The sequence below is a fragment of the Corynebacterium doosanense CAU 212 = DSM 45436 genome, from assembly GCF_000767055.1.
Classification (GTDB): domain Bacteria; phylum Actinomycetota; class Actinomycetes; order Mycobacteriales; family Mycobacteriaceae; genus Corynebacterium; species Corynebacterium doosanense.
Genome location: NZ_CP006764.1, coordinates 671,517 through 727,477, shown reverse-complemented (window position 1 = coordinate 727,477; position 55,961 = coordinate 671,517). Strand labels below are relative to the sequence as shown.

At 68.3% G+C, this 55,961-nt stretch carries 56 protein-coding genes (2 of these 56 cut by a window edge); 15 read left to right on the top strand and 41 right to left on the bottom strand.

Annotation, left to right across the window (positions count from 1 at the left end; all coding sequences use genetic code 11):
* On the bottom strand, position 1 holds a 1-nt sliver of the coding sequence (locus CDOO_RS03660) for a M48 metallopeptidase family protein (RefSeq protein ID WP_018021102.1). 527 nt of this gene lie to the left of the window's left edge; a 1-nt sliver of its 528-nt coding sequence is all that appears in the window; its start codon straddles the left edge of the window (only 1 of its three bases is visible, at position 1); the stop codon falls past the left edge of the window.
* A gap of 17 nt (positions 2-18) precedes the next feature.
* On the opposite strand from CDOO_RS03660, the gene CDOO_RS03655 reads away from it, so the two are divergent.
* Positions 19-873 (top strand): hypothetical protein, encoded by an 855-nt coding sequence (locus CDOO_RS03655; RefSeq protein WP_018021103.1) that lies wholly within the window; start codon positions 19-21, stop codon positions 871-873.
* On the opposite strand, the gene CDOO_RS03650 is transcribed toward CDOO_RS03655, so the two are convergent.
* From CDOO_RS03650 to CDOO_RS03615, 8 genes are all read right to left on the bottom strand, one after another.
* Entirely contained in the window at positions 870-2,915 is a 2,046-nt protein-coding gene (locus CDOO_RS03650; RefSeq protein ID WP_018021104.1) for an ATP-dependent DNA helicase UvrD2, read from the bottom strand. The two genes, CDOO_RS03655 and CDOO_RS03650, sit on opposite strands and share 4 nt — an antisense overlap.
* On the bottom strand, positions 2,912-3,685 hold the full coding sequence (locus CDOO_RS03645) for an NAD(+) diphosphatase (RefSeq protein ID WP_018021105.1): 774 nt from the start codon (positions 3,683-3,685) through the stop codon (positions 2,912-2,914). Before CDOO_RS03645 ends, CDOO_RS03650 begins: the two co-directional genes overlap by 4 nt.
* Before the next feature lie 7 nt (positions 3,686-3,692).
* Positions 3,693-4,775: a potassium channel family protein gene (locus CDOO_RS03640; RefSeq protein WP_018021106.1), complete on the bottom strand. Its 1,083-nt coding sequence runs from the start codon at positions 4,773-4,775 to the stop codon at positions 3,693-3,695.
* A gap of 81 nt (positions 4,776-4,856) precedes the next feature.
* Positions 4,857-8,102 carry an ATP-dependent helicase gene (locus tag CDOO_RS03635; RefSeq protein ID WP_018021107.1) on the bottom strand — a complete coding sequence of 1,082 codons (3,246 nt, stop codon included), beginning with the start codon at positions 8,100-8,102 and terminating at the stop codon, positions 4,857-4,859.
* A complete protein-coding gene (locus CDOO_RS03630) occupies positions 8,095-11,193 on the bottom strand; it encodes an ATP-dependent DNA helicase (protein WP_018021108.1) in 3,099 nt (1,032 codons plus the stop codon). The genes CDOO_RS03635 and CDOO_RS03630 overlap by 8 nt, the downstream gene beginning before the upstream one ends.
* Before the next feature lie 3 nt (positions 11,194-11,196).
* Positions 11,197-11,955 carry a hypothetical protein gene (locus CDOO_RS03625; protein ID WP_018021109.1) on the bottom strand — a complete coding sequence of 253 codons (759 nt, stop codon included), beginning with the start codon at positions 11,953-11,955 and terminating at the stop codon, positions 11,197-11,199.
* Positions 11,956-12,888, bottom strand: coding sequence for a DUF3152 domain-containing protein (locus CDOO_RS03620; RefSeq protein WP_081610311.1), 933 nt, complete (start codon positions 12,886-12,888; stop codon positions 11,956-11,958).
* A gap of 67 nt (positions 12,889-12,955) precedes the next feature.
* On the bottom strand, positions 12,956-13,183 hold the full coding sequence (locus tag CDOO_RS03615; protein ID WP_018021111.1) for a DUF3107 domain-containing protein: 228 nt from the start codon (positions 13,181-13,183) through the stop codon (positions 12,956-12,958).
* Between the two features lie 58 nt (positions 13,184-13,241).
* Here CDOO_RS03615 and CDOO_RS03610 point away from each other — a divergent pair, with 58 nt between their 5' ends.
* Both CDOO_RS03610 and CDOO_RS03605 read left to right on the top strand, forming a co-directional pair.
* On the top strand, positions 13,242-14,549 hold the full coding sequence (locus CDOO_RS03610; protein WP_018021112.1) for a DEAD/DEAH box helicase: 1,308 nt from the start codon (positions 13,242-13,244) through the stop codon (positions 14,547-14,549).
* Positions 14,549-15,802, top strand: a complete 1,254-nt coding sequence (locus CDOO_RS03605; protein ID WP_018021113.1) for an Rv3212 family protein — start codon at positions 14,549-14,551, stop codon at positions 15,800-15,802. Before CDOO_RS03610 ends, CDOO_RS03605 begins: the two co-directional genes overlap by 1 nt.
* Here the strand turns inward: CDOO_RS03605 and CDOO_RS03600 are convergent.
* Positions 15,790-16,215, bottom strand: coding sequence for a hypothetical protein (locus CDOO_RS03600; RefSeq protein ID WP_018021114.1), 426 nt, complete (start codon positions 16,213-16,215; stop codon positions 15,790-15,792). The genes CDOO_RS03605 and CDOO_RS03600 overlap by 13 nt on opposite strands.
* Before the next feature lie 501 nt (positions 16,216-16,716).
* Between CDOO_RS03600 and CDOO_RS03595 the strand changes: the two genes are divergently transcribed.
* Positions 16,717-16,977 carry a WhiB family transcriptional regulator gene (locus CDOO_RS03595; protein ID WP_018021115.1) on the top strand — a complete coding sequence of 87 codons (261 nt, stop codon included), beginning with the start codon at positions 16,717-16,719 and terminating at the stop codon, positions 16,975-16,977.
* 98 nt (positions 16,978-17,075) lie between these two features.
* The gene (locus tag CDOO_RS14490; RefSeq protein WP_096877815.1) at positions 17,076-17,150 is read left to right on the top strand and encodes a 50S ribosomal protein bL37; all 75 of its coding nucleotides are present in this window, start codon (positions 17,076-17,078) and stop codon (positions 17,148-17,150) included.
* A 74-nt stretch (positions 17,151-17,224) separates the two neighbouring features.
* On the opposite strand, the gene CDOO_RS03590 is transcribed toward CDOO_RS14490, so the two are convergent.
* From CDOO_RS03590 to CDOO_RS03580, 3 genes are read right to left on the bottom strand one after another with little or no spacing between them, the layout of a single operon-like run.
* Positions 17,225-17,479, bottom strand: a complete 255-nt coding sequence (locus tag CDOO_RS03590) for a zf-HC2 domain-containing protein (protein ID WP_018021116.1) — start codon at positions 17,477-17,479, stop codon at positions 17,225-17,227.
* Positions 17,480-18,097, bottom strand: a complete 618-nt coding sequence (locus tag CDOO_RS03585; protein ID WP_018021117.1) for a sigma-70 family RNA polymerase sigma factor — start codon at positions 18,095-18,097, stop codon at positions 17,480-17,482. It lies immediately after the preceding gene.
* Entirely contained in the window at positions 18,094-18,774 is a 681-nt protein-coding gene (locus tag CDOO_RS03580; protein ID WP_018021118.1) for an SOS response-associated peptidase, read from the bottom strand. Before CDOO_RS03580 ends, CDOO_RS03585 begins: the two co-directional genes overlap by 4 nt.
* 19 nt (positions 18,775-18,793) lie before the next feature.
* On the opposite strand from CDOO_RS03580, the gene aroA reads away from it, so the two are divergent.
* Positions 18,794-20,050 (top strand): 3-phosphoshikimate 1-carboxyvinyltransferase, encoded by a 1,257-nt coding sequence (aroA, locus tag CDOO_RS03575; RefSeq protein WP_018021119.1) that lies wholly within the window; start codon positions 18,794-18,796, stop codon positions 20,048-20,050.
* Positions 20,043-21,059: a ribosome small subunit-dependent GTPase A gene (gene rsgA, locus CDOO_RS03570; protein WP_018021120.1), complete on the top strand. Its 1,017-nt coding sequence runs from the start codon at positions 20,043-20,045 to the stop codon at positions 21,057-21,059. The genes aroA and rsgA overlap by 8 nt, the downstream gene beginning before the upstream one ends.
* 1 nt (position 21,060) lies before the next feature.
* On the opposite strand, the gene CDOO_RS03565 is transcribed toward rsgA, so the two are convergent.
* Together CDOO_RS03565 and CDOO_RS03560 are read right to left on the bottom strand one after the other, a co-directional pair.
* Positions 21,061-21,564: a DUF6912 family protein gene (locus CDOO_RS03565; RefSeq protein ID WP_018021121.1), complete on the bottom strand. Its 504-nt coding sequence runs from the start codon at positions 21,562-21,564 to the stop codon at positions 21,061-21,063.
* Between the two features lie 2 nt (positions 21,565-21,566).
* Positions 21,567-21,977, bottom strand: a complete 411-nt coding sequence (locus CDOO_RS03560) for an HAD-IA family hydrolase (RefSeq protein ID WP_018021122.1) — start codon at positions 21,975-21,977, stop codon at positions 21,567-21,569.
* Positions 21,978-22,080: 103 nt separating this feature from the next.
* Between CDOO_RS03560 and CDOO_RS03555 the strand changes: the two genes are divergently transcribed.
* The gene (locus CDOO_RS03555) at positions 22,081-22,479 is read left to right on the top strand and encodes a hypothetical protein (RefSeq protein WP_052098073.1); all 399 of its coding nucleotides are present in this window, start codon (positions 22,081-22,083) and stop codon (positions 22,477-22,479) included.
* Positions 22,480-22,489: 10 nt separating this feature from the next.
* Here CDOO_RS03555 and secA read toward each other — a convergent pair whose 3' ends face one another.
* The 9 genes from secA to CDOO_RS03510 form a co-directional block, all read right to left on the bottom strand.
* A complete protein-coding gene (secA, locus tag CDOO_RS03550) occupies positions 22,490-25,039 on the bottom strand; it encodes a preprotein translocase subunit SecA (RefSeq protein ID WP_026159244.1) in 2,550 nt (849 codons plus the stop codon).
* A gap of 128 nt (positions 25,040-25,167) precedes the next feature.
* Entirely contained in the window at positions 25,168-25,848 is a 681-nt protein-coding gene (gene hpf / locus CDOO_RS03545) for a ribosome hibernation-promoting factor, HPF/YfiA family (protein WP_018021125.1), read from the bottom strand.
* Positions 25,849-25,953: 105 nt separating this feature from the next.
* Positions 25,954-26,484, bottom strand: coding sequence for a ComF family protein (locus CDOO_RS03540; protein ID WP_245616240.1), 531 nt, complete (start codon positions 26,482-26,484; stop codon positions 25,954-25,956).
* A gap of 75 nt (positions 26,485-26,559) precedes the next feature.
* On the bottom strand, positions 26,560-28,281 hold the full coding sequence (locus CDOO_RS03535; RefSeq protein WP_018021127.1) for an LpqB family beta-propeller domain-containing protein: 1,722 nt from the start codon (positions 28,279-28,281) through the stop codon (positions 26,560-26,562).
* Positions 28,278-29,756: an MtrAB system histidine kinase MtrB gene (gene mtrB / locus CDOO_RS03530; protein ID WP_020384549.1), complete on the bottom strand. Its 1,479-nt coding sequence runs from the start codon at positions 29,754-29,756 to the stop codon at positions 28,278-28,280. Before mtrB ends, CDOO_RS03535 begins: the two co-directional genes overlap by 4 nt.
* Before the next feature lie 104 nt (positions 29,757-29,860).
* Positions 29,861-30,544, bottom strand: coding sequence for an MtrAB system response regulator MtrA (gene mtrA, locus CDOO_RS03525; RefSeq protein WP_018021129.1), 684 nt, complete (start codon positions 30,542-30,544; stop codon positions 29,861-29,863).
* 32 nt (positions 30,545-30,576) lie between these two features.
* A complete protein-coding gene (locus CDOO_RS03520; protein WP_018021130.1) occupies positions 30,577-31,176 on the bottom strand; it encodes a dTMP kinase in 600 nt (199 codons plus the stop codon).
* A complete protein-coding gene (ahcY, locus tag CDOO_RS03515) occupies positions 31,176-32,615 on the bottom strand; it encodes an adenosylhomocysteinase (RefSeq protein ID WP_018021131.1) in 1,440 nt (479 codons plus the stop codon). Before ahcY ends, CDOO_RS03520 begins: the two co-directional genes overlap by 1 nt.
* Positions 32,616-32,703: 88 nt before the next feature.
* Positions 32,704-33,057, bottom strand: coding sequence for a DUF4259 domain-containing protein (locus CDOO_RS03510; protein WP_018021132.1), 354 nt, complete (start codon positions 33,055-33,057; stop codon positions 32,704-32,706).
* A 150-nt stretch (positions 33,058-33,207) separates the two neighbouring features.
* Between CDOO_RS03510 and CDOO_RS03505 the strand changes: the two genes are divergently transcribed.
* Entirely contained in the window at positions 33,208-33,876 is a 669-nt protein-coding gene (locus CDOO_RS03505) for a hypothetical protein (RefSeq protein WP_155861280.1), read from the top strand.
* Here CDOO_RS03505 and manA read toward each other — a convergent pair.
* Genes manA through CDOO_RS03485 form a run of 4 tightly spaced genes read right to left on the bottom strand, consistent with a single transcriptional unit; the run spans position 33,873 to position 38,000 of the window.
* Positions 33,873-35,039 (bottom strand): mannose-6-phosphate isomerase, class I, encoded by a 1,167-nt coding sequence (gene manA, locus CDOO_RS03500; RefSeq protein ID WP_018021134.1) that lies wholly within the window; start codon positions 35,037-35,039, stop codon positions 33,873-33,875. The two genes, CDOO_RS03505 and manA, sit on opposite strands and share 4 nt — an antisense overlap.
* Positions 35,040-35,087: 48 nt before the next feature.
* On the bottom strand, positions 35,088-36,101 hold the full coding sequence (locus CDOO_RS03495) for a hypothetical protein (protein ID WP_018021135.1): 1,014 nt from the start codon (positions 36,099-36,101) through the stop codon (positions 35,088-35,090).
* A gap of 9 nt (positions 36,102-36,110) precedes the next feature.
* Positions 36,111-37,493, bottom strand: a complete 1,383-nt coding sequence (locus CDOO_RS03490; protein WP_018021136.1) for a phosphomannomutase/phosphoglucomutase — start codon at positions 37,491-37,493, stop codon at positions 36,111-36,113.
* Positions 37,494-37,547: 54 nt separating this feature from the next.
* Positions 37,548-38,000 carry a DUF3499 domain-containing protein gene (locus CDOO_RS03485; RefSeq protein WP_026159246.1) on the bottom strand — a complete coding sequence of 151 codons (453 nt, stop codon included), beginning with the start codon at positions 37,998-38,000 and terminating at the stop codon, positions 37,548-37,550.
* Between the two features lie 93 nt (positions 38,001-38,093).
* Between CDOO_RS03485 and CDOO_RS03480 the strand changes: the two genes are divergently transcribed.
* Entirely contained in the window at positions 38,094-38,549 is a 456-nt protein-coding gene (locus CDOO_RS03480) for a metallopeptidase family protein (protein ID WP_018021138.1), read from the top strand.
* Positions 38,550-38,614: 65 nt separating this feature from the next.
* Here CDOO_RS03480 and CDOO_RS03475 read toward each other — a convergent pair whose 3' ends face one another.
* The 3 genes from CDOO_RS03475 to CDOO_RS03465 all read right to left on the bottom strand — a co-directional run bounded on the left by CDOO_RS03475 (position 38,615) and on the right by CDOO_RS03465 (position 41,265).
* Complete coding sequence (locus CDOO_RS03475; RefSeq protein ID WP_173405502.1) at positions 38,615-38,863, bottom strand: WhiB family transcriptional regulator; 249 nt, start codon at positions 38,861-38,863, stop codon at positions 38,615-38,617.
* A gap of 324 nt (positions 38,864-39,187) precedes the next feature.
* Positions 39,188-40,267, bottom strand: a complete 1,080-nt coding sequence (gene manB / locus CDOO_RS03470) for a mannose-1-phosphate guanylyltransferase (protein ID WP_018021139.1) — start codon at positions 40,265-40,267, stop codon at positions 39,188-39,190.
* Between the two features lie 98 nt (positions 40,268-40,365).
* Entirely contained in the window at positions 40,366-41,265 is a 900-nt protein-coding gene (locus CDOO_RS03465) for a glycosyltransferase family 2 protein (protein ID WP_038573254.1), read from the bottom strand.
* Positions 41,266-41,394: 129 nt separating this feature from the next.
* Between CDOO_RS03465 and CDOO_RS03460 the strand changes: the two genes are divergently transcribed.
* The 3 genes from CDOO_RS03460 (at position 41,395) to CDOO_RS03450 (ending at position 44,415) form a co-directional block, all read left to right on the top strand.
* Positions 41,395-42,957, top strand: a complete 1,563-nt coding sequence (locus CDOO_RS03460; protein WP_018021141.1) for an LCP family protein — start codon at positions 41,395-41,397, stop codon at positions 42,955-42,957.
* A gap of 20 nt (positions 42,958-42,977) precedes the next feature.
* Complete coding sequence (locus CDOO_RS03455; RefSeq protein ID WP_018021142.1) at positions 42,978-43,637, top strand: TIGR03089 family protein; 660 nt, start codon at positions 42,978-42,980, stop codon at positions 43,635-43,637.
* 157 nt (positions 43,638-43,794) lie between these two features.
* Entirely contained in the window at positions 43,795-44,415 is a 621-nt protein-coding gene (locus tag CDOO_RS03450) for a DUF4282 domain-containing protein (RefSeq protein ID WP_018021143.1), read from the top strand.
* Between the two features lie 63 nt (positions 44,416-44,478).
* Here the strand turns inward: CDOO_RS03450 and CDOO_RS03445 are convergent, their stop codons facing one another.
* The 10 genes from CDOO_RS03445 to CDOO_RS03400 all read right to left on the bottom strand — a co-directional run bounded on the left by CDOO_RS03445 (position 44,479) and on the right by CDOO_RS03400 (position 52,569).
* Positions 44,479-44,958: a YdcF family protein gene (locus CDOO_RS03445; RefSeq protein ID WP_018021144.1), complete on the bottom strand. Its 480-nt coding sequence runs from the start codon at positions 44,956-44,958 to the stop codon at positions 44,479-44,481.
* The gene (gene purE, locus CDOO_RS03440) at positions 44,959-45,459 is read right to left on the bottom strand and encodes a 5-(carboxyamino)imidazole ribonucleotide mutase (RefSeq protein WP_018021145.1); all 501 of its coding nucleotides are present in this window, start codon (positions 45,457-45,459) and stop codon (positions 44,959-44,961) included.
* Position 45,460: 1 nt separating this feature from the next.
* Positions 45,461-46,636 carry a 5-(carboxyamino)imidazole ribonucleotide synthase gene (locus CDOO_RS03435; RefSeq protein ID WP_051064012.1) on the bottom strand — a complete coding sequence of 392 codons (1,176 nt, stop codon included), beginning with the start codon at positions 46,634-46,636 and terminating at the stop codon, positions 45,461-45,463.
* Positions 46,637-46,761: 125 nt separating this feature from the next.
* Complete coding sequence (locus tag CDOO_RS03430; RefSeq protein WP_018021147.1) at positions 46,762-47,235, bottom strand: hypothetical protein; 474 nt, start codon at positions 47,233-47,235, stop codon at positions 46,762-46,764.
* 10 nt (positions 47,236-47,245) lie between these two features.
* Positions 47,246-47,977 carry a biotin--[acetyl-CoA-carboxylase] ligase gene (locus tag CDOO_RS03425; RefSeq protein WP_018021148.1) on the bottom strand — a complete coding sequence of 244 codons (732 nt, stop codon included), beginning with the start codon at positions 47,975-47,977 and terminating at the stop codon, positions 47,246-47,248.
* A gap of 5 nt (positions 47,978-47,982) precedes the next feature.
* A complete protein-coding gene (locus tag CDOO_RS03420; RefSeq protein WP_018021149.1) occupies positions 47,983-48,567 on the bottom strand; it encodes an ABC transporter ATP-binding protein in 585 nt (194 codons plus the stop codon).
* Positions 48,561-49,241, bottom strand: coding sequence for an ATP-binding cassette domain-containing protein (locus CDOO_RS03415; RefSeq protein WP_018021150.1), 681 nt, complete (start codon positions 49,239-49,241; stop codon positions 48,561-48,563). Before CDOO_RS03415 ends, CDOO_RS03420 begins: the two co-directional genes overlap by 7 nt.
* Complete coding sequence (locus CDOO_RS03410; protein WP_018021151.1) at positions 49,242-50,057, bottom strand: ABC transporter permease; 816 nt, start codon at positions 50,055-50,057, stop codon at positions 49,242-49,244.
* Positions 50,054-51,004 carry an ABC transporter permease gene (locus CDOO_RS03405; RefSeq protein ID WP_018021152.1) on the bottom strand — a complete coding sequence of 317 codons (951 nt, stop codon included), beginning with the start codon at positions 51,002-51,004 and terminating at the stop codon, positions 50,054-50,056. Before CDOO_RS03405 ends, CDOO_RS03410 begins: the two co-directional genes overlap by 4 nt.
* Positions 50,995-52,569, bottom strand: coding sequence for an ABC transporter substrate-binding protein (locus CDOO_RS03400; RefSeq protein WP_018021153.1), 1,575 nt, complete (start codon positions 52,567-52,569; stop codon positions 50,995-50,997). Before CDOO_RS03400 ends, CDOO_RS03405 begins: the two co-directional genes overlap by 10 nt.
* Before the next feature lie 260 nt (positions 52,570-52,829).
* On the opposite strand from CDOO_RS03400, the gene CDOO_RS03395 reads away from it, so the two are divergent.
* Together CDOO_RS03395 and CDOO_RS03390 are read left to right on the top strand one after the other, a co-directional pair.
* Positions 52,830-54,461, top strand: coding sequence for an acyl-CoA carboxylase subunit beta (locus CDOO_RS03395; RefSeq protein ID WP_026159249.1), 1,632 nt, complete (start codon positions 52,830-52,832; stop codon positions 54,459-54,461).
* Positions 54,462-54,558: 97 nt separating this feature from the next.
* Positions 54,559-55,961, top strand: partial view of an acyl-CoA carboxylase subunit beta gene (locus CDOO_RS03390; RefSeq protein WP_018021155.1) — the 5' portion only. It continues 139 nt past the right edge of the window; 1,403 of the gene's 1,542 nt are visible here — the first part of the coding sequence; it begins with the start codon at positions 54,559-54,561; its stop codon lies off the right edge, out of view.

Below are 55,961 nucleotides of genomic sequence, written 5' to 3'. Positions count from 1 at the left end.
TGGGAGTCAATAGTAGATGTGACACCCGTCGACCCCCTGATCATGCTCAACCCCTCCGCCCAGGTTCTCCTCCGCGGTGACAGGGCCATCCAGTTCGGCCTCGACGCCTCACGCGCGGGCATCGTGGAGGTCCCCGACGCCCCGGCGATCGCCCGGTGCCTGGCGGTGCTCGAGCAACCGACGCGTATCGACGACCTCCTCACCGCCCTCGCTGCCGCCGGCCTCGACGACGTTCTCGCCCGGTGTCTCGTCGACGAGCTGCTCGGCTTCGGCATTGCCCGTCCGGTCCGCCGGTTGGAAGTCCTGGTCGTGGGCAGATCCCGACTCGCGCTGGAGCTCACCCGGCTGCTCCGGTCGCTGGGTGTGGCCGTGCGCATCCCCGTGGGCGACGAGGGCATCGAGGAGGTGATTCCCGGGATCTCCCCGGCGCGGCCCGTGGTGCTGGTAGACCAGTTCGGCTGGACGGCCCGGGCGGCGGGGCTGGTGGCCTCCACCGGGAACCCGGTTCTCTCGGTGACCGCGCTGGATTCCCGGGGGCTGGTGGGACCGGTCCGCCCCGGCGGCCGGAAAGCCGGTGGCCCCTGCCCCTTGTGCGTGGAGCTGCACTGGGTGCGTCAGGACGGCCCCTTCATCGTCGTCGCCGGGGAAGCTTCTCCCCTGCGCCAGGACCCCGTGGCAGTGGCGGCGACCGCGGCATCCGCCGCGAGCATGGTGCTGTCCCTGCTCGCCGCGCGGCCCGCCGCGGTCGTGGACGGGGAGTGTCTGCTGATCGACCCGCACTGCCCCGACCGCGCGCAGCGCTTCTCGCTGGCGGCCCACCCCGGCTGTCCCGCCTGTTTTGAGCTGGGGGTCGCGGGCGTCCGTGCCGCCTAGCGGAACTGGTGCAGCACTCCCAGCAGGTCGCCGCCGTAGCGCTCGACCTTCACCGGTCCAATGCCGGAGACGCCCAGCAGCTCGTTCTCGTTCGCCGGTAGCGCCTCGGCGACGGCCATGAGGGTGGCGTCGGAGAAGATGATGTAGGCGGGGACGTTCTCCTCCTTGGCCACGTCGGCCCGCCAGGACCGCAAGGTCTCGAAGACTTTCTCGTCCGCACCCGACGGGCACTCCTCGTGCCTGCCCAGCACCTTTTCGCCCGGGGTGTTCAGGGGTTTACCGCACACCGAGCAGCGCTTCGGCCGGTCCGCACGCCCCGAGGCCACCGCCGACGCGGATGCCGGGGCGATGCCCTCGAGGAATCGGGAACTCTTGCGCGACTTGCGCCCACCCTCCTGGCGGGCGAGGGCGTGGGAGAGGTGCAGGTGCTCGCGGGCACGCGTGATGCCCACGTAGAACAGGCGGCGTTCCTCCTCGATCTGATGGTCACCCGCCTTGATCGCATGCGAGATGGGCAGGGTGTTGTCCACCAGCCCGACGAGGAAGACCGCGTCCCACTCCAGGCCCTTGGCCGCGTGGAGGCTGGCCAGGGTCACTCCCTGCATGGTGGGGGGCTGCTTCGACTCCGCCCGCTGGCGCAGGCTGGCGAGCACCCCGAGCAGATCGATCCCCGGCGTGCCGCGCACGATCTCCTCGACGAGCTCCACCAGCGCGTTCAGCGACTGCCAGCGCTCGCGGGCCTGCGCACCCTCGGGCTCGTTCGCGCTGAAGCCCAGGGGAACGAGCGCCGCCCGGGCGATGGCCACCGGGTCATCCGGCAGGTCATTTCTCCGGCTGGCCTTGGTCAGCTCGGTCACGGCCTGGCGGATCTCCGGGCGGTAGAAGAAACCCTCCCCGCCCTTGACCTGGTAGACGATGCCGGCGTCCGCCAGCGCGGTCTCAAACGCCTGCGACTGGGCGTTGATGCGGTAGAGCACGGCGATTTCGCTGGCAGGGACGCCGTCGTTAAGCAACGTGAGAATCTGGCCGGCGACCTCCCGCGCCTCGGTCGGCTCGTCGTCGTAGGTGTGGAACTGCGGCTCGGGGCCGGGGGCGCGCATGCCCTGCAGCTCGAGGCGCGTGCCAGCCATCCGGCCGCTCGCCTTGGCGATCACCGTGTTGGCCAGGTCCGTGACCTGCGGCGTCGACCGGTAGTCCCGCTGGAGCTTGACGACGGTCGCGTTCTCGTACGTCCTGGAGAAGTTGAGCAGATACTCCGGGGTAGCCCCGGTGAAGGAGTAGATGGTCTGGTTCGCGTCGCCGACGACGGTGAGGTCGTCACGCTCCCCCAGCCACGCCTCGAGCACCCGCTGCTGCAGCGGGGTGACGTCCTGGTACTCGTCGACGACAAACGAGCGGTACTGCTGATGGAACTCCTCCGCCACGGCCGGGGCGTTCTCCAGGGCGCCGGCGACGTGCAGCAGGAGGTCATCGAAGTCGAGCAGCATGCCCTCCTCCGTGGTCTTGGAGTCCTCGTAGCGCCGATAGACCTCCGCGACCTTCGCGGGATCGAAAGGCGGGGTGCGGTCGAAGGCCCCGACCCGTTCCGGGTAACTCTCCGGCGTGATGAGCGTGGCCTTGGCCCACTCGATCTCGCCGAGCAGGTCACGCACGTTGTCCGTGGAGGATTCCAGGCCGACAGACCGGGTTGCCCGGCCCACCAGCGGAAACTTGTTGTCCAGCAGACGCCAGGGCAGATCGCCGGCAACCTGCGGCCAGAAGTAGCGCAGCTGCCGCAGTGCGGCGGCGTGGAAGGTGCGCGCCTGCACGGCGCCGATGCCCATCTGCGTGAGCCGGTCACGCATCTCCCCCGCGGCACGGTTGGTGAAGGTCACGGCCAGCACACGGTGCTGACCGACGAATCCCGAGTCCACCAGGTGCGCGATGCGGTAGGTGATCGTGCGGGTCTTGCCTGTTCCCGCACCAGCGAGAATGCACACCGGTCCGCGCGGGGCCGTGGCGGCGACGCGCTGATCCGGGTCCAGTTCCTCGAGGTTGATCATGAGCTCTCCAACACCTTCCCGGTCTGCCCAAAATACCAGTGGTTCAGCATGTCCCGGGCGATCGAACCCTCCGGGGCCAGCGGGTAGTCCGCAATGGTCGCGGGGCTGACCCAGACCGTCTCGGCGAGCTCGCCGTCCGTCTCCGCGAGCGCGTCCCTGTCCGAGGTCCGCGCGGTGAATCCCATCATCAATGACCCGCCCGGCGGCCAGGGCTGGCTTCCCCAGTAGGCGATGTCGCTGACCCGACGGGCGGTCTCCTCCCACACCTCCCGCTCGAAGGCCTCCTCCAGGTTCTCCCCGGGGTCGACGAATCCCGCGATGAGCGAGAAGAAATTTCCACGGACGTTCCTGGCGATGAGCACCTCATCGTTACCCGCGAGGCTCACCAGACCGATCACCGCCGGGTCGGTGCGGGGGAAAATCATCCGCCCGGAGGCACCCCGGGCGACGCGCCCGTCGTCGTCGAAGGTCACCGCGCTGCCGTCGCGGGGATCGAACCTCAGCCGGTCGCGATTGTCCAGAAGCGCCAGCGCCTTGGCTACTCGACGATCCCCCAACCGCCCGCGGATGCCCGCTGCCCGGATCCCCTCGCCGGAGGCAATCTCGCGGGCCACCTCGTCGTCATCCAGGCGGATGGCCCGGGTGTCGGGGTCGATGCGCACCAGGCGGTGTGCCGGGTAGTGGTGGGAGACGGCGGTGGGTCGGCCGGAGGCGTCGACAAGCACCCGACCGTCCCGGGTGAGCGCGAGAATGGTGGCGGTGGAGCTCACGGGGTTATTAATCTCTCACTTTCTCGGGGCGCTCGCCGGTGGTGCGGCGGATGTAGAGGAGCCGGTCGCCGGGCTCGACGGTCTCCGCCTCCGGGGAGTCGATGCGGTAGAGCTCACCGGAGCGCACGACTCCGAGGACGATGTCGGCGAGGTGACGGGGGTTCGCTCCCACCTCGTCCTCACCCACCGAGCGCTCGGCAACGGCAAACCCCTCGTCGGGGCTGAGCAGGTCCTCCATCATCTCCACGACGGTGGGGGTGACGGTGGCCAGCCCGAGGAGTCGGCCGGCGGTCTCCGAGGAGATCACCACGGAGTCCGCGCCCGACTGCTCCAGCAGGTGCTGGTTCTCGGACTCCCGGACGGACGCGACGATCATGGCCTTGGGCGCCATCTCGCGGACGGAGAGGGTGACCAGCACGGCGGTGTCGTCGGAGCTGGGCGCCACGACGACGCTGCGCGCGCGGGCGACGCCGGCGATCTTCAGCACGTCGCCCTTGGTGCCCGAGCCGTAGACCGTGACCAGGCCCCGCTGCTCGGCGCGCTGGAGGGCGTGTTTGTCGGTGTCGATGACAACGATGTGGCTGGCCGGCGTGCCGTCCGCGCGCAGTGCGTCGACGGCGGAGCGCCCCTTGGTGCCGTAGCCGATGACGATGGTGTGGTTACGCACGGTTTTCCTCCAACGTTGGATCTGCAGGGTCTTGCGGGAATTCTCGGTGAGGACGGACAGCGTGGTGCCGACCAGCAGGATCAGGAAGGCGATCCTCGCCGGGGTGACGATGAGGATGTTGATCAGCCGGGCCTGCTGGGTGACCGGTGTGATGTCGCCGTAACCCGTGGTCGACAGCGACACCGCCGAGTAGTAGAGCGCGTCGATGAAGGTGAGGTCCTCGGTGTACGCGCCCTTGTCGAAGTAGACCAGCAGCGTGATGGCGAAGGTCAGGGCGAGGGCGTAGAACAGCCTGCGGCCGATTAGTGCCCACGGGCTGGCGGCCACCGATCCCGGGATGTTGATGATGCCGAGCAGGGCGTGGTCGGGAAGGCCACTGAGCTCCACGTCGCCGCGGAACCGGTCGCTGAAACTCTCACGCACCGTGGACCTCACCTGCCTTGTCTGTTCTGCCCCCGCGCCGAGCGTCGGCCGCGGGGGTCCTTGAGTTGTTCTCCGAAGACTCTAGTCCTCGGGGGAGGAGGCAGCGTCGCTCAGCAGGTCCGCGAGCTCCTCCCCGCCCGGGAGGGACCGCGGCGCGAAGGTCTCCCCGGTGGAGACGTAGAAGAACGCGGCGGACACCTTCTCGTCCTCCCCCACCTGCCGGCGCCATGCCTCCCGGTACACCGCCAGCTGGATCTCGGCCGAACGCAGCGCCGGGCCGGTGGGGAACCTGCCGGTCTTCCAGTCGACGATGAGCCAGGTCCCGTCGGCCTCTCGGAACACCGCGTCCATGCGACCGCGGACCATCGTGGTGCCGATGGCCACCTCAAACGGGTGCTCGACCCGCTCCGGGACCCGCTCCGCCCACGGGCTGGCCAGGAAGTAGCGGCGCAGCTCCTCCAGGTGGGCCGCGTCGACAACCTCCTCCCCGATGCCCGGCAGCTGGTCCTCATCGAGCAGGGCCTGCCCACCGAAGCGGTCCTCGAGCCACTGGTGGAACTCGGTGCCCCGCTTGGCGTAGGTGATGGGTTTGAACGGGACCGGCCGGCGCTGGCGTTTGGCGAACTGCACGGGGTCAGACTTGATGGAGACCATGTCCGTGGCCGTGAGTTCACCGGGCAGCTCGACGTCGACGACGGGCGCCTGCAGGGCCTCATGCTCCTCAATCAACGCGGTGACCTCGCGTTCCCAGAAGTCGAAGGTCTCCCCGGCCGCCTGTTCGGGCTGTGCCTCGAGTGCAGCGTGCACGGCCGCCGCGCCGTCCATTACCCCGGGGCGGATGGGCAGGTGGGGAAACAGCCCGGTTTCGGGCTCGTCGGCGGCCTGATCGGTGTTGTCCTCGTCGTTCTCCTCGGCCCCGTCGAGGGCACTGTCATCGGCCGCCCAGGTTTCCACGTATTCGGGGAAGGCTCGCGCAAGTTCGGCGAAGGGTCCGTAGGGATCCTTGCCACTGGCGGTCACCATGAGCACCCGCTCAGTCCTGGTGATGGCGACGTAGAACAGACGGGCGTTCTCCTCGGCGACCTTGTGCCGCTCGGAAGTGATGAACTCCTCGCCGTCGTCCTGGAACTCCTTACGGTTTGTAGCCTCGGCGTAACGCTCTGAAGCTCCCGCATCGGGGAGGATGTGGGCGTTGGAGAGGTAGGTGGAGGCCTGGGCCGCGTAGGTGGTCTTGTCCGTGTGCAGGACTGCGACGACATCCCACTCCAGGCCCTTGGCCTTGTGCACGGTGAGGATCTGCACCCGGTCAGAACGCACCGTGACCTCTCCCGGTTCCAGGCCCTTCTCGTGCTCCTTGGCCAGCGCAAAGTAGTCCAGCAGGGCAGCGAGGGAATCCCCGTGGAAATCAGAGACCACGTCTGCGAAACGGTCCAGATGTACCGCACCTCCGTTGACGTGGGAATCCGGACGCGCGAGGACCTCGGTACGGATGTCAAAGACGGTCTCGATGTCGCTGAACAGGTCCGCCAGGGACTTACCCAGGCTGTAGGAGCGCAGGTAGCGCAGCTTGGACGCGAGCCCCTGCAGCCGCCGCAGGCCCTCCTCGGAATAACGCGAATGCTCCCCGAGGTCGGCGACGGCGTCGGCGAGCCCGGCGATCTGGTCCGGCTGTTCGGCGGTGGCCGCGGCAAGCTGCGCCTTGAGGCGCTCGGTCGGGTCCACGGGCTCCTCCTCCCTCTGCGTGCTGCCGTTGAGGTTGCGCGCCCGGTTCTGCAGCGCCACGATGTCCGCCAGCCCCAGGCCCACGATCGGGCCACCCAGGATGCGCAGCGCGGCCTGCCCGTCGCTGGGACGGATGAGCATCGTCGCGATGGCGACGAGGTCGGCGATCTCCGCCACATCCAGCAACCCGCCGACCCCGAGGATCTCGTGGGGCACGTTCCGTGCGGCCAGCGCCTCCGCGATGGGTGCTGCGTGCTTGTTCTTGCGGATGAGCACCGCGCCGGTGAACTTCTCTCCCCGGCCGGTGATCTCCCGGAAGTGCTGCGCGAGCCGGTCGGCGGCCGCCTCGATCTCCTCCTCCTCGGTGGCGTAGTGCGCCAGGCGCACCTCCGCGCTGTGCGCGCCTGGTTTCGGCTGCAGCTCTGCCACGGGCCGCTCGCTGCCACTGGAGGCCCCGTCCGGGAAAAACACTCCCTCGGAGACCTGGTTGGCCATGTCGAGTACCTCACCGGGGTTGCGCCAGGACGTGGTCAGCTGGCGTTTGACCGCCGGCCCCTCCTCGGTGGGAAAGTCGTTGACGAACTCCTCCAGGTTCTCCACCGTGGCCCCGCGCCAGCCGTAGATGGCCTGCATGGGATCACCCACCGCCGTGACGGTGAGGGACGGGTCCGGCGCCGCGGCCGATCCTTCCGGGGTGCCGAAGAGATGGGACAGCAGGATCCGCTGGGCATGGGAGGTGTCCTGGTACTCGTCGAGCATGACCACCCGGAACCGGCGCCGCTGGGACGCCGCCACCGCGGGGTGATCCCGCACGAGCCGGGCGGCGACGGACATCTGCTCGTTGAAGGTCACCACGCCCCGGTTGTTGAGCTCCTCCTTCAACCGGACGACCAGGGGCAGGAAGTCCAGCCGGACCTGCTGTTTATCCACCCACTTCTTCATGTCCGCATTCAGTTCGTCCTTCTGCCTGGGTCCCTTCGGCAGCTCGTGGACGGTGGTGATCATCTCCTGGGAGCGCTCGGCGACCTCGTCGATGGTGAGCAGCTCGTTGTCCATCTCCGTGATGAGTTCGAGCAGATTCCCGGTCACGGTGGGAACGGTGACGTCCGTGGACAGGCTGCCGGAGTAGTCGGTGACCACCTGGTGGGCGATGGAGTACAGCTCTGCCTGGGTGATGAGGCGGGCATGGGGTTCGACGGGGACCAGCAGCCCGTATTCGCGGATGAGGTTTCCCGCGTACGAGTCGTAAGTGGACACCTCCGCCGGGTGCGTGACCAGCAGGTCGGAGAGACCCCCGGTGGGATCGAGGTCGCGCGCTGCCGGGCTGCCGGCCAGGGTGTGGAACTGGGTGCGGATCCGGCGGCCCAATTCCTGCGCCGCCTTGCGGGTGAAGGTCAGGCCTAGCACCTGGTCCGGGGTGGCGAAACCGTTGGCCACCAGCCAGATCACCCGGGAGGCCATGGTCTCGGTCTTGCCCGCTCCGGCACCGGCGACGACGAGCATCGGCCCGGTGGGGGCCGCGGTGACTTCGGACTGCTGATCGGTGGGGGCGCGGCCGTTTCCGTGGATGACCGCGGACAGCTGCTCCGGGGTGATTTTAGCCATCGGTGACGGTCCTTCCTTCGTTCTGGACTGGGCAGATTCCCGTGATGGGGCAGGTGGAACAGGTGGGGTTGATCCGAGCGATGAGGCGGGGCCCGGCCATGTCGTGCTGCAGGCGCGGGAGCACGGCGGCAAGTTCGTCGAGCTGCTCCTCGGAGCGTGCGGCCTGCTCCCGGGTGGGCACCTTCACCAGCGCACTGGCCGGGAACACGAGTGAGGCTCCACCGACCTCGAGGGCGACGCCGGGCGACGATGAGGTCCGGACCTCGCCGTCGACGAACTCCCCCCTGCTCAGCGCCAGCTGGTAGGCGGCAAGCTGCATGTTCTCCTGGGCATTGTCCTTGGAGGGAACGTTCTTTCCCGTCTTCAGGTCAACCACGTAGACATTCCCGCCGGTGTCTTCCTCGAGCCGGTCGATACGGCCGTCGATACGCACTCCCTCGGAGATGTCCACGTGCACCGGGACCTCGACACCGAGCTGGGTGAACGCGGAGCGTGAGTTGTCCAGCCACAGCTTCGTGCGTTCCAGGAGGCGCTGGAAGTTGGCCACCTCCCCCGGGACTCGCCATTCGGGTTCGTTGAGCACCGTTCTCAGCGCGGCGACGGTGAGCAGTCGGGCGTATTCCTCGTCGACGCCCCGGCCGAGGGCCTCGAGGTAGGAGTGCGCCAGGGTGCCCCTGACCATGGCGATCGGGGTGTCACCCTCCTCATCGAGGCGGCCGAGCACCGCGCGCAGCGGGCAGTTGAGCACACCCTCGATGCGCGAGGGGGACAGTCCGGTGCGAATCTCCAGGGGGGTGTCCACGGACGGGGTGGTTGTTGTCCACCACTGTTCGGGCTCGGCCCCGGGCACGCCGGCCTCCGCGAGCCGGGCGAGCTGACGGGCCGCCTGGCGGCGCACGTCGTCGCGCGCGCCGGGGTCGGACACGGCCCGCCGCAGCTCAGCCACGACCGAGGAGCGTGACAGTATCCGCACGCCCGGGGAGTAGCTCTCCTCCCCGCCGGTGGTCTCCGGCTCGCCGGAGACATGCTCGACAGGGACCTCATGCGCGGTGGCGAGTTCCTCGATGAATCGCGAGGTCTCCACAGGCTCGCTCGCCTCGAGATTGTCGACGGCGGTGACCAGCAGTTTCTCCGTGGCCCGGGTGACCGCCACGTGCAGTAGCCGTCGTTCCTCCTGCAGCCGGGACACGGTGTGGGAGACGGGGACGTCGGGCTCGATGCCACGGTCGACGAAGTCGAGCAGATCCTCCTGCTCGAAGAGCGAGCCCGTCTCGCTCAGGGTCGGCCATGAGTTCTCCTGCACGCCGGCGACCACGACGGTGTGGAACTCCTGCCCCACGGACCCGTGCGCGGTGAGCAGCGCCACCGCATCGGGGGTGGCCGAGCGGCGATCGCGCATGCCCGTGGGTAGTTCCTGCTCCCGCACGTGGTCGACGAAGCTGGTCACTGAGGCGGTTCCGGGGTGGCGCTCGACGAAATCGCCTGCGGAGTCGAAGAGCGACATCACCGCGTCGAGGTCACGGTCCGCCTGTGATCCAGTGGCCCCGCCCCGCAGCGCGGCGGCGAGCAACCGGTCGGACAGCCCGGTCGCCTGCCACACCGCCCACAGCACCTCCTCAACGCTGCCCTGTTCCTGCAGCGCCGTGCGGCCGGATTCGAGCACCCCGCGCAGCCGGGTGAGAATATCCCACTCGCGTTGGGTGAGGATGTCCCCGAAGTCCGGCAGTTCCACTCCGGGCCGGAGCAGTTCGGCCAGGGTGTCCATGCCCCGAGCCTCCGGGTTGTGGCGGCGCAGCCCCCGCAGCAGCCGGCGCAGGGTGACGGGGTCGGCACCGCCGACGGGTCCGATGATGAGCTGCTGGAGTTCGCTCGCCGTCAGCTCCTCGCTCAGCGCCCGCACACCCAGGAGGAGGGCGGAGACCAGGTTCTGCTCGGACAGCACCACGTCGGTGGGGCTGATGTGCACGGGCACCCCGGCAGCGAGCAGCGCGCGGCGCACCCCGCGGATCTGGGCGGTAGACCGCACCACCACGGCGATGTCCGACCAGGCCACGCCGTCCTGCAGGTGGGCGCGGCGAGCGGTGTCGGCGATGATGGAGTTCTCCGTGGAGGCACTGTCGCTGACCACGATGCGCATGGACGGCTGCCGCCGGCTGGCTCCGAAGTCCACGTCCTTATCGGGGTCCGGGGTGTAACCGCGGAAGAAAGCCGGGGAGGCCCCCCGGAAGTGGAAGACAGACTGTTCGGGGTCTCCGCCGATGACCGACAACCCGTCGGGCCCGGTGGGCAGCAGCCTGGCGATCAGCTCGCCGGATTTGGGGTCGAGGTGTTGGGCGTCGTCGACGATGACGGTGTGCCACTGCGTCGGCAGTTCCCTCTCCAGCACCGCCGCCACCAGCTCGGATGCCGAGTAGTTGTGGGTCCCGGTCAACGCCATGGTCTGTTCGTATTCGCGCAGGAAGGCCCCGGCCGCGGTCCACAGCGGCCGACGGAACCTGCGGCCCATCTCCTCCAGATCCTCCGGGGAGAGGCCACGCTCGACTGCGCGCAGGAGGAGGTCACGCAGCTGGCGAGCGAATCCCACGAAGGTCAGCGCCGGCCGCATCTCCGCGGGCCAGTCTCCCCTGCCGTCGGTGGCGTGGCCGGCGAGCAGCTCGCGGATGACCCCGTCCTGCTCGGCACCGGTGATGAGCCGGATGTGTTCGTCATGGAGCTGGCGCAGCAGGGCGAAAGCCAGCGAGTGCACGGAGCGCACCAGGGGTGCGCTGGAGACGAAGTCCGTGTCGTGGTCGCCCGTGAGCAGCCGGTCATGCAGCTGCCTGCGCAACCGGGTGCCGGCCTCCTTGGACGCCGTGATGACCAGGATCCCGTCGGGGTCGGCTCCGGAACGGAGCTTCTCGACGACCGTGTCCACCAGAAAACTGGTCACACCCGATCCGGCCGCGCCGGTGACGCGCCAGCGGCCCCGCTTCGGCAGGGCGATCGGCCACTCGCGTTCGGTGATCTCCGGATCGCGGGAGACGAGGCGGACACCGGGGTTAGGCGGTAGGACGGGGACGGGGTTGGCCGGACGTTCGGTGGGAGAAGCCATGCCCTAGATTGTGGCAGACCGCCTGGACATCAGAGCGGCACGCACCGCCGCGATATTCGAACACGTGAGCGAATTTTCGTCCGGGTGCCGGTCAGCGACGATTTCCCGGTACGTGAGCCCGCGCAGAATCAGGTCCTCCAGATCGGGCAGATGCGCGAATCTCTCGATCACCCCCGTGTCCACTCCCCCTTCGGCCCCGATGATGAGCGCGTCGGCGATCGCCTGCGCGGCGGTCATGGCGTGCGGCCGAGGCTGCGCGAAGGGCACCAGATCGGTCACCGCGGGGGCCGCGGAGCCGGAGTAGATGGTCGTGGCCAGCATGTCGGCATGCCCCACCTGCAGCGGGGCGTCGATGACCCCGAACTCCTCGTCGCAGCGCGCCCAGGCCTCCCGCTCAGCTTCGGCGAAGAGGTCGGTGCGGCGCAGGTCGACGGGCCCGTCGACCTCGGCGAGCGCATCCGCGAGCCGGAGTGCGGCGGCGACGGTCTCGTCGATGCGCAGGGACAGCTCGCCGGCGATGTGGCCGCTGGCCCGCCAGCCGCCGACGACCACTCTGCCGTCGCTGGACCGGGCGGGCCGGGCGACCCGGACGCCGGCGACAGTGAGTTTGGTGCGCACGGAGGCGGACCAGTGCGCGGTGTCGGTCGCCTCGGAATACACGAGCGGTCCGACCACCCAGCCGTGGTCCCACGCGGGTCCGGCAGAAACGGGCGGGACGGAGCTGTCCGACCCGAAGGCGGTGAGTACGTGGTCCGGGATCATCTAGTTGCCGTCCTGGATCGGGGCCGCGCCGGGCTGCGGGTACGGCCAGGCGTTGTAGTGGCACGTGGCGTTGTCGTCCGGGTAGTCGGAGTCCGGGGAGAACGAGTTCAGCTCCGAGTTGTTCAGGCTGAGGGTCTGCTGCATCATGATCGGCGCCAGCGCGCCGTTCTCACCGCAGGCGACGTGCTCAGCGTATCCGATGGCATGGCCGACCTCGTGATTGACCAGGTACTGGCGGTAGGAGCCGATGTCGCCCTGGAACGGGCCGGCGCCGCGGGACCACCGGGCGTCATTGAGCACCACCGCGTTGTTCCCGTCGATGGTGGTGCGGCAGCTGGTCTCCATCTCCATGTCCACCCCGCCACACTTGTCCCGGGTGGTCTCCACGCTGCTGAGCTGGATACGCAGATTGGGCTGCTGGTCCGGTGCGACATGCTCGAAACGGAAACGGGGATCGTTGGTCCAGCTGCGGGGATCCGACAGGGTGGCATCGACGAACCGGGCGACGGCGTCGTCTCCGCCGTACTCGGCGGTGTCCACACCCTCCTCGACCTCGATGACGTAGCGGAAGGTTTCCTCGGCTCCCTCGCCGGCCGCCGTGCCCGGGGTGCCGATGACGCGGTAGGTTCCCCCGCCCGCCTGGGCGAATTCCCCACCGGGGGGCAGTTGGGTCGGAGGAAGCTGTACGGATCCGTCGGCGGGGTCCGGCCCGGGGCCCCGGTCCGAGGTGTCGTCGCCGGCAGTGCCGCTCGATGCGGTGGTGGAACCCGGGGTTCCCGGAGCCGCGTCCTCGGCCCCGGAGGCGAAGATGTCAAAGAGCACAAAGGCCGTGATCACCGCGAGCACGGGAATGGCGTAGGCACGCCATCCGAACTCGCGGGCGAAACGCACCAGGAATGATTCAGACGCCCGGCCGTTATCACTTCGTGTCATAGGCAATCAGGCTACCTTGACCCTCTCGGCGCCGGGCACAACCCTCGTCCCGGGCGGAAAATCGTGTTTAGGCGCCGCCGAAGCCCACGGCCGGGCGGGACTCGCTGCCCACCTCGACGTAGGCGATATCGCCGCTGTTGATGAAGTACGTGTGCCCCTTGGAGTCGGTGAGCTCCAGGAAACCTTCCCCGGAACGCAGACCCTCGTTGATCGTGCGGATCAGCTCGTCCCGGTTGTCTTGCGCGGAAATAACCAGTTCGCGGGGGTTTTCGGTGAAGCCAACCTTGATGTTCATGTTCTACCTGTCTCTATGGTGCAAGGGAATGGCCCCATACTAGGCACGTACCGATACGATGGGCCGCGTGTCAGCTGATAGTTCTCTACAGGCGAACAATCCCCCGTCCCCGCCGACGTTCGCCTCACTCGGCGTCGCGGCAGAAATCTGCGAGGCCCTGGGCGAGGCCGGGATCACCCACACCTTCGCCATCCAGGAACTCACGCTCCCCCTTGCCCTCGACGGCAAGGACCTCATCGGCCAGGCCCGCACCGGCATGGGCAAGACCCTCGGGTTCGGAGTCCCCCTCCTCGACCGGGTCTTCGACGACGCCGCGGTCGCGGAACTCGACGGCACCCCCCGCGCGCTCGTCGTGGTACCCACCCGTGAGCTCGCCGTGCAGGTGGGCGTCGACCTCACCCTGGCCGCCGCGAAGACCCCGGTGCGGGTGACCACTATCTACGGCGGTCGACCCTACGAGGAGCAGATCGCCACCCTCAACGACGGCATCGACGTCGTCGTGGGAACCCCGGGCCGCCTCCTTGACCTGCACCAACGCGGGGACCTGCTGCTGGACAGGGTGGCCGTGCTTGTTCTCGACGAGGCGGACGAGATGCTGGACATGGGTTTCCTCCCCGACATCGAGACGCTGCTGTCGGCCCTGACCCACGAGCATCAGACCATGCTGTTCTCCGCCACCATGCCCGGTCCGATCCTGGCGCTCGCGCGGACCTTCCTGCATAAACCCGTGCACATCCGGGCGGAAGATCCCGGGGCATCGGCCACACACGCGTCCACGCGGCAGGTCGTGTTCAAATCGCACCGGATGGACAAGGAGACGGTCGTCGCCAAGCTCCTGCAGGCGCGCGGCCGCGGACGCACCATCATCTTCGTGCGCACGAAACGCACGGCCGCCGATCTGGTGACAGAGCTCTCCCGGCGCGGGTTTGTCGTCGGGGCCGTGCACGGCGACCTCGGGCAGGGCACGCGGGAGAAGGCGCTGACCGAATTCCGGCAGGGCACGACGGAGATCCTCGTGGCCACCGACGTGGCGGCGCGCGGCATCGACGTGGACGACGTCACCCATGTCATCAACTACCAGACCCCCGACGACCCGCAGACGTACGTGCACCGCATCGGTCGCACCGGGCGGGCCGGCAACTCGGGCACCGCCGTCACCCTCGTGGGTTACGACGAGCTGGCCAAGTGGAAGGCCATCGACGAGGAACTCGGCCTGGACACGCCGGAGCCCCCCGAGTGGTTCTCCACCTCTCCCGAGTTTTTTGCCGCGCTGGACATCGATCCCGATGTCGAGGGAACCGTCGGGCCCGCCCGCGAGGTGGCGGAGAGCACCACGAGCGGTCCGGGCAGAGGCAGGCGGCGCTGATGTCGCCCGCTCCCCTGCGTCGGCGGCCCGCGGATCTCCTCGCCACCGCCGCGCTCACGACCCTCGCGGCCGTGGCCGTCGGCGGCGCGTGGTTCACCGCTCCGGCGGGCTCCGCGCACCTGGACACCGCCGAGGAGCCCTCCCTGCAGCAGCCCGACATGACGGCGATTCCCGAGCAGCTCACCGAGGTGTTCTCGGCCGAGGCCACTGCTCTTCCGGGCGTGTACCGGCCCGTCGTCGATGCAGGCCTGGTCTTCACCCATGACACCCACACGGTCCGCGCCCTGGATGGCACCGGGCAGCAGCGGTGGAGTTACTCCCGCGAGGACCGGGAGATCTGTTCGCTGGGCCAGGCCTGGGACAAGGTGGTGGTGACCTACCGCTCCGGCGTCGGCTGCGGTGACGTCGTCGCGCTGCGTTCCTCCGACGGCCGGTACTCCGGTACGCGGAGCTCGGTCAACGACGAGGAGCCCTTCCAGCTGACCTCCAACGACCGGGTCGGGATTGTCGGTCCGACGCGGCTCGATCTCTGGCGGTCGGACCTGGTGCGCACGGTCGAGTACGGCGAGGTTGAGGCCAAGCAGGAGCCGGGGCTCCAGCCACACGAGGACTGCGAGATCACCTCGGCACTGACCCGCACCGAACTGCTCGCGGTGACGGAGATCTGCCCGGAGACTCCGGAGAACGAGGGGCACGCCACCCTCCGGCTGATGGACGCCACCCCGGAGGAATCCCGCACGCCCGAGATCCATGCCTCGGTGGAGCTGCCCTCCCCCGAAGCGCGGCTGGTCGCGGTCGGGCAGGATTCCGCCGCGGTCTACTCCCCCGGTGAGACAACCGAGCTGGTGGCCTTCGACCGGAAGGGCAAGGAGCTGTCCCGCTCGGCCATTTCGCCGTCGCCGCTTCTCGACGACGCCGAGGGAGTCTTCCTCCCCCCGGCGGCGGATCTACCCCACCACATGACGTGGTTCGACGGCTCCCGCCTCTACCTGCTCAAACCTGACACCCTCGAGGTGACCTCCGTCATTGAGGGCGTTCTGGGAACCGGCGTGGATGTCGGCGAGCGGGCGCTAGTGCCGGTCCCGGAGGGCATCGCGGTGGTCGACTGGGTCACGGGGCAGACGGAGCGGGTGATCCCGGTCGACCGGACGGGCTATCAGGGCCCGGTGCACCTGGCGGCGACCGGGGACATCCTGGTGGAGTCCCGCGGCGAGACCGTGGTCGGGCTCGGCGCCGCCGGTCAGCGTCCGTAGTTCGCGGCGATCCACTCCGTGGAGCGCGGGTGCAGCATGAACACCAGCGCGGCCGCCGCGAGAATTCCGGTGCCGATGCCGGCCAGCACCATGCCCTCGCTCATCATGTACCAGGCGACGGGCAGGAGCAGGACCCCCATCATGACGATGGGGCTGCGCCCCCAGTTTCCGCCGCGGAGCAGGTTGACCGCCCCGGCGAGGACGACCCCGAAGAGGATGAAGATGAAGATCGCGGTCCCGGTGCCGATCCACTGCGCGGCCGCGGCGTCGGACTCGATCGTGTCGGAGACGTCGCTGGTGAGGTCCGCGTAGATGAGGTAGAACGCCATGCCGAACGCGACCAGTACCTGGAGGAGCGCGGCGCCGGCGCCGAGTCGGATGGTCGTGGGGACGGTCTGCGCAGAAGAGTTCACGGACGGGAAGTCTATTCCCCCAAGGCGCGCCAGCGTGGATCACACCCTCCGGGGTGTAGGGCAATTTGACCAAACATGTCGGTCGGTGATTCCGATTCTTTCGACATCCCTGCAGGTCAACGAAGTCGGATTCTCGCCTACTTCGGAGCGCCCCACCCTCAAAGGGTAGACACACCCGCGCCGCAGAGTGTGAATTGGAACACAAAAGACACGTTATCCCTAGCGGGATCGACCCCTTCGTGACATTATTCTCGGGTAGCAAAAACAACAGGCTGATGAATCGGCCACTAACTCCCAGACACCACGGAGTTAACTCCATATGAACGGCGATTCGTCGCCCAAGCGCACAGGCCTCGTACACCTCCGTGCCCACGTATGGCCCTTCCTTTTGCACGGCCTGCCCCAACCAGGGGCTGTCCGTACACGGTGCGCACAACATCAACCGCGAGACACCCCCGCACGCGCTCATCAGCGCGAGACGTATTAGAAGGAGAATTCACCATGGATTGGCGCCACGAAGCAATCTGCCGCGACGAGGACCCCGAGCTGTTCTTCCCGGTCGGCAACTCCGGCCCGGCACTCAGCCAGATCGCCCAGGCCAAGCTGGTCTGCAACCGCTGCCCCGTCACCTCCCAGTGCCTGAAGTGGGCACTCGAGACCGGTCAGGACGCCGGCGTCTGGGGCGGCCTCAGTGAGGAGGAGCGCCGCGCCCTCAAGCGTGCGAACAAGCGCTCCCGCGTCCGCGCCCGCGTTTCCGCCTGATCATCCACACCCCGTAGTTGGGTCTCGGACTGACCGCCCACTAGAGTTGGGGAGACGTTATTTGTCCCTGATTCAGGCCGGATAGAAGGAGAAACACCATGAGCAAGCGTGGCCGCAAGCGCAAGGACCGCCGCAAGAAGGGCGCCAACCACGGAAAGCGCCCCAACTCTTAAGGGTTCAGCACTAGACCTAGAGCGTGGAAAACGCCCGTCGATAAGCGTGAAAATGCTTATCGACGGGCGTTTTTCTACCCTCTGCGGGAGATGCGGATCTGGGTGGTGATGCGCTCCCGCAGGTAACCCGGCGCGGACTCGGTCTGGCAGCACGTCTGGATGATGGTGCGGACCTCGCGTTCGTTGCGCAGGCGCTGCAGGCATTCGGGGCACGCGGCGATCTGCTCGCGGATCTCGCGCGACCTGGCCTCGGAGGTGCCGGAATCCAGGTACTCGCAGAGGAGCGCCTGCACTTCTTCGGCGCTGCAACGGCACGGCTGGCTGTCCATCTACGACTCCTTCTTCACGTCTGCGACCATGTCCGGGTGGGACAGGCCGATCCCCTGGTCCCTGGCTACGTCCTTCAACAACTCACGCAGCTGTTTTCTTCCCCGGTGAAGCCGGCTCATCACGGTTCCCAGCGGGGTGTCCATGATCTCGGCGATCTCCTTGTAGGCCAGTCCCTCGATGTCCGCGTAGTAGACCACCATGCGGTAGTCGTCCGAGAGCTGGTTCATCGCCTCGCTGATCCGGCCGTTGGGCATGTTCTGCAGCGCCTCGACCTCCGCGGAGCGCAGGCCCGTCGAATCGTGCGAGCTCGTGGTGTAGAGCTGGTAGTCGGTGATCTCCTCCGTCGGGGTCTGCGCCGGCTGGCGCTGCTTCTTCCGGTACGTGTTGATGTACGTGTTGGTCATGATCCGGTAGAGCCAGGCCTTGAGGTTGGTCCCCTCCTTGAAGGAGCCGAAGGCCTTGAAGGCCTTGAGGTAGGTCTCCTGCAGGAGATCCTCCGCGTCCTGGGGGTTGCGGGTCATGCGCAGGGCGCCGCCGTAGAGCTGGTCGAGCAGCGGCAGCGCCTCCTCCTCGAAGCGGGCCTCGAGGCGCTGAGCGGTGTCCGTCATGGCCGTCATTGTATCGGGGCCCCGCCGCCGATCAGTTCCGGGTAGTCGTTGCGGGTGTTGCCCACGGCCTTGTCGGCCTTTCGCCAGCTCAGCGATTCCCGTAGGGACTGCGGCGCCGGGTGGAGCAGCTCGGCGGCCTCGTCCGGGGTGCCCTCGCACCACTGCCGGATCTCGTCCCGGGTGAGGAACCTGGGCAGGCGGTGGTGCAGCCAGTCGATGGGTTCGGCGGACTCGGTGGTGATCATCGTCGAGGACAGCTGGTCCAGGCCCGTGGACCACAGGGCCGCCGCCCAGAGCATCTCCCCCTCCGGCGGGGTGACAAAGTACGGGGTCTTGCCCTCGTCGGTGGTGTGCCATTCGTAGTAGCCGTCCAGTGGCATGACCGCCCGGCCGTTCTTGAACGCGTCACGGAAGCTGGGTTTCTCGCGCACGGTCTCGGCTCGCGCGTTGAACAGCGGCGGGCCCTTCTCGTCCTTCTTCCAGTGCGGCAGCAGCGCCCAGCGGGCGGCGTCGACCTGGGCGCGGGCGCCGTCGAGACGCACGAGCGCCACCTGGGTGGTGGGCGCGATGTTGTAGCGCTCCGGGGGCGTGCCGTCGGGCGCGAGGGTCTCCTCGACGCCGGGAAGGGTGCCCACCTGTCGCAGGAGGGCCTCGCCGGTGGTGAACATGACAAAGCGTCCGCACATAGCACCTATTATGTACCCCATGACCGATTTCTGGACCGCTCCCCCCGCTCGCCGCCCCATTGACGGATCGCAGGTGGTCCCCGGTTCCAAGTCCATCACCAACCGCGCGTTTGTCCTCGCGGCCGTGGCCTCCTCGCCGTCGACCATCACGGGAGCCCTGGTCTCGCGCGACACCGAGCTCATGGCGGGCGCGCTGCGCTCCCTCGGCGCGCAGGTGCGTATCGACGGCCCCGTGGTCACCGTCTCACCCCCGGAGCGCTTCACGGCGGGTGCCATCGACTGCGGGCTCGCGGGCACCGTCATGCGGTTTGTCCCGCCGGTGGCGGCACTCGCGGACGGGGACGTGCTTTTCGACGGCGACCCGCAGGCGCGCCTGCGCCCGATGGGCGCCATCCTCGACGGGATGCGCGCGGCCGGCGTCGAGGTTACCGGCGACAGCCTGCCCTTCACCGTGCACGGTCGCGGCGTCCCCACGGGCGGCGTGGTGGAGGTCGACGCGTCGGGTTCCTCGCAGTTCGTCTCCGGGCTGCTTCTCTCCGCCTCCCGGTTCCGCGACGGGCTCACCGTCCGCCACGTTGGCGCCTCGCTGCCGAGCGCGCCGCACATCGCCATGACGGTGGACATGCTGCGCGCGGCCGGCGCAACGGTCACCACCGGCGACGGCGAGTGGAGCGTCGCTCCCGGCGCGCTCCCCGGCCGGGACTGGATCATCGAGCCCGACCTGTCCAACGCCACCCCCTTCCTCGCCGCGGCGGCCGTCACCGGCGGCTCGATGCGCATCCCGCACTGGCCGGAGACGACCACGCAGCCGGGCGATGAGATCCGGGAGATCCTCATCGATATGGGGTGCGATGTCTCGCTTGTCGACGACACCCTGCACGTCACCGGCCCGGGTGAGCTGCGCGGCATCACCCGTGACATGGCCTCCGCTGGCGAGCTCGTCCCCACCGTCGCCGCACTCGCCACCCTGGCCACCACGGAGTCGCGGCTCACCGGCATCGCCCACCTGCGCGGCCACGAGACCGACCGCCTGGCGGCGCTCACCACCGAGATCAACCGGCTCGGCGGTGACTGCGAGGAACTCGCCGACGGTGTGCTCATCCGCCCGGCCACCCTGCACGGCGGGCAGTGGCACTCCTACGCGGACCACCGGATGGCCACCGCCGGCGCGATCATCGGACTGGTCACCGACGGTGTCGAGGTCGAGGACATCGACACCACCGCCAAGACCCTCCCGGGTTTCGCCGACATGTGGACGGACATGATCCATGGCTAGGGCGGCCCGGGCAGGCAGGACCTACGACGAGTCCGACATCCGGGTGCGCCCGGGCAAGGGCACCCGCCCGCGCACCAAGGACCGGCCCGCCCACGACGACGCCGAGTTCGGCATGGTGGTGACCAAGGACCGCGGCCGCTGGGGAGTGGTGCTCGACAGCGCCCACGAGGCGATCGTATGCATGCGCGCCCGCGAGCTCGGCCGGACGTCGATCGAGGTGGGCGACCGCGTCGGGGTCGTCGGCGACACCTCCGGGCGGGCGGGGTCGCTGGCGCGCATCGTCAAACGCGAGGACCGCACCTCGGTGCTGCACCGCACCGCCGACGACACCGATCCCTACGAGCGCACGGTCGTGGCCAACGCCGATCAGCTGCTCATCGTCTCCGCGGTGGCGGACCCGCCGCCGCGCTCCGGCTTCGTCGAGCGTGCGCTGGTGGCGGCATTCGTGGGCAACGTCCACCCGATTCTCTGCCTGACCAAGTCGGATCTCACCGACCCGACCCCCTTCGCCGAGGAGTTCACCGACCTCGACGTCACGGTGGTCATCGCCGGCGTCGACGACCCCCTGGACGAGGTGCGCGCGATCATCGACGGCCACGTCACCGCCCTAATCGGCCACAGTGGCGTGGGCAAGTCCACGCTGGTGAACCGGCTGGTTCCGGACGCACACCGGGAGACCGGCGTCGTCTCGGGCGTGGGCAAGGGCCGGCACACCTCGACCCAGTCGGTGGCGCTGCGGCTGCCGGGGGATGCCGGGTGGATCATCGACACCCCGGGCATCCGCTCCTTCGGGCTCGCGCACGTCAGCCCCGGCGATGTCCTCGGTGTGTTCGACGACCTGGCCGCGGCGGTCGAGGCCTGCCCGCGTGGCTGTTCCCACCTCGGCCCGCCGGCCGACCCGGAGTGCGCCCTCGACGAGATTGACCCGGATTCGGCCACCGGGCGGCGGGTTGTCGCCGTGCGTAAGCTGCTTTTCGCGCTGCGCAGCAACAACGAGTGGGAGATGTGACCTAGAGCAGGTCCACGAGGAAGGGCAGCTCGCTGGGGTCGTAGAACGCCATGTAATTGTCCTGGGCGTCGCCGACGATCAGCTCGGCGTCCTCGTCCCCGAGATCGGAGGCGTCGATGTTCTCGATGGCCTTCGCCGTCGCCTCCTCCGCCTCCGCCACATCGACGTGCAGCGCGGCGACCTGCTCCGTGGTGATCTTCGCCGGCTGCAGCTTGACCACGGACTCGACCATGTCAGGGTCGGGCTTGACGGCGCTGTCCTCAACGTCGGCGGAGATGACCACCCGGCGGTGCGGGAACTGCTCATCGCCGATGGCCAGCAGTCTGATGGAGGCCTCGGCCGCATCGTCGAAGGCCACGGCCTCCAACTCCTCCTCGTCCCCGGCGGTGTAGAACTCGCGTAACGACGGCGTCACCGCGAAAGCCCAGCCGTTGCGTGCGGCGACCCGTCCGGTGTCGCACAGCTCGACGAGCATGCCGAAGGTGGCGGGCAGGTAGACACGCACGCCTAGAACTCACCCTCGATATCGAAGATGGACTGCACTTCCACGGTCGTGCGTTCAAACGCCGTGTGCAGGAGGCCGACCATTCCGGCCTCCACCGCTGCACGCACGTTGTGGATGTTGTCGTCCACCATGACGCAGTCGCTCAGCGGCAGGGCCACGGCGTCTGCGGCGGCGCGGAAGGCCGCCTCATCGGGCTTCTCCGCTCCGACCTCACCGGAGAGGACAACCGCGTGGACGATCCCGTTGTACTCCCACTCGCGGATGGGCTCCGCGCCCGGGCCGCCGGCGTCGTTGGACAGGATCGCGGTCTGTACGTCGTGCTCCTTCACGGCGGCAAACAGTTTGCGCCACCGCTCCTGGTCTTCCGTGGGTCCGTCCAGGACGCCTACGTAATCGACGATCAGTCCTCGCATAAAAGAAATTCCTCCGGGGTCGGTGGGGGTTGACGTTTTGTGCCACAATGATACCCACCCCGAGCGCATCCGCCCCATCTACCGATGGGAGCAGGCCCTTTCCATGCTGGTTCCGATTCCGGGCATGTCCATGCTCAAATTCGTCGTACCGGATCCCCACCCACCCGCCGTCGATCCCCCGCCGCCGGACGCGGAGGTGCGGCGGCTGGCCCACGCGCTGATCCAGAAGGCGCTCGACGTCGCCTGCGGCATGCGGCCGATGGTGCAGCTCGATCGCCGCCGTTTCGCCCGCCCGGTGCACGTGCACCTCGCCGCCCGTCTCCGCGGCAGCGACCTGCGCGGGCCGGTGGCCGTCCGGTCGCTGCACCTCGCCCCGGGTACGGGAGGGCCGGAGGGACTCGAGGTCTACGGGACCGCGGTGTGCGCGGCCACGACCATCGGTTACACGGCCCGGCTCTCCACCGACTGGCCGGGCCGGCTACTCAGCTTCCGGGTGCTGTGAGCGGCCGGGGTCAGGCCTGGACCGTGGGAGCCGGCTGCTGGTCCTGCTGCTGGAACTGCTTGCGCAGCAGGAACAGCTGGCGGATGGTCTCTTCCTTGACGCCGTCGTTCATGGCGCGGAAGAGGTCGCCGCCCTCCTTCTGGTACTCCACTAGGGGATCGCGCTGGGCCATCGCACGCAGGCCGATGCCCTCCTTGAGGTAGTCCATCTCGTAGAGGTGCTCGCGCCACTTGGTGTCGATGATCGGCAGGATGACCTGGCGCTCGACGTTGCGCATCTGCGACTCGCCGCCGACGGCGGAGACCCGCTCCTCGAGCTCGTCGTAGGCCTTGTTCGCGTCGTCGCGCAGGGCCTCACCTAGCTGGACGGCGGTGAGCTCGCCGGGCGAACCGTAGGTGGAGCCGTCGATAAGCTCCTGGTACCCGAACGAGGGACCGTAGAGGGAGTCGAGCGCGTTCCAGAGCTCGTCCAGGTTCCAGTCCTCGACATAACCCTCGGCGGTGGCGCCGTCGACGTAGGCGTCGATGGTCTGGTCGATCATCGTGCGCACGTTGTTCTTCAGGTCCGCGGACTCGAGGATGGAGCGGCGCTCGCGGTAGACGACCTTGCGCTGCTCGTTGAGCACCTCGTCGTACTTGAGCACGTTCTTGCGCATCTCGAAGTTCTGGCCCTCCACCTGCGACTGCGCGCCACGGATGGAGTTGGAGACCATCTTCGACTCGATGGGCACGTCGTCGGGGACGTTGAGGCGGTTCATCATCTGCTCCATCGTCTGTCCGACGAAACGCACCATGAGCTCGTCGCGCATGGAGAGGTAGAAGCGGGTCTCGCCGGCGTCACCCTGACGGCCGGAGCGGCCGCGGAGCTGGTTGTCGATGCGCCGGGACTCGTGGCGTTCCGTGCCCAAGACGTAGAGGCCGCCGGCCTCGCGGGCCTGGTCGCCGAGCTTCTGCGAGCGCGCGCGGGCCTTGGGCAGCTCCTCGTCCCAGGCCGCCTGGTAACGCTCCTCGTCCTCGAAGGGGTCGAGCCCCTTCTCCTTGAGACGGGCGTCGAGCAGGACCTCCGGGTTGCCGCCGAGCACGATGTCCGTACCACGGCCGGCCATGTTGGTGGCCACGGTGACGGCGCCGGGCAGGCCGGCGGAGGCGATGATGCGCCCCTCCTCCTCGTGGTACTTAGCGTTGAGCACCTTGTGGTCGATGCCGCGCTTCTTCAGCAGCGTGGAGAGGTACTCCGAGCGCTCCACCGAGGTGGTGCCCACGAGGACGGGCTGGCCGGCCTCGACGTGTTCGGCGATGTCATCGACGACGGCGGAGAACTTGGCCTCCTGCGTCTTGTAAATGATGTCCGAGTGGTCCTTGCGCTGGTTGTCCTTGTTCGTGGGGATGGCCACCACGTCGAGGCCGTAGATGGAGTTGAGCTCCGCGGCCTCGGTCTCGGCGGTACCCGTCATGCCCGCGAGCTTGTCGTACATGCGGAAGTAGTTCTGCAAGGTGACGGTGGCGAGGGTCTGGTTCTCGTTCTTGATCTCCACACCCTCCTTCGCCTCGATGGCCTGGTGCATGCCCTCGTTGTACCGGCGGCCCTTGAGGATGCGGCCGGTGAAACTGTCGACGATCTGCACCTCGCCCTCGCGGACGATGTAGTCCTTGTCGCGGGTGAACAGCTCCTTCGCCTTGAGGGAGTTGTTGAGGTAGGAGACGAGCTGCGAGTGCTCCGGCGCGTAGAGGTTGTCGATGCCCAGCTGGTCCTCGACGAATTCCACGCCCTCCTCCAGCACGCCGACGGTGCGCTTGCGCTGGTCCACCTCATAGTGCTTGTCGGGGCGCATGCGCGGCGCGAGCTGGGAGAACACGGTGTAGAACTTCGAGGAGCCGTCAACGGGCCCGGAGATGATGAGCGGGGTCCTCGCCTCGTCGATGAGGATGGAGTCCACCTCGTCGACGATGGCGTAGTGGTGCCCGCGCTGGACGATGTCATTCAGCGAGCGGGTCATGTTGTCGCGCAGGTAGTCGAAACCCAGCTCATTGTTGGTGCCGTAGGTGATGTCCGCGGCGTAGGCGGCCTTACGCTCCTTGGGGCTGAGCTCGGCGGTGATGACACCGACCTCGAGGCCGAGGAAGCGGTGCACGCGGCCCATCATCTCGGCGTCACGCTTGGCCAGGTAGTCGTTGACGGTGACGATGTGGACGTTTTCACCGGTCAGCGCGTTGAGGTAGGCCGGCAGGATCGAGGTGAGGGTTTTGCCCTCACCGGTCTTCATCTCGGCGACGGAGCCGAAGTGCAGCGCGGCGCCGCCCATGACCTGGACCTTGAAGTGCTTCTGACCGAGCACCCGCCAGGCAGCTTCGCGGGCGGTGGCGAAGGCGTCGAGGAGAATGTCGTTGAGGCCCTCCCCCTCGGCGAGGCGGGCGCGGAACTCCGCGGTCTTCGCCTTCAGCTCTGCGTCGGTGAGCGCGGTGTACTCGTCCTCGAGGGCGAGAACCTGATCGGCCATCTTGTCGTACCGTTTGACGGTACGGCCTTCACCGGCTCTGAGCAGCCTGGAAAGTCCAAACACAGCGACTACGTCCTTACGTCCTAAGCGACAATAAAACAGTTCAGGGTGAGATTGTACGCCCAGCGCGACGCCGCCTGCCCATTCGGGCGGGCGGCGTCGCGGCTTCAGAATCGACGTGCTCGGGCGAGTCAGGACTCGACGTCAGCCTCAGCCTCAGCCTCAGTGAGCGCGATGAGTCCGTAGTCGAACGCGTGTCGGCGGTAGACCACCGACGGGCGCGAGCTCTCCTCGTCGATGAAGAGGAAGAAGTCGTGTCCGACCAGCTCCATTTCGCTGAGGGCCTCGTCCACGCTCATCGGGGTGGCCGGGTGCTCCTTGGTGCGCACGACCTGCCCGGGCACGACGTCCTCGACCGTGCCCTCGTAGGGGTCGACGTCGTACTTGCCCTGCGGCTGCTGGACCTCGTTCTCCCCGGACAGCTCGGCCGCGACCTCGCCGGCGCTCTTCGGGGCGCGGTGCCCGGACTTGGCCTGGGCGCGGCGGGCCTTGACCTTGCGCAGCGAGCGCTCCATCTTGCCCAGCGCGACCTCGAGGGCGGCGTAGAAGCTGTCCTCCTTGGCCTCAGCACGGGCGATGTGGCCCTTGCCGGTGGCGGTGATCTGCAGCCGGTCGGTGCGGTCGCCGCGGGCGGGGTTGTTCTCGTGCTGCAGTTCGACGTGGAAGAACGTCAGGGTGGGATCCAGCTTCTCGATCTTCGCCAGCTTCGAGTTCACCCGGTCCGCGAAGTGCTCGGGTACCTCGACGTTGCGCCCGGTGATGGTCACCTGGGTCTCCGGTCGGAGCGTGTTTGTGGTCTCAGCAGTGGTCATTGTCCTGCCTTCCCTTCCTATCCTGCAACGGTGCCGCCCCTGCGGTGGAGCGTGTGACCCCAGTATACATCTGCCGGTAACCATGATGCGGGTCACTGTTAACGCTCAAGCTGCGGCGACCACCAGCGCGGCCTGCACCGTCGCCCCGGCGATGAGGAGCCGCTCCACCGACGCCGCCAGCGTCGCCCCGGTGGTGACCACGTCGTCCACCAGCACCACCGGGGAGCCCGGAGCCGCGCGGTGCAGCCGGACCCGGCCGGCCATGTTTGCCCGCCTGCCGGACGCCCCGAGCCCGGTCTGATCAGCGGTGGCGGGGTCGAGGCGCAGCAGGTCCACCGCGGGCAACCCGGAAGAGTGGCAGAAGGCCGACACCGGGTCTCCCCCGCGCAGCCGCGCGGACCGCTGGCGGGTGGGCGCGGGGACGAGCACCACGTCGTGGGTCAGCTCCCCCGCCGCCTGCAGGTGCCGCACCCCGGCGCCGATGACGGCTCCCACCAGCCGGCGCACCGCCAGGTTCCCCCGTTCCTTGGCCGCGAGGATCACCCCGCGGTGCGCCTCGGCGTAGGGCCCGAGCGCGAAGACGGGGACATGCGTATCGACGACCGTGTCCACCCTCCGCGGAACCGCAGCGAGCACCTCCCGACACCGCGGGCATAGCACGGTTCCCGCCACGGCGCACCCGGCGCATGCCCGGGGCAGGAGGAGTTCCACCTAGTTGGCCACGATCGGGGCGGAGCGCACGCCCCGCAGGCCGGGGATGTCGCGCCAGGACGATCCCGTGGAGATGCCGTCCGCGGACAGCTGCCGCATGGCCATGCCGTCGGTGGCGTAGACCGTCGACGGGCTGGCCGCCACGGCGACGACGGGAGCGACGATGTTGCTGGCGGGCAGCGGGGTGACCACCGATCCGTCCAGCTCGACACGCCAGACGGGGGTGTCGGGGTTTGCGGTGCCGACGACCAGCGAGCCGTCCGGGTTCCACTCCACCGCGAGCGAGGATCCGTCGAGCTCGACGGCGTATTCCTCGACGTTGACGATGGCCGGCACGTCGTTGCTCTGTGTGGCGACGATCCCGACGAAGAGCCGGCCCTCGCTGAGCATGGCCACCCGCGCTCCGGAGGGCGACACCTGGAGCTCCGACATGTGCCGGTTCTCCTCGGAGAGCTGGCTGGTGTCCACCTCCGACTCGACGAACTCACCGGACGCGGTGGACTGGGACACCCGCACGACGGTGTCCCCGCCCGTGACCGTCCAGATGCCGCTGCTGGGCCGGCCGAAGCTCGGCCGGGTGAGGGAGTCGGCCCGCAGGATCTCCTGCATCTGCCCGTCGACCCGGCCGACGAGGAGCGCCATTTCGTTGCCCTGCCTGCGCACCGCGGCGGCGGCACCCTCGGAGGTGATGTCCGCCGCGGCGATGTCGCCCATGGTGCCCAGCTGCCCCTCGACCGGGGAGGCCTCGGACGCGACCACGGATAGGACCCGCCCTTCGGTGAGCGCGTACAGTGGGGCGACCTTGGTGGTGGCCAGGCGCGGGTTGAGGTCGGCGAAGTCCTCGGTGGTCAGTTCCTCGTAGCCGTCCGCCACCGGGGCATCGTCGAGCGCGACCGGGTACGGGCCGGGTAGGCCGGCGTAGGACAGCGTCCAGGTGAGCTGGGCGCCGAAGCGCAGCCGCTCGTCTGCATCGAAGTCCTGGAATCCCGTGAACGTGTACACGCCGTTGTTGTACCCGGAGAAGGCGTGCCCGGACGCGGAGGCGTCCGCCGTGGCGGTGGCCGGGGCGATCTTCTCCGACGGGCCCTCCATGAGCATGGAGATGAGCACGGTGTCGAGGCTCTGGTCGCGGCTGGAGTACACCCACCGGCGGTCCGGGATGAGGGTCCGGCCGTTGGAGTTGTAGAAGAACAGGTCGTGGGGTTCGTAGTGGTTGAGCAGCTCGGTGCGCTCGATGACGATCTCCTCCGGCAGGGAGGAGACGCGCCACTGGCCGTCGACACGTGTCATGACGATGGTGGCCTCGTAGGCCGCATTATCGGTCTCGTAGGCGCCGCCGTCCGACAGCCGGCCGACGAGCCGGCCGCGGATGGTGAAGGCACGTTCGTTGGCGTCGCCGCCGGCCGTGGCGGTGATGTTGAGGCGGTCGACGATGAGCGGGCCGTTCCCCGGGTTCCACTGCCCGTTGGCGTCGGCGGTGAGATAGGACCGCGCGGCGGCGTAATCGGACACCGGGTGCGCCGAGGCCACGTAGAAGTCCCGGAGCAGCAGATCCGCCTCGGCGTCCGGCTCGGGCCCCATCTCGGTGGGCATCTCCGTCGCGGCGTCGAAGGTGCGCAGCGCCTGCGGGGCGTTGTTGGTGGGCAGCGTGGCACACGAGGTGAGCAGCACCATGGTCGCCGCGACCGAGGTGGCCGCGAGCAGTCGTCGGGGGAAGATCATTCCTGTGCCTCCTGCAGGTCGAGGGCGGGGTGATCCACGGGGAGGCCGGGTTCGCGGGGCAGGACCAGGCGAAACTGGGAGCCCACGCCGAGCGTGCCCGCGGCGTCGAGGAAACCGCCGTGCAGCGCCGCGTCCTCCTGCGCGATGGCCAGGCCCAGGCCGGTGCCGCCGGAATGGCGTTTGCGGGAGGCGTCGGCACGCCAGAAGCGGTTGAACACCAGCCCCTCCTGTCCCGGTTTGAGCCCGACCCCGTGGTCCGTGACCGTGACGGCCACGGTGTCCTCGTTGTCGTTGATGCAGATCTCCACGGGGTTGGACTCCGAGTGGTCGATGGCGTTGGCCAGCAGGTTGCGCAGGATGCGCTCGACCCGGCGGGGGTCGCCGACGAAACACACGGGCTCGTCTCGGATGTCGAAACGAACGGGGACGTCGAGCTCCGCCGCGAGGCGCTCGGTCTGCTCCCACGCCGCGCGTACGCACTGGGAGAGGTCGATGCGCGCCGCAGCGAGGTCGGCGACACCGGCGTCGTGACGCGAGATCTCCAGCAGGTCCGCCAGCAGCATCTCGAAGCGGTCGAGCTCACGCATCATCAGCTCCGTGGCGCGCTTGGTGTGCGGCTCGAAGTCCTCGGAACCGGCGTCGATGAGGTCGGCCGCCATGCGCACCGTGGTCAGCGGGGTGCGCAGCTCGTGGGAAACGTCCGAGGTGAACTGACGCTGCAGGTCGCCGTACTCCTCCAGCTGATGAATCTGGTGGGAGAGTTTGTCGGCCATGTCATTGAAACTCCAGGCCAGCCGGGCCATCTCGTCCTCGCCGTTGACGGCCATGCGCTCGCGCAGGTGACCGGCGGCCAGACGCTGCGCGATGCGCGAGGCCGAACGCACGGGAGCGGTCACCTGCTGGGTGGCCAGCCACACCACGGCCACGAGCAGCACGATGACCACGCCGGCGGCAAGCGCAAGCAGGCCGCGCATGATGGCGAGGGTCTGCTCCTCCGACTCCATGGACATGACCAGGTACAGCTGCAGGCCGGGGATGTCGGAGTCCGTGGGGGTGCCGATGATCAGCGCGTTGTAGCGGGAACCGTCGGCCCGCTCCGTCTCCGCGAACTGGTAGGACACCTGCCCCTCGGTGACGTAGCGCTGCAGCCCCTCGGGGATGCGGAAGTTGTCCGGCGAGGTCACGGCTGAGCCGTCCTCCTGGGACACGTAGAGCACGGGTTCGTAACCCGCGGACGCGCCGGCACCGGGGGAGACCTGTGACAGCGCCGCGCGGGCGGAGTTCAGCCGGCTCTCCAGGGAGGTGTTGGTGGCGGTGGAGTCGATCTGTTCCTGCACGACCACGCGGGCGCGGTCGATCTCACTGTCCGCGACGTCGAGGCGCGCGTCGACGAGGCGCTGGGAGAAGATGCTGGCCAGGGCGAACCCCAGCAGCAGCATGACGATCGCCGACACAGCGAAGATGGAGCCGATCACCCGCACCTGGAGCGACGTGCGCCAGGCCTCGGAGACCGTCTCCCTGAGTCGACGTATCCAGTTGATGATGGTGTTGTCCGCTTCTCTCTGTCCCGCTCAGATTCCTAGACCGTCTTGCCGGTCTTGTACCCCACGCCACGGACGGTGAGCACGACCTGCGGCTCATCCGGGTCCTTCTCCACCTTGGCGCGCAGGCGCTGGACGTGGACGTTGACCAGCCGGGTGTCGGAGGCGTGGCGGTAACCCCACACGTTCTCCAGCAGCTCCTCGCGGGTGTGCACCTGACCGGGCTTGCGGGCCAGCTGCAGTAGCAGATCGAATTCCAGCGGGGTGAGCGAGATCTCCTCGGTGCCGCGCTTGACGGAGTGCGCGGGCACGTCGATGGTGAGGTCGCCGATGCGCAGGAGTTCGGCGGAGCCGGAGTCGTCGCCGCGGCGCAGGCGCGCGCGGATCCGGGCCACCAGCTCCTTCGGCTTGAAGGGTTTGGTGATGTAGTCGTCCGCGCCGGACTCCAGGCCGAGGACGACATCCACCGTGTCCGTCTTGGCGGTGAGCATGACGATGGGCACCGAGGACTCCTGCCGGATCGCCTTGCAGATATCCACGCCGTTCATCCCCGGGAGCATGAGGTCCAGCAGGATGAGGTCCGGCTGGTGGTCGCGGAACTTCTGCACGGCCTCGCCGCCGTCGATGACCGGGACGGGCTCGAAGCCCTCGGACTCGAGGACGATGGTGAGCATCTCCGAGATGGCGGGGTCGTCATCGACGACGAGGATGGTCGGTGCCATGGCAAACGCCCTAACTAAGTAAGTCTGTTTTTCTATAACGTCCTGATTCTAGCCAGGATCTCCGCAGAATCGTCAGTCATCACCCACGGCGAGTGCCAGGAGCGCTGGGCTAGCTCCACGTAGGCGTCGAAGGTGCGCTGCTGGAGCCCGCCGTCACGTTCGTAGGCGTCGCGCGCCCGGGAGGCGTCCGCGGCTTCCCGGCGCCGCGCCCGCTCCGCCGCCTCGTCCGGGTCGGTGGACAGCAGCACCTGCAGGTCCGGCTCGGGCAGCCCCAGGCGCCCGAACTCCAGCTCCGCCACCCAGTCCACGATCCCCTCGTCTCGCGTGCGCGCCCAGGAATAGGCCGCGTTGGAGGCGACATAACGGTCGAGGATCAGCACGTCCCGGGAATCCCGGAATCGACGTAGCTTATCGACGGCCCCTGCCCGGTCGAGCGCGAACAGAGTGGCCATGCCGTAGGCGGAGTCCGTGAGATCACCCATCTTCCCGTGCAGCGCGTCTGCTGCGAGGGAGGCGTGGACGGAGTCGTCGTAACGCGGAAACGCCAGCACGTCGGCGCCGGTCTCTTTTCGCACCGCCGTGACCAGGGTGTTTTTGCCGGCGCCGTCGATGCCCTCTACGGCGATGATCATCAGTAGCGGTAGTGCTCGGGTTTGAACGGACCGGCGACGTCGACGCCGATGTAGTCCGCCTGCTCCTTGGTCAGCTCGGTGAGCTTGCCGCCCAAGGCCTCAAGGTGGATGCGGGCGACTTTCTCGTCGAGGTGCTTGGGCAGGCGGTAGACCTCGTTGTCGTACTCGTTGTGTTTGGTGAACAGCTCGATCTGGGCGATCGTCTGGTCGGCGAAGGAGTTGGACATGACAAAGCTGGGGTGGCCGGTGGCGTTGCCCAGGTTGAGCAGCCGGCCCTCGGACAGCACGATGATGGCGCGGCCGTTCGGCAGGGTGAACTCGTCCACCTGCGGCTTGATGGTCACCCGGGTGACGTCGTCGCGGTGCAGCAGCGAGGCCATGTCGATCTCGTTGTCGAAGTGGCCGATGTTGCCCAGCACGGCGTGGTCCTTCATCTGCTGCATGTGCTCGAAGGAGATGATGTCCTTGTTGCCGGTGGCGGTGATAACGATGTCCGCCTGGCCGATGAAGTCCTCGACGGTGACGACATCAAAGCCGTCCATCTTCGCCTGCAGGGCGTTGATGGGGTCGACCTCAGTGACGGCCACGTTGGCACCCTGGCCGTCGAGAGCCTCGGCCACGCCCTTGCCCACGTCGCCGTAGCCACAGACCAGGGCCTTCTTGCCGCCGATGAGCATGTCGGTTCCGCGGTTGAGACCGTCGATGACGGAGTGGCGGGTGCCGTAGCGGTTGTCGAACTTGGACTTGGTCACCGCGTCGTTGACGTTCATCGCTGGGAAGGGCAGCGTGCCCTCCTGCGCGAAGTGGTAGAGGCGGTGCACGCCCGTGGTGGTCTCCTCGGTGACACCCTGGACGGACTCCGCGATGGCGGTCCACTTGTTCTTCTCGGTCTCCAGGACCTCACGGAGCATGTTGAAGAACGCGACCTCCTCGTCGGAGTCGGACTCCTGCGCCGGCGGCACGGCCCCGGCCTGCTCGAACTCACGGCCCTTGATCACGGCCATGGTGGCGTCGCCGCCGTCGTCGAGAATCATGTTGGGGGTGGTGTCACCCCAGGTGAAGATCTGGTTGAGGCACCACCAGTACTCGTCCAGGCTCTCGCCCTTCCAGGCGAAGACGGGGACACCCTGCGGGTTCTCCGGGGTGCCGTCCTTGCCGACGACCACGGCGGCCGCCGCGGAATCCTCGGTGGAGAAGATGTTGCAGGACGCCCAGCGCACCTCGGCTCCGAGGGCGGTGAGGGTCTCGATGAGCACCGCGGTCTGCGTGGTCATGTGGATCGACCCGGCGATGCGTGCCCCGGCCAGCGGCTGCTCATCGGCGTATTCGGCGCGCAGGGCCATGAGGCCGGGCATCTCGTGCTCGGCGAGGCGGATCTGGTGCCGGCCGGATTCGTGGAGAGAAAGGTCGGCGACCTTGAAGTCGAATTGCTGCGCCATGGTCGGGTGCACTCCTAATCGGGGAAACGTTGACAATCAGCGTCCCACTCTAGCGCGCGGGCTCCCGGGCGAGCGTCAGCGCGAGTGCCTAGGTGAGGGCCTCGGTGAACTGGTCGAGGTCGGCATCGGTGTCGACACCCTCCAGCAGCTCGGCGGCGGCGGCGTTGAGCTCCTCATCGCCCGAGCCCACCAGCGCACGGATGTACGGGTAGGACTCGGCGACCTCGCCGGCGGAGAAGGGTGCTCCGGCCCAGATGGCCGCGATGGTGGCGGCGGCCAGGCCGTTCTGGCGGTCCTCCTCGGAGGCGCCGGGCTGTTTCACCACGAGCAGGCAGGCGTCGCGGATGGCCTCCACAATGTCGTCATCGTCCAGCTCCGCCAGGTCGTCGAGAAAATCGACGTTGGCCTCTTCCGCAAAGATGCTCGCGTCCCACGTGCCCATGTTGTCTCTCCTTGAATCCTCGGTATCACTTCGACTGCCCCCACTTTGACGGCCCGCCCGTAACTATGTGGGCCTCCCCGCATTGTTCTGCTATGTTGTTACCGAGTTGTGATCATTTAGTCAATACGTACAGGGACGCGGTTTAAGTCAGTGAATCCGGAAACACGCAGAGTTACCGTCTTCGTGGTCGTGGGCCTCTCGGCAGCGGTGCTCATCGCCTTCTTATTCTGGCGCGCCGGATCTCCCTCCCCCACCCCCGTGGCGCAGTCCGCCCCCGCCACTGAGGCGACGGACACCCGGAGCTCCGGAACCGTGCGGGAGTCCGCTTCCGAGGTGAGCCCCTCGCCGGCGCCCGCCACGGACGCCTCCTCCGATTCGCGTGAGTTTGTCGCGCCCGCGGAGAACGATCCGTTCCTCGCCCCCAACGCGGTGGCACAGGCACCCGGTGGCGTGGCCCCATCGTCGGTGTACCGCCCGCGCAACGTCGGCGAACAGCCGCGCCTGCACCAGGATGAACCGACGGTTCTCACCCCGTCGCAGTCCCCGGCCCCCAGCTCCTCCGGGACCGAACCCTCCCCGTCCGGGTCCTCCGCCCCGGAGACCACCCCGCAGTCGCCGGCCACCCCGTCCCAGACGCCCACACCGACCCCGCAGCTGCCGACCCTGCCCGGCACCCCCTCGGTGCCCACGCAGATTCCCGTGCCGTCGGAGCAGGCACCCGTCGAGCCTGCCCCGGCCAATCCCGCGCCGGAGGAGGAACTGCACGTTCCCCAGCCGGCGGGTTCCGGCTTCTGGCCGACCTTCCCCTGGTGGCGCTAGACCGTCACCACAAACACCTGGGCGCCCGCGTCGCCGGCCTGCAGAGATACCGCCGGGTCCGCGGCCGGGATCCACAGCGAACCTCCCGCGGACACCCCCGAGACCGCTCCGCTGGTGCACAGCACAATGGCGGGGCCATCTTCGTCGATACGCAGCTGCTCCCCCGCCGCCAGCCGGTGAGTGCGGACCTGAAACTCCTCAGCCGGGTCGAGCACGGTGCCGGCGCTGTCGTGCCCGACCCGGGGGTCGGCGGTCTCGGTGAAGCGCAGCACGCGCACGAGCTCGGGCACGTCGACGTACTTGGAGGTCAGGCCGCCACGCAGGACATTGTCCGAGTTGGCCATGATCTCCACGCCGAGGCCGTGGACGTAGGCGTGCAGCTGGCCGGCGGGCGTGTACATCGACTCCCCCGGCGCAAGGATGACGTGGTTGAGCAGGAGCGCGCCGAGCACGCCGACGTCTCCCGGGTACCGCTCGTTGAGCTCGATGACCACGCGGAGTGCGTCGGAGATCCAGTCCCCCCGATCGACGTGGTGGACCGCGCTATCGATGATCGCCTCGATGAGCGCTTCCCGGGTGATGGCGGGGATCGTGATCCACGTGGTGAAAAGCGCGCGGAGGTTGCCGTTCTCCCCCTCGCCGCCGAACTCTGAACCGAGGATGGATCCGTAGTGGTCGAGCGCCGGGCAGTCGAGCACCGCGAACAACTCCCGGGTCTGATCCACCGGGCGGAATCCGGACAGGGCGCTGAACTCCGTCAACGCGACGATGACCTCGGGTTTGTGGTTGTCGTCGCGATAGTTGCGCTCGGAGGCGCTGAGGTCGATACCCAGGGCGTTCTCCCGGGCGAATCCCTCCCGCGCCTGCTCGATGGAGGGGTGCGCCTGCAGGCTCAGCGGTTCGCCGGCGGCGAGCAGCTTCACCAGGAAGGGCAACCGGTCGCCGAAGCGCGCCCGGACGCGGGGGCCGAGCGCAGCCTCGGGGTCGGCGGCGATGAGCTCATCCAGCGGGCGTCCGTCGATGGTCGCCGGGGCGGCGGGATGCGCCCCGAACCACATCTCGGCCTCGGGCCGGTCCGTCGGACTCTCGGCCCCCCGGAGCTTGGCAAGCATGGTGCGGGAGCCCCAGGGGTAGTTGCGAATGACGCCGTTGAGCTGCTGCATCGTGGGTGAATTTTCCTTCGGTAGATCGGGTGGTCGGCCCTGGCTCGCTCAGCCGACCGTGTACGCCGGCGTGGCCTGCGCACGGACAATGAGCCGGAGCGCGACATCGAGTCGGCCGAGGATGGGCGCCGCGGTGTCCACCCGGACCGGAAGCGATCGGGGGAGCGACGAGGCTGCGGCGGCCCAGACGATGGTTTTCAACGCTACCGTACCTTCCGGCCCGTCGAGGAAGGGGTCATGGAAGATGCTGTCCGTGACGGACTCCGGCTCGTCCCCCAGGGCCGCCGGAAAGTCCGCCGGGTCGGCGAATCCGGAGGTCAGGCCGGCCGCATTCCACAGGTGCGCGGCCAGCTCAGCGACATGCACGCCGACGTCCCTGTCGCCGTCTCCGCTGGCCGGCGCGCCGGTGTGCAGGACCCGTGCGCCCTCGACGAAGGAGCGCAACTGTCGCCCGGGGTTGACCGATTCGTCGCGCTCCGGGGAGAGCACGGACAGCTCGGCGTCGACGTTTTCCGCCAGGCCGGCCAGTTTGTCGCTGATGGGAACATCCCCCTCCTCAAGCACATCGAGGACGGCGAGAACGGTAGCGATCGCGCGGGACGGGGAAAAGCCGGCGACCGTGGGCAGGGCGGGGATCACCACGGTGTCGTCCGGCGTGTCCTCCAGCAGCGGCCCCCGGGAGGGCCCGGCGAGGACGGTGGCCGCGCCGCGGCGGTCGGCGGTGATGAGGTCGCGGGCGAGGCGGGGATCGTTCCCACGGTCGCTCAGCGACGTGACCACGTCGAGCGCGCCCACGTAGGCGGGCAGGGTGTCGGTGACCACGACGGGGACCCGCAGCGGCGAGCGTTCCGCCACGGCGAACTGCGCCGCAACGCGGGGCAGATGATCCGGGGCGAGGATGATGACGCTGCGTATCGACGCTCCCCGCAGCCGGATCAGCTCCGGCAACGCCCCCGCGACCGCGCGGATCTGCGCGCCCTCGTGCGCGACATCGAAAAAGCGCACGGTTTCGCGGTCGTATCCTGCCCCGTCGAAGTAGTCCCGGTCGTCTGGAGTGCTCATGCCCCCAGGTTACGTGCGGATGATCCCCAGCACCTCGTCGACGATCTCCCCGACCTCGTCCGCGCTGGGCGCCTCGACGTTGAGGCGCAGCAGCGGCTCGGTGTTGGAGGCGCGCAGGTTGAACCAGGCCGGGGTGCCCTTCAGCTCGACGGTGACGCCGTCGAGGGTGTCCACGGACTCGGTGCGGTCGGTGAAGGCCGCCAGCACGGCGTCCGTGGCGGCGGCCTGATCCTCGACCGTGGAGTTGATCTCACCCGAGGCCACGTAGCGCTCGTAGGACACCATGAGTTCGGAGAGCGTGCCGTCCTGCGAGCCCAGGGCGGCGAGGACGTGCATGGCCGCGAGCAGCCCGGAGTCTGCGTTGAAGAAGGTGGCGAAGTAGTAGTGCGCCGAATGCTCGCCGCCGAAGACGGCGCCGTGCTCGGCCATCTGCGCCTTGATGAAGGAGTGGCCGACCCGGGTGCGCACCGGGGTGCCGCCGTTCTCCTCGACGATCTCGGACACGGCCTTCGAGGTGATGAGGTTGTGGATGATGCTCGCACCCGGGTGCTCGTCGAGATGACGCTCGGCCACCAGTCCGGTGATCGCCGAGGGGGACACGGGCTCTCCCCGCTCGTCGACGACGAAACACCGGTCCGCGTCGCCGTCGAAGGCCAGGCCGATGTCCGCGCCCTGCTCGACGACAAACTTCTGCAGGTCCACGAGGTTCTTCGGGTCCAGCGGGTTGGCCTCGTGGTTGGGGAACGTGCCGTCGAGCTCGAAGTAGAGCGGGCGGATGTCCAGCGGCAGGCCCTCGAGCACGGCGGGGACGGTCAACCCGCCCATGCCGTTGGCGGCGTCCACGGCGACGACCAGCGGGCGGATGCCCGAGAGATCGACGAGATCGCGGAGGTAGTCGCCGTAGGCGTCGAGTACGTCGTCCTCGGTGACCGTTCCGGCAGTGCCAGGTAGGCCATCGAAGGCGGGGACGCCGTCGATAAGCATCCGGGTGATCTCGGCGAGGCCGCTCTCCTGGCCGACCGGGGTGGCGCCGGCGCGGCAGAGTTTGATGCCATTGTACTTGGCCGGGTTGTGCGAGGCGGTGAACATCGCACCCGCGCAGTTCCGGGAACCGGCGGCGAAGTAGAGCTCGTCAGTCGAGGTCAGGCCGAGGATGACCACGTCGAGGCCCTGGGAGGTCGCACCCTCGGCGAAGGCGCGGGCAAGTTCGGGGGAACTGGGGCGCATGTCGTAGCCCACGGCGATCTGCGTCTCCCCCTCGCCGCGCAGCAGGTGGGCGAAGGCGGCACCCACGTCGGCGACAAAGTCGGCGTCGACGTCCTCGCCCACGACACCGCGGACGTCGTAGGCCTTGATGACCTTGGCTAATGCTTCTGCAGAACGGAGGGGCACGTCGGCGGGACCTTTCGGGGCGGTAATACTGTCGCCGACGAGTCTAACCCGACCTCAGTTGTTCTCCCGCGAATCGTCCGCGTGACGCACCACGCGCAGGTGCGAACGCCGGGTTTCGTTGTCGGCGGCGATGCGTTTGGTGCGGAACACCGGGTGATCCGAGGCGTCCGGGTCGGCGGCGTCGCGGTAGTTTTCCGGGTTCTCGATGGGGTCGGCGCCCCGGGACTCCACCAGCCCGGAGGTGACCCGGCCGGCCTCGCGCACGGCCTCGGCCAGGGCCGTGAGATCGTCATCGTCATCGAGCTCGATGTTGTCCACACGCAGCATCTCCCACCCGAGCGGGGCGGTGATCTTCTCCGCGTGGCGCTCGCAGAGGTCCCAGCTGTGCGGCTCGGCGGCGGGTGCCAGCGGGCCGATGACCGCGGTGGATTCCGCGTAGGCGTACGTCAGCGTCGCGGCGGCGGGTTTGCCACAGCCGGGGCGGGAACAGCGTCGATAGTGGTTCACGGTGGCCAAGTCTAAACCCTTGGTTGAGATTTTTACAGACCGCGGGCGCATGTCGCGGCGGCGGGAGGCGCGCGGGGCCCTAACCTTGCAGGCGTGCACACCAGAACCTTCCGCAACCGTCGCGGCCGCGGCATCCGCGGGCCGATCGTTCCCGAGGCCATTCCGCGCTACCGCACCCGCTCCCAGCAGTTCGACATGGCGGTGCTCGACGCCTACTCCCCCATCCACAACTCCTACCGCGATCAGCTCGCGGCGCTCGACCTGGCGGTGGACACCGTCCCCCGGATGCAGCTCTCCGCCGACAGCACCGTGCTGCCCGACGACATCGTTGCCGAGGGCCCGGTCCCGCTTGGCCGGATCTTGCCCGCGGGAGTGGATGCCCAGGGTCGCCCGACCCGGGCGCGCATGGTGATCTTCCGCCAGCCCATCGAGGAGCGGGCGAAGACCACGGATGAGCGCCAGGAGCTGCTCTCCTGGGTGCTCGCGGCGTTGGCGTCGAGCTACCTCAACATTGACCCGCGGGACATCCTGCCGGATTTCGAGCCCTAGAAGCGCCCCGAGCAGCAGAAAGCGCCCGGGAGGTCACTCCCCGGGCGCGCTGAACGAGACGAGATCTAGCCGATCTGCCGCTTGAGCCGGCGGCGCTCACGGTCGGACAGGCCGCCCCAGATGCCGAAACGCTCGTCGTGCTCGAGCGCGTACTCGAGGCACTCGTCGCGGACGGCGCAGGCCTGGCAGATGCGCTTGGCCTCGCGGGTGGATCCGCCCTTCTCGGGGAAGAAGGCCTCGGGGTCGGTCTGGGCGCAGAGCGCCTGGTCCTGCCACTCCTGCTCGACGGCGCCGAACAATTCGTCCAGTGACATCTGCGCGGCGGTTCCACCACGGACAATGGCATTTTTGGCCATGTCTTCCATGCAGTGTCCTTTCTCTATCGTTCTCTCACGCCGGTCGGCCGACCCGCTCGTCGGGGTCAGTTGCTTACACCCATGTGATTAAACCTGCGGACACTAAATATCGTCAACCCGGAAGTGGCCAATTCATGGTTTTGCCAGCGATAACGCAGGCCACAGTTCACCTGAGTCACACGCGTAACAACGCACCCGGCCCGGGGGCAGGGTGCGGGGGTACTAGATATAGTGTCGGCCACCCCTAGATCTGGGAAGTACGACCAACCTTCGGCGTGTCGCCTACGCGTCGGCGGAAAAACGCACTCCGGTGTCGGGAATCTGCACGCCCGGCCAGATGCGCATACCGCCCATGAGCTCGCAGCGCGCGCCGATGCTGGCACCCTCACCGATGACACAGTCGGCGATCCGCGCGTTCGCGCCGATGCTCGCACCAGCGGCGATGATGGAGTCGCGGATCTGCGCACCCGGCTCGATGGTGCAGCCGTCGAAGATGACGGAGCCGTCGATACGCGCGCCCGCCCCGATCTCGCAGCCACGGCCGACCGATGTGCCGCCGAGCAGCAGCACTCCCCCGGCGATACCCGCGGACTCGTCGACGATCGCCTCGCCGGTGCGGCCCTCGAGCAGCGGGGAGTACGCCACCCCGCGCACCAGGTCGGCGGAGCCGTGCACGAAGTCGTCCGGCCGGCCCATGTCCCGCCAGTAGGCGGTATCCACGTGCCCGGCGACCTTCCGGCCCTCCTTGAGCACCTGCGGGAAGGTCTCCCGCTCCACGGAGACCACGCGGCCGGCGGGGATCTCTTCGATGAGCTCGCGGCGGAAGACGTAGCAGCCGGCGTTGATCTGGTCGGTCGGCGGATCCTCGGTCTTCTCCAGGAACTCGGTGACATTGCCGTTGGCATCCGTGGGCACACAGCCGTACGCGCGCGGGTCGGAGACCCGGACCAGGTGCATGGTGAGATCGGCACCGGTGTTCTCGTGGGTGTCCAGCACCGCGGTGAGGTCGGTGGAGGCGAGCACATCGCCGTTGAACACCATGACCGTGTCGGCACGGAGCTTGTCGTAGACGTTGCGGATGGCGCCGCCGGTACCGAGGGCCTCCTCCTCGACGACGTACTCGATCTCCAGGCCCATGTCGGAGCCGTCGCCGAAGTACTCCTCGAACACCTCGGCGCGGTAGGAGGTGCCCATGACCACGTGCGTGATGCCGGCGGACTTGATGCGCGCGAGCAGGTGTTTGAGGAAGGGCGCGTTGGCCGTCGGAAGCATCGGCTTCGGCGTGTTCACGGTGAGCGGGCGCAGGCGGGTGCCGCGTCCTCCGACCAGAATGACTGCGTCTACCGCTTCAGGATGGGCCATGGCGTGTAAATCCTCACTTCATAAATGTATATAGCTGAAATTAGAAGATACCGGCCCGGCTCCCCGCCGCTGCTCCGGCCCGCCGTGGTTACGGCCGCTTATCGACGACTCGCAGCCACCATCGCGCGGGCGCGCACAGCGAGCCCCACGCGTAGCAGCCCGCGTAGCGGCGCCTGCCACCACGCCGGGTGACGGTCCGCCTGGAAGCGGTACGCGCTGGCATGGTGGGCCGGCAGCATCGTCGCGCCCCTGGTCTTGGTGGAATGACCCTGGTCATGGCGGATCACGGCGTCGGGGCAGTAGACGTTGCGGTAGCCGGCGCGGGCGAACCGGTCGCCCAGGTCGACGTCCTCCATGTACATGAAGTAGCGCTCGTCGAACCCGCCGACCGCCTCGAGGGCCTCCCAGCGCACCAGTAGGCAGGAGCCCGACAGCCAGCCGGCGGCGCGCTCGGTCTCCATGTCAGCGTCGTCGCGGTACGCGGCGGACCAGGGGTTGCCCGGCCACAGATCGGCGAACAGCGCGTGCCCGATGCCGTTGCGCATCGTCGGCACGGCGCGCGCGGAGGGGTACGTGGTGCCGTCACCCAGGTCGATCCGGGGGCCCACGGCCGCCGCATCGGGCCACCGGCGGGCGCACTCGACCAGGGTGTCGATGGCCCCCGGGTCAAACGTCACGTCCGGGTTCGACAGGAGGAGGAACTCGCCGTCGATTAGCTCCTGTTCCTTTCTTTCTTGCAGCGCGCGCACCCCGGCGTTCATGCCGCGTCCGTAACCGAGGTTGCCGCCGGTGGGGAGGAACTCCACGTCCGAGCGCACGCGGGTCGCCTCCTCCGGGACCCCGTCCGTGGAGCCGTTGTCGGCGAGGACGGTCAGCGTCTCACCCGAATAACCCTCCGCGACGGAGTCGAGGAACGCTGCCAGGTGCTCTCCCGGGGAGTAGGTCACCGTCACGACGGCCAGGGGTCTGCTGTTTTCTGTAGTCACAATGCGCGACATGCTACCGGCGACACCGGGGACAACCGGGGAGGACTGGCCCGCGCAGTCCGAATATCACTCCCCCATGCAATAGACTTGCGCGGAAGTACTGCCCCGTCCCTCAGAGGTTTCCCCGAAAGTGCGTGACTCGTGACCAACCACCAACGCTCAGCTCGCGACATCCAGGCCGCTCCCCCGGCCAGCGAGCCGACTGCGCAGCACGGATCCGCGTACGCCAAGGTCATCATCACCTTCCTCTCCGTCCTCGTGCTGGCGTTCTCCGCCATGGGGTACTTCACCATCGGACGCCTGGGCAACGACGTCGCCTCGGCCGCCAACCTCGGGCTGGGAGGCGACGACGACCAGCGGGAGAAGGCCGCCGACGGGGCCGTGGACATCCTGCTAGTGGGCACCGACTCGCGCACCGACGCCCAGGGTGAGCCCCTGCCCGAGGAGGAGCTGGCCCGCATGAACGCCGGCTTCGACGACGGCGAGGAGAACACCGACACGATGATGCTCATCCGGGTGCCCAACGACGGCTCCCGCGCCACGGCCGTGTCCATCCCGCGGGACACGTACATCAGCGACGGTGAGTTCGGGAACATGAAGATCAACGGCGTCTACACCGCCCACAAACAGGCCGCCGCCGACGACGGTAAATCCGGCACCTCGCTCGTCGAGGCCGGGCGTTCCGGGCTCATCGATGCCGTCGGTGACCTCACCGGTGTGGACATCGACCACTACGCCGAGATCGGTCTCCACGGCTTTGTGTCCCTGACCAACGCCGTCGGCGGGGTGGACGTCTGCCTCACGGAGCCGGTCGACGACGAGTTCTCCGGCGCCGTCTTCCCCGACGGCGAGCAGACGCTCGACGGCTACCAGGCGCTCGCCTTCGTCCGCCAGCGCCACGGCCTGCCGCGCGGCGACCTCGACCGCATCGTCCGCCAGCAGGCGTTCATGGCTTCGCTGGTGAACAAGATCCTCTCCGCCGGCACCCTCGCCAACCCTTCCAAGCTCTCCGACCTGTCCAAGGCCGTGGAGAAGTCCGTGATCATCGACGAGGGCTGGAACATCGTGTCCTTCGGCTCCCAGCTCGCCGACCTCGCCGGCGGCAACGTCACGTTCACCACTATTCCCGTCACCTCGGTCGACGGCGTGGGCGACTACGGCGAGTCCATCGTCACCGTTGACTCCGCTGAGGTGCACGAGTTCTTCGACGACATGACCACACCCGAGACTGCCACGGCGACGACCTCGGCTGCCCCAGGTGCGCCGACCGTCGATCCCGCGCTGGCCGACATGGAGGTCCACGTGCTCAACGCCGGAACCCTTTCGGGCCAGGCAGACGGGGTGGGCGGCTGGCTCGGCGAGCGCGGTGTCAACGTCACCGAGACCGCCAACGCCCTCGAGGGGGTCTACAGCATGAGCCAGGTCGTCGCGGCCGACCCGACGAGCGAGGCGGCGATCGCCATGTCCAAGCTCCTCGGTGGCCTGCCCATCACCACCAACGACGGGTTGGACGACTCCACCATCATCGTGGTCACGGCCGACGACTACGCCGGCCCGGCGGGCGAGCCCGGAGACACCTCCCCATCCGCGGCCGCGTCCTCCGCGGAGTCCGAACCGGTGGGCACGCCGGGCGCCGACTTCGGCAACGCCGAGGTGGCCCCGGAGATCACCGCCGGCGGCTCGGGCCCGCGCTGCATCAACTAGCGTGCCTAGAGTGGGCGGGCATGAGACTCCTGGAGAATCTGCTCACCACCGACCCCGCGTCGCCGCGCCTGACCGTGTACAACGAAACCACCGGCGCGCGCATGGACTTCTCGGCACAGACGCTGGACAACTGGGCGTCGAAAATTGCCAACATGCTCGGCGAGGAGCTCGACCTCGACCCTTCCTCCGCCATCGCCATTGACCTGCCGGTGAGTTGGCAGGCAGCGGTGACTGCCCTGGGTGCCGTCGCCGCCCGGATCGAGGTGCGCTTCGGCGGCCCATCGGCCGTGGGTGAGGTCGACGCGGTGTTCACGTCGCTGGAGCGTTACGACGCCTGGGCCTCCTCCGGCGCCGACGCCGTGCTCGTCTCGGACGACCCCTTCGGCCGGGGCATCGAGGAATCCGGCGGAACCCTCCCCGCGGGCGCGCTCGACTTCGGACCCATCGTGCGTTTCTACGGCGACGTCTACTACGGCGATGCCCCGGCCCTCTCCTCGGTGGTGCCGGACGGCACTCCCGAACGCCTGCTCTCCACCGGCTGGACCGACCGGGAAAGTTTCCAGCGCGACGTGCTCTCCCCCATCGCCGCGGGCGGATCCAGCGTGGTCGTTGCTGGCCGCGTATCGACGTCCCGGCTCAGCGAGATCGCCGAAAACGAACGCGTCACCGCGCGGGCCTAGCCGCCCTGCTTTCCTGGCCCGCGGGTTTTGTGCCACGGGGAGCATTCCCCCGGAAATGTCGTGGCAGGTGGCCGCGTTGCTTAAGATCTCCGTTATACGTTGCACTCCGCAACGGCGACAGCACCCCACACCAAGAGTTCAGAAAAGGCCTTCTCCCATGACTTCCCCGTACGGCAGCTTTCCCGAGAACCAGAACGACCCCTTCGACACCCCTCGGGCAGACGAGAGCTCCGCCAACAACTACGGGCAGGAGCAGGGCGGATCCCACTCCGCACCGGAATACGGGCAGGAGCAGGCCAGCACCTATCCGGCGCCGACCTACGGGCAGGAGCAGACCGGCGCCTACTCCGCTCCGGCTTATGGGCAGGAGCAGTCACAGAACACGTACCCGGCCTCCCCCGTGTTCGGTTCGGAGCAGCCCAGCAACGAGACGGGTGACGCGAACGCGAAGGGTGCCAAGAACTTCCTCAACGCCCTGTTCGACTTCAACTTCGACAACTACCTGTCGGTCAGCTACGCCAAGTTCATTTACATCATCGCCATCATTTCCGCCGCGATCCAGATCCTCTTCTTCTGGATCTTCCCGTTCTTCATCCTGCTGCTTTCCGGCGAAGATGGAAGCGGGATGCTGGCCTTCGTGACGCTGCTGTTCGGCTGGATTCCGGTCGGCATCTCCGTGTTGTTCCAGCTAATCTTCGTGCGGTTGATCCTCGAGTTCATCACCGCCTCGGTGAGGACCGCGGAGAACACCACGAAGCTGGTCCGCCGCGGAGAGTAGGCACAACAGAGATTTGATACGCGCCGCCCTGACTCACTGGGGCGGCGCATTGTTGTTTGCCCGTTAGGCCCGAGCGGCACGGGACCGCCACCGGCGCCACAGCACCCGGGCGAGCGAGTAGGGAAACACCACGGCCTCGCGAACCAGGTGCTTCGATCTCCGGGCTGGCGGGGTGACCGCACCGAACACCCGCACGGGAATGCCCAGGTGCCAGGCCCACATTCGGGCGCGGGGCGCGTGGTAGCCGCTGGTGGCCACCAGCCACCGGGTCGTCTCGGGGAGCAGCCGGTGGGCGTTCTCCAGGTTCTCGTTGGTGCTGGTGGCGGCGGGTTCCTCAAGGATCGCCTCGGCGGGGATGCCGCGCGCGATGAGCCAGCGGGCCATGGCGTCAGCCTCCCGGAACCCGGAGACGACGATGCGGGTGGGGCGGCGGAGGCGCTGACGGGCGTCGAAAAGCAACAGTGCCCGCTGAAGCCTGGATTCCAGCACCGGGGCGGGGAGGCCATCCTGGACGCGGGAACCCAGGACGAGGATGTTCTCCACCTACTCGCCCATCAGGCGGGCGCGCAGCTTCTTGTCCTTCTCCTCCACCTCGTCGGCCATGTTCTGCTGGTAATCGGCCATGCGCTCGGTGAGCTCGGGGTGGCCGGCGCCGAGGATGCGCACGGCGAGCAGGCCGGCGTTCTTCGCGCCGCCGATGGAGACGGTGGCCACGGGCACGCCGCCGGGCATCTGCACGATGGAGAGCAGGGAATCCAGGCCGTCGAGATCCTTCAGCGCGCGGGGCACGCCGATGACCGGCAGCGGCGTCGCGGCGGCGACCATGCCCGGCAGGTGAGCCGCGCCGCCCGCACAGGCGATGATGACCTTGAGGCCGCGGCCATGTGCTTCACGGGCGTAGGTGAGCATCTTGTCCGGGGTGCGGTGCGCCGAGACGACGCCGACCTCGAAGGGGACGCCGAAGCCCGCGAGGACCTCGGCTGCCGGGGCGACGGTGTCCCAGTCCGAGTCCGAACCCATGATCAGTCCGACGAGTGGCTGCATGTCAGTGCTCCTTCTTATTCAGGTAGTTGTCGTCCCACTCCCCGTGCATGAGGAAGTGCGCGGCAGCGGCGGCCGTCTTCCGCGTCTGCTCCACATCCGAGCCCACAACGTTGACGTGCCCCAGCTTGCGACCCGGGCGGTAGCCCTTGCCGTAGAGGTGGATCTTCGCCTCGGGGAACCTGCGCCAGACCTCCACGCAGCGCCCGGTCACCGACATCTCCGGCTCCTTGTCCGCACCAAGAACATTGGCCATCACGGTCACCGGCGCGAGCGTCTCCGTGGAACCCAGCGGGAAGTCCAGGACCGCGCGCAGGTGCTGCTCAAACTGACTGGTCACGGAACCTTCCTGCGTCCAGTGCCCGGTGTTGTGGGGGCGCATGGCCAGCTCGTTGACGAAGATCTCGCCGTCGACCTCGAAAAGCTCCACGGCCAGGACGCCGGTGACGCCCAGCGCCTCGGCGACGGACACCGACAGCTTCTCTGCCCGCTCGCGCTGCTCATCGCTCATGCCCGGGGCGGGCGCGATGGCCTCGACGCAGATGCCGCCGGACTGCACCGACTCCACCACCGGCCACGGCCGGACCTCACCCGACGGCGTGCGCGCAACCATGGCGGACAGCTCGCGGGTGAAGCTCAGCTTCTCCTCGGCCATCAGGGGCACACCCTCGGAAAGGAGCTTCTCGACGAGCGTTCCCAACCCCTCGCGGGAGTCCGGGAACCAGACGCCGTTGCCGTCGTAGCCCCCACGCCGGGCCTTGAGGCACACCGCGCCGTCGACCTCATCGAAGAACACTGCCGCGTCCTCGACCGAATCGATGGCGGCGAAACGAGGGACCGGCGCACCGATCTCACCGAGCCTCTTGCGCATGACCAGCTTGTCCTGCGCGAAAATCAACGCGCTGGGCTGCGGCTGAACGTTGACACCCTCGGCGATGAGCGCATCGAGGTGCTCATTGGGTACGTGCTCGTGGTCGAAGGTCACCGCATCCGCGCCGTCGACCGCGCGGCGCAGGTCGCCGATGTCCGTGTAGTCGCCGATCAGCACGTCTGCGCACACCTGCGCGGCGGAGGAGTCGGGCGCCCCGGCCAGGACGCGGATGGAGCAGCCGAGCTCAATCGCCTCGGTCTGCATCATCCGGGCGAGCTGCCCGTCGCCGATCACGGCGATGACGGGCATGCCCGGGGCGTGGGCGGCGGGGTTTCCGGTGTTCTCGGCAGGAGTGTTCACAGGGGTCAACTATACGGGGCGGACCAGACGTCACTGTCCAGACGTCTGGACTGTCGCTCGATAGAAACCCCCACCTACCGGTAGTACCCCTGCCGCCCCGGCAACGACTGCTGAATCAGCCCCTCAACCTTCTTGCCCCGGGGCACCGACGGAAAGTACAGCGGCCGATCCAGCCCGAACACCGCCACCGATATTCCGCCTTTATGTCTGCGCACGGAGTGGACGTCGCGAAGCGGGATGGAGTCCACCCGTGATTTCAGACTCGGGGCACGCGCGATGATGCGCCGGTCGGTGACAATGAAGCGGCGACGACGCTCACGGACCACGGGCAGCAGGAATCGCCACACCAGCAGCACCGCCCACACAGCGACAAGGGCATTGCGCAGCAGAGGATCGATCATCGATCCGGGCCCGTCGAGATAACCCACGGCCATCCACACCAGCCCAGTGGTCACGACGGCCTCGAGAAACGGGAACACCACGGTGCCGGGTGGCGACGTCATGTCGGCGCGCACCCGCTCCCCCTGTCCCAGTCTCGGCAGTCCCATGCGCCCCAATCTAGCTTTCGGGTCGCAGGTGGGTCACATCCCCGGCGGAGTAGGCCTGTCCGTCGACGATCACCCGGCCATCGTCGGCGACGTCGTCGACAAGCCCGAACACATCACCCTGCGGCGTCTCCAGGCGCACCCGCTTCCCGATGGTCGCGCTCACCCGCCGGTAGTCCGCCATCAACTGCAGGTCCCGGTCCTGCCACTGGGAAAGACGCTTCTCGACGCCCGTGAGCACCCTCTCGCCCAGCTCCGTCAGGTCGGTGTCCAGACCCTCGAGAAGCAGCGAGGTGGCGTGTTCGACCGGCAGTTGCTCCCTGGTCAGACCGACGTTGATGCCGAAGCCGACGACCACGCGGAACTGGCCGTCGATAAGCGACGTCCCCTCCGCGAGGATGCCCACCAGCTTGCGACCGTCGATGAGCACGTCGTTGGGCCATTTGAGTTCGGCCGTGGGGATGGCGTCGGTGAGTGCGACGCCGACGGCCAGCGACAGGGTGCCCAGGCGTTCGACGTCCCGCTCGCCGACGATCAGTGCGATGGAGCAGATGAACTGCGCGCCCTTGGGGCTGGACCACGCGCGGCCCAGTCGGCCCTTGCCCGCGGTCTGCTCGCCGGCGATGAGCACGGACTTGTGGCCGGCGTCGGAGTTCAGCAGGTCGGTGTTGGTGGAGCCGGTGCTGTCCACGTAGTTGATGGCGGAGTAGCCCGGGAGGTTCTCGCGGAGTCGCTCAATGTTCATGGCTTTCACTGTAGGTCCGCCAGGTCAACCACCCGGTCCGCCACGTGGCCCAGCAGGTGATGGTCGTGGGAGATGACCAGCACGCCCAGGTTGCGCTCGCGGACCTGCGCGACGAGTGCGCGCCAGATGTCCATCTGCACCAGGGCGTCCACGGCGGTGGTGATCTCGTCCGCGATGAGGAACTCCGTGCGCGGATCCAGCGCCCGGGCGATGTTGAGGCGCTGCAGCTGGCCGCCGGAGACCTCCCCGGCGGCCAGCTGCAGCCACTGCGGGTCGATGTCGAAGGCGTTCAGCAGGGCCGGGTCGGACACGACATGGCTCAGCGGCAGGCGCGGGTCGACGGCGCGCTCCGGGTGCTGGGCGATGAGTTGGACGGGATGGAATCCGCGGGTGGGCGGTGGGGTGCCGTCGATAAGCACCTCTCCCCTGTCGGGCGCCTGCCAACCCGCGAGGATGCGGCCGAGAGTGGTCTTGCCGGAGCCGGAGTCGCCGCGCAGGCCGAGGATCTCGCCGCGGGCGATGTCGATGTCTGTTCCCGTGAGAACCCGGCGCTCGCCGTAGGAGTGCACCAGGTCGCGTCCGCTCAGCATTGTTTCCCCCAGAAGTTGTTGGCGGTCTGCGCGTGCCACAGCGCCCGGGCGTATTCGGAGTCTCCGTCGACGATTTCCCCGGCGCGCATGATGCCAACCCGGTCGGCGATCCGGGAGGCGGCCACCAGGTCGTGGGTGATGAGCAGCACCGAGGTGCCGTGGTCGCGCAGCTCCTCGAAGTAGGAGAGCGTCACGTCGACGGACGCGGGGTCGAGCCCCGGCGTGGGTTCGTCGGCGATGACCAGGCGCACGCCCTTGCCTGCGGAGGTGGCCAGCAGGGCGCGGCGCAGCTGCCCGCCCGAGAGTTCGCCGGGGTAGGACTCTTCGAGATCCCCCACCCCGAATCGCTCCAGGGCGGCGTCATCGCCCACGAAGTCGCCGATCCGCATGGTCGGGTCGAACGCGCCGACGCCCTGGGGGATGAGACGCAGCTCTTTCCCCGGGCGCATCTTTCCCTCCCACGCGACGTCGCCGGCGACCTGCGCGTTTGCGGGGAGCACGCCGGTCAGGGCGTCCGCGAGCACGCTCTTGCCGGCGCCCGACTCGCCACAGAGGGCGACGATCTCCGACTCCCCCACCTCCAGCGACACGGAGCGCAACACCTCCACTCTCCGGCGCGAGAGCCCGCGGCCGTACTGCCCGAAGGCCACGGAAAGTTCTGACACGGTGAGCATCTAGTCCTGCCTCGATTCCGGGGCGATGGTGCTGCGCAGCGCGTCTCCGAGCGCATCGAGGACGACGGCGGCCGTCACCAGCAGAACCACCGCCGCGAGCACCAGCCACCACCTGCCCTCGGTGAGATTACGCATCCCCTCCGAGAGCACGGTGCCCAGCGAGGGGTCCGTGGGCGCGACGCCCAGTCCGATGAAGGTCAGCGCCGACTCGTGCACGATGGCCTGCGAAAACAGCACCACCAGGCCGACGATGACGTGGGCGATGATCGCCGGGAGCACGTGGCGGGTGGCGATCCACCACCCGGACTTCGCTTGTCGACGGGCGATGACCACGTAGTCCGCCGAGCGCACCTTAGCGATCTCCGCCCGCAGCAGCCGGGTGAGCATGGGCCAGTGCGTCACGGCGATGGCCAGGGTCGTGCCGCGCACGCCCCCACCGACGCTGAACGAAATGAGGATCATGAGGATGATGCCGGGCAAGCCGATGGTGACGTCGATCAGCCAGGACACCATGAGGTCCAGCCAGCGCGGGCCCAGCGCGGCCAGCATCGCCATGACTACGGCGATGAGGGCGGCCAGGGTCGTGGCCGCCGCCGCGATACCCATGGACATCGCCGCCCCCTGCACCGTGCGGGCGAACATGTCGCGCCCCAGCCGGTCGGTGCCCAGCAGGTGCTCGGCGCTGACGGGGAGGTTGCGGGCACCGGGCACCGGCGCGGGATCCGGCAGCAGCTGCGCCGACACCACGATGGCAGCGACCAGCAGGAAGGCCAGGGCGCCGAGCAGCAGCACCCGCAGGCGGTTGTTCACCCTCATCGCCGCACCCCGATCCGCGGGTCCACCCGGCGCGCCAGCTCGTCCGCGACGAGGTTGCCCACCACCACGATGAGCCCGAGCACCGTCACCGCACCCAGCAGCAGCGGCACGTCCGAGGCCAGCGCAGCACTGACCGTGAGCTGGCCCAGGCCACGGTAGGAGAACACCACCTCCGCCAGCGTCGACCCGCCGAGCAGGGCCGAGAGGTTGGCGAACTGCAGCATGAGCGCCGGCAGGATCGTCGTGCGCAGGCCGTGGCGGGTGACTATCTGGCGGGTGCTGAGCCCGCGGGCGCGGGCGAATTTGGCCATGTCGGTGTTCAGGACGTCGATAAGCGCCTGTCTGGTGTGCAGCGTCACCGAACTGATGCCCACCAGGGCCACCGTGGCCGCGGGCAGCACCACGTGGCTGAGGCGCTCGCCGGGCGTGACCTGCGCAGATTCCACGCCGAGGGGTTGGGAAAGCCCCAGCGGCACCCAGCCGAGCGCGAGCCCGAAGACGAGCAGAAGCACCAGGCCGACGACAAACGCCGGGGTCGAGGAGAACAGCAGGCACAGGCCGGTGATGAGGCGGTCGGGAAGTTTCCCGCGCAGGGCGCCCGAGACCAGGCCCAGTGCGTAACCCACGACTCCGGAGATGACCCAGGCCAGGGACATGAGCAGCAGCGAGTTCAGCGCCCCGGAGAGCAGCACCGGGCCGACCGGCTCGCGCAGGAGCGAACTCTGGCCGAAGTCGCCGGTGAGCATGCCACCCAGCCAGCCGAGGTAGCGCTGCCACCACGGCTGATCCAGCCCCCAGAGACGGGTGGCGGCGTCGATCTGCGCGGCCGAGGCCCCCTGCATGTTCGCCGCGTACTGGGAGATGGGGTCAAGCGGCGAGATCTCCACCAGCACAAACGCCACGAACGTGACGCTGAGGACCAGCAGGGGGATTCGTACTAACGCCATTGCTCCACGTTCTGGAAGATCTGCAGTCCGTGCCCGTGGCCGTGCAGGGGCTGGTCGCCGAGGTCGAGCGAGTCGGAGACGTAGTAGACGTGGTCGCGGCGCATGAGCCAGACGTAGGGCGCGTCATCCGAGGCGGCGGCCTGGGCGTCGGCCCACAGCTGGGTGGACTCCTCCAGCGGGGTGGCGCGGGCCTGATCCAGCAGGGCGTCGACCTGCGGGTTGGCGTAGTCCGGCATGTTGTTGTAGCCGATGCCCCGGGAGTGCGAGTGGTAGGAGTCGAGCACCTCCTTCGGGCTCAGCGAGCCGAGGGCGAACACGATCGCGCTGGTCTTGCCGTCCACGTAGATGCCGTCCCACGTCGCCGGGACCGGGGTGAAGCGGATGCCCAGGTTCTCCTCCGACTGCGCGGTGACGGCGGCGGCCATGTCCACACGGGCCTGGTCAGTGGTGGTGTACATGAGCGGGATGACGGCCTCGACGCCGTCCTTGTCCACGATGCCGTCATTGTTGGAGTCGCGCCAACCGGCGTCCGCGAGGATGGCCTTCGCCTCGTCCAGGTTCTCGGTGATCTCCGGGCCGTGCCACGGGAGCCCGTCCGAGACCGAAAAGCTGGGCACGCCGTCACCGCCGAGCACGAGGTCGACGATCTCCTGGCGGTCGAGTCCGAGGTTGAGCGCGCGGCGGATCGCCGGGTCGGCGGTGACCTTGTTGCCGGTCTTGACGTCCACGTCCATGGTGGTGGAGGTGGCGCCGGGCTGCTCCGTGGGCAGGGTCAGTCCGAGGTTCTCCACGGATTCGTAGTTCTCGATCCGCATGCCGTCGATCTCCGGCAGGTCCATGCCCGCGTCGACGTAGGTGACGTCGACGTCCCCGGCGCGGGTGGCGGCGATCGCCGCGTCCGTGTCCGAGAGCAGGAACGTCAGCTTCTGGTACTTCAGCTCAGCCGGGTAATAGGGGTTGGCCTCCATGATGACCTGCTCGCCGCGCTGGAAGTCCACCACGTGGTACGGGCCGGAGCTCACGGGGTCGGCCGAGTAGTCGTCGCCATAGGTGTCCGCGGGCACGATGCCAATCTGGGTGGCCAGCGGCAGGAAGGTGGAGTCCGGGATGCCGAGCTCGATGACCACGGTGTGTTCATCCTGCGCGGTCACCGACTCGACGTTGGACAGGTCGAAGGCGACGCCGTCCTTCTTCAGCATGTCGTAGGTGAACGCCACGTCCTTGGCCGTGACCGGGGTTCCGTCGGAGAACGTGTAGCCCGGATTGAGGGTGAAGGTGAAGGTCGTGCCCTCGTGCTCGTAGGAGCTGGCCAGGTCGGGCACGATCTGCTCGTTCGAGTCCCAGCGCAGCAGAGAGGAGTGGGTGACGTAGTGCTCGTTGTGGCTGCCCCAGCCCCGGCGCGGGTCGAATTCGGCCTCGGTGAAGTCGCTGAGCGCGAGCACGAGGGAGTCCTCGGCGCGTTCGGAGGAGCCCGCGGACGCGGAGGGAGCGGTGTCGGTGCCGCACGCGGTGAGCGCGGACAGGCCAAGCACCGTCGCCACAAGGAACGGGATGAGTTTGACCACGGTCGGGCGTGCTCCTCGGGGCTCGGTGACGGGCTGCTTCCCTCACCCTAACCCACATTCAAATATTCAATTGTTTGTTTGAGATTAATCGCAGTCCCGGGGTGGCCGGGGGTGGCCGCGCCGTCACCCCCGGGCAACGGCCGTCGATAGTTACTTACGCTTGCGTAACCTGCGCCAACGTAAGTTACGCCGACGCGCGTATTCGGGCCTATAAATTTGGTAATGGAAACGAAAGAAAACCGCGTATACACTCCCCCGGCATGACCATTTCCTCACCAGTTTCTGCAGTAGACGGCGTGTTCGACACCTCCACCACTGCCGGCAAGATCGCCGAGCTGAAGAACCGCCGGGTCTCCGCCACCTACCCCGTGGGCGAGAAACCCGTGGAGAAGGTCCGCGCCGCCGGGCGGCTCTCCGCCCGCGACCGCCTCGACCACCTGCTCGACGAGGGCTCCTTCATGGAGACGGACATGCTGGCCAAGCACCGCACCCACGACTTCAACATGCAGGTCAAACGCCCCGACACCGACGGCATCGTCACCGGCTGGGGCACGATCGACGGCCGCGAGGTGTGCATCTTCTCCCAGGACGGCACCGTCTTCGGCGGCGCGCTCGGCGAGGTCTACGGCGAGAAGATGTGCAAGATCATGGAGCTCGCCGTCACCACGGGCCGCCCGCTCATCGGCCTCTACGAGGGTGCCGGAGCCCGCATCCAGGACGGCGCGGTGTCGCTGGACTGGATCGCCAAGACCTTCTGGCACAACATCAACGCCTCCGGCGTGGTTCCGCAGATCTCCGTCATCATGGGCGCCTCCGCCGGTGGCAACGCCTACTCCCCCGCCCTGACGGACTTCACCGTCATGGTCGACCAGACGTCGAAGATGTTTGTCACCGGCCCGGACGTGATCAAGACCGTCACCGGCGAGGAGATCTCCCAGGAGGCGCTCGGCGGCGCCTGGTCGCACATGACCACCGCGGGCAACTGCCACTACGTGGCCAAGACCGACGAGGAGGCGCTCGACTTCGTCGCCGACCTCGTCGCCTACCTCCCCTCCAACAACGGCGAGCTCGCCCCCTTCGAGGAGGCCTCCCCCGAGACCGGCGCGGTCGAGGCGAACATCACCGCCGAGGATCTCCGGCTCGACGACATCATCCCCGACCCCGCCAACCAGCCCTACGACGTCCACGAGGTCATCGAGGCCCTCACCGACGACGGCGAATACCTGGAGATCCAGAAGGAACGTGCGGAGAACGTCGTCGTCGCCTTCGGCCGCGTCGAGGGCCAGTCCGTCGGTTTCGTGGCCAACCAGCCGATGGTCTTCGCCGGCTGCCTCGACATCGACTCCGCCGAGAAGGCCGCCCGGTTCATCCGCACCTGCGACGCCTTCAACATCCCCATCGTCATGCTTGTCGACGTCCCCGGCTTCCTCCCCGGCTCCAGCCAGGAGTACGGCGGCATCCTGCGTCGCGGCGCGAAACTGCTCTACGCCTACGGCGAGGCGACCGTCCCGAAGATCACCGTCACCATGCGCAAGGCCTACGGCGGCGCCTACTGCGTCATGGGTTCCAAGGGCCTCGGCGCGGACGTCAACCTCGCCTGGCCCACCGCGCAGATCGCCGTCATGGGCGCCGCCGGAGCCGTCGGCTTCATCTACCGCAAGGACCTCAAGGCCGCCGGCGAGCAGTGCCTCGACGTCGCCGAGCTGGCCAAGAGCTTCGAGCGCGAGTACGAGGAACACATGCTCAACCCCTACAACGCCGCGGAAAGAGGGCTTATCGACGCCGTCATCCTCCCCTCCGAGACCCGCGGGCTCATCGCCCGCAATCTGCGGCTGTACCGCCACAAGAACGTCTCCCGCCCCGCGCGCAAGCACGGCAACATTCCGCTGTGACCCGGGGATGAAACACCCGGGGGTCTCGCGGCGATGTACCAGGGAGCCGACCCCCGTTTGAGACCGCAGCGCACCGAAAGATTTAGACTAGGCACCCATGACCGACGCGACACCAGATCTGACCACGACCTCCGGCAGGATCGCCGATCTGAGGGCACGCCTGAGCGAGGCCCAAGCACCGCTCGGCCAGGACATAGTGGAGGAGATCCACGCCGCCGGCTCCCGGACCGCGCGCGAGCGCGCCGTCGCTTTGTTCGACGAGGGCACCTTCGTGGAGACCGACGCCTTGGCCCGCCACCGCGTCACCGAGGGCGACATGGAGCGCAACCGCCCAGCCACGGATGGCGTGGTCACCGGCTACGGCACCGTCGACGGGCGCCGCGTCTGCGTGTACTCCCAGGACGACTCGATCTTCGAGGGCGCCCTCGGCGAGGTCTACGGTGAGAAGATCCTCAAGATATACGACCTCGCGGCCAAAACCGGTGTCCCCGTTGTGGGCATCCACTCCTCCACCGGCACCCGCGTCATCGAGGGCATCGCCGCGCTGAACATGTACGCCAAGCTCTTCGAGGCCGCCTCGCTCGTTTCCGGCCTGGTGCCGCAGATCTCCGTGATCACTGGCCGCAACGTGGGCCTGGGCAGCGTCGCCCCCGCCTTCGCTGACCTCGTCGTGCAGGTGGAGGGTTCCTCGCTCAACCTGGTCGACGAGGACGTCGTCTCCTCCGTCGGCGGCACCGCCACCACCGGCCCGGAGCTGGGTGGCGCGCAGATCCACTCCGCCACCACGGGCCTTGCACACCTCACCGCGGCCACCGACTCGGACGCAATCGCGCTGGTCCGCGAGGTGCTTTCCTACCTGCCCGTCAACAACCTCTCCGAGGCCCCGCGCACGGGAGCGCCCGCCGAGACGGAACTGCGCGATCTCGACCGCGAGCTGGACAACCTCATCCCGGACACCGACGCGCAGGCCTACGACGTCATCGACGTGCTCACCCGCATCGTCGACGACGGCGTCCTGCGTCAGGTCCAGGAGAACTTCGCCCCCAATGCCGTCACCGGGTTCGCCCGCGTGGAGGGCCGGGCGGTGGGCATTGTCGCCAACCAGCCCACCGAACTCGCCGGCTGCCTCGACGCGGCCGCCGCCACCAAGGCCGCGCGGTTCATCCGCCTCTGCGACGCCTTCAACCTGGCGATCATCGAGGTCGTTGACTCCCCCGGATTCCTGCCCGCCATCGAGCAGGAGCACGCCGGCGTGACGCGCTCCGCCGCACAGTTGGCCTACGCGTACTCCGAGGCCACGGTGGGCAAGATCACGCTCATCACCCGCAAGGCCCTGGGCATCGCCTACGTGGTCATGGGCTCCAAGAGCACGGGCGCCGACCTCGTCTACGCCTGGCCCACCGCGCAGATCGCCGCGGCCGACGCGATCACCGCCACCACCGCGCTCCACGGGGACGACGCCGAGGCCGAGGACTGGGCGGCCGACAACCTCACGCCCTA

What these genes read in the sequence shown, in the direction of transcription:
- CDOO_RS03650 (WP_018021104.1), bottom strand. Translation starts at nt 2,915, where the DNA reads ATGATCAACCTCGAGGAACTGGACCCGGATCAGCGCGTCGCCGCCACG.
- CDOO_RS03635 (WP_018021107.1), bottom strand. Translation starts at nt 8,102, where the DNA reads ATGGCTAAAATCACCCCGGAGCAGCTGTCCGCGGTCATCCACGGAAAC.
- CDOO_RS03630 (WP_018021108.1), bottom strand. Translation starts at nt 11,193, where the DNA reads ATGGCTTCTCCCACCGAACGTCCGGCCAACCCCGTCCCCGTCCTACCG.
- CDOO_RS03625 (WP_018021109.1), bottom strand. Translation starts at nt 11,955, where the DNA reads ATGATCCCGGACCACGTACTCACCGCCTTCGGGTCGGACAGCTCCGTC.
- CDOO_RS03620 (WP_081610311.1), bottom strand. Translation starts at nt 12,888, where the DNA reads ATGACACGAAGTGATAACGGCCGGGCGTCTGAATCATTCCTGGTGCGT.
- CDOO_RS03615 (WP_018021111.1), bottom strand. Translation starts at nt 13,183, where the DNA reads ATGAACATCAAGGTTGGCTTCACCGAAAACCCCCGCGAACTGGTTATT.
- CDOO_RS03610 (WP_018021112.1), top strand. Translation starts at nt 13,242, where the DNA reads ATGGGCCGCGTGTCAGCTGATAGTTCTCTACAGGCGAACAATCCCCCG.
- CDOO_RS03605 (WP_018021113.1), top strand. Translation starts at nt 14,549, where the DNA reads ATGTCGCCCGCTCCCCTGCGTCGGCGGCCCGCGGATCTCCTCGCCACC.
- CDOO_RS03595 (WP_018021115.1), top strand. Translation starts at nt 16,717, where the DNA reads ATGGATTGGCGCCACGAAGCAATCTGCCGCGACGAGGACCCCGAGCTG.
- CDOO_RS03590 (WP_018021116.1), bottom strand. Translation starts at nt 17,479, where the DNA reads ATGGACAGCCAGCCGTGCCGTTGCAGCGCCGAAGAAGTGCAGGCGCTC.
- CDOO_RS03585 (WP_018021117.1), bottom strand. Translation starts at nt 18,097, where the DNA reads ATGACGGCCATGACGGACACCGCTCAGCGCCTCGAGGCCCGCTTCGAG.
- CDOO_RS03580 (WP_018021118.1), bottom strand. Translation starts at nt 18,774, where the DNA reads ATGTGCGGACGCTTTGTCATGTTCACCACCGGCGAGGCCCTCCTGCGA.
- aroA (WP_018021119.1), top strand. Translation starts at nt 18,794, where the DNA reads ATGACCGATTTCTGGACCGCTCCCCCCGCTCGCCGCCCCATTGACGGA.
- rsgA (WP_018021120.1), top strand. Translation starts at nt 20,043, where the DNA reads ATGGCTAGGGCGGCCCGGGCAGGCAGGACCTACGACGAGTCCGACATC.
- CDOO_RS03560 (WP_018021122.1), bottom strand. Translation starts at nt 21,977, where the DNA reads ATGCGAGGACTGATCGTCGATTACGTAGGCGTCCTGGACGGACCCACG.
- CDOO_RS03555 (WP_052098073.1), top strand. Translation starts at nt 22,081, where the DNA reads ATGCTGGTTCCGATTCCGGGCATGTCCATGCTCAAATTCGTCGTACCG.
- hpf (WP_018021125.1), bottom strand. Translation starts at nt 25,848, where the DNA reads ATGACCACTGCTGAGACCACAAACACGCTCCGACCGGAGACCCAGGTG.
- CDOO_RS03535 (WP_018021127.1), bottom strand. Translation starts at nt 28,281, where the DNA reads ATGATCTTCCCCCGACGACTGCTCGCGGCCACCTCGGTCGCGGCGACC.
- mtrA (WP_018021129.1), bottom strand. Translation starts at nt 30,544, where the DNA reads ATGGCACCGACCATCCTCGTCGTCGATGACGACCCCGCCATCTCGGAG.
- CDOO_RS03520 (WP_018021130.1), bottom strand. Translation starts at nt 31,176, where the DNA reads ATGATCATCGCCGTAGAGGGCATCGACGGCGCCGGCAAAAACACCCTG.
- ahcY (WP_018021131.1), bottom strand. Translation starts at nt 32,615, where the DNA reads ATGGCGCAGCAATTCGACTTCAAGGTCGCCGACCTTTCTCTCCACGAA.
- CDOO_RS03510 (WP_018021132.1), bottom strand. Translation starts at nt 33,057, where the DNA reads ATGGGCACGTGGGACGCGAGCATCTTTGCGGAAGAGGCCAACGTCGAT.
- manA (WP_018021134.1), bottom strand. Translation starts at nt 35,039, where the DNA reads ATGCAGCAGCTCAACGGCGTCATTCGCAACTACCCCTGGGGCTCCCGC.
- CDOO_RS03495 (WP_018021135.1), bottom strand. Translation starts at nt 36,101, where the DNA reads ATGAGCACTCCAGACGACCGGGACTACTTCGACGGGGCAGGATACGAC.
- CDOO_RS03475 (WP_173405502.1), bottom strand. Translation starts at nt 38,863, where the DNA reads ATGTCACTGGACGAATTGTTCGGCGCCGTCGAGCAGGAGTGGCAGGAC.
- manB (WP_018021139.1), bottom strand. Translation starts at nt 40,267, where the DNA reads ATGGCCCATCCTGAAGCGGTAGACGCAGTCATTCTGGTCGGAGGACGC.
- CDOO_RS03465 (WP_038573254.1), bottom strand. Translation starts at nt 41,265, where the DNA reads ATGTCGCGCATTGTGACTACAGAAAACAGCAGACCCCTGGCCGTCGTG.
- CDOO_RS03455 (WP_018021142.1), top strand. Translation starts at nt 42,978, where the DNA reads ATGAGACTCCTGGAGAATCTGCTCACCACCGACCCCGCGTCGCCGCGC.
- CDOO_RS03450 (WP_018021143.1), top strand. Translation starts at nt 43,795, where the DNA reads ATGACTTCCCCGTACGGCAGCTTTCCCGAGAACCAGAACGACCCCTTC.
- purE (WP_018021145.1), bottom strand. Translation starts at nt 45,459, where the DNA reads ATGCAGCCACTCGTCGGACTGATCATGGGTTCGGACTCGGACTGGGAC.
- CDOO_RS03435 (WP_051064012.1), bottom strand. Translation starts at nt 46,636, where the DNA reads ATGCCCGTCATCGCCGTGATCGGCGACGGGCAGCTCGCCCGGATGATG.
- CDOO_RS03430 (WP_018021147.1), bottom strand. Translation starts at nt 47,235, where the DNA reads ATGGGACTGCCGAGACTGGGACAGGGGGAGCGGGTGCGCGCCGACATG.
- CDOO_RS03425 (WP_018021148.1), bottom strand. Translation starts at nt 47,977, where the DNA reads ATGAACATTGAGCGACTCCGCGAGAACCTCCCGGGCTACTCCGCCATC.
- CDOO_RS03420 (WP_018021149.1), bottom strand. Translation starts at nt 48,567, where the DNA reads ATGCTGAGCGGACGCGACCTGGTGCACTCCTACGGCGAGCGCCGGGTT.
- CDOO_RS03415 (WP_018021150.1), bottom strand. Translation starts at nt 49,241, where the DNA reads ATGCTCACCGTGTCAGAACTTTCCGTGGCCTTCGGGCAGTACGGCCGC.
- CDOO_RS03410 (WP_018021151.1), bottom strand. Translation starts at nt 50,057, where the DNA reads ATGAGGGTGAACAACCGCCTGCGGGTGCTGCTGCTCGGCGCCCTGGCC.
- CDOO_RS03405 (WP_018021152.1), bottom strand. Translation starts at nt 51,004, where the DNA reads ATGGCGTTAGTACGAATCCCCCTGCTGGTCCTCAGCGTCACGTTCGTG.
- CDOO_RS03395 (WP_026159249.1), top strand. Translation starts at nt 52,830, where the DNA reads ATGACCATTTCCTCACCAGTTTCTGCAGTAGACGGCGTGTTCGACACC.